The organism is Kitasatospora sp. NPDC096140 (assembly GCF_040303045.1).
Taxonomy (GTDB): domain Bacteria; phylum Actinomycetota; class Actinomycetes; order Streptomycetales; family Streptomycetaceae; genus Kitasatospora.
The window spans coordinates 1-46665 of sequence record NZ_JBEOUW010000014.1; the positions used below are offsets into that span (position 1 = coordinate 1).

Genomic DNA, 46665 nt, shown 5'->3' on the forward strand with positions numbered 1-46665 from the left:
GCACGCCGCCCGCCGCCCCCCCGCCCCGGGGGGGCCCCCGCCCCGGCCCGCCCGGGGCCGTCCCGGGACGTCCTCAGAAGCGGCGCCGCTTGCGGGCCCGGCGCACCAGCGCCGCCGTACCGACCAGTGCCACCGTCGCCCCGGCCGCCCCCAGGCTGGTCGCGGCCTCCTTCCCGCCCAGCCGCCGCCCGGCCACCGCGTGCTTGCCGGACACCTGGGCCAGCAGCTCGGCCAGCACCTGCTCGTTGGAGTGCACCGGGCGCCAGCCCGCCTCGTGCAGCCGGCTGCCGGACACCACCCACGGGTACATCGTGTAGGCGAGGTCCCCGGCCGGCGCCGGGGTCAGGCCCAGCCGGTGCAGCCGCGCCGCCGTCCCGAGCGCCAGCGCCGCCGGCAGCTCCATCCGCCGGATCCCGGACAGCCGCTCCACGTCCTCCTGCTCCAGCCAGCCGTCGCAGCCGACCGTCACCTCGCCCTCGACCAGACCCAGCGCCGCGTACTCCAGCGCCGCCGCCAGGTCGTCCACGTGGCAGAACTGCCAGCACGGGCGGGAGCCGGCCACCACCAGCAGGCGGGGCGCCTCGAAGTGCCGGGTCAGCACGGTGTCCACACCCGGGCCCACCACCACGGCCGGACGCAGCACCGTCACCTGCAGCCCGGGGTGGGCGCGCGGTGCGCGACGGGCCAGCCGCTCGATCTCCAGCAGGTCGCCGACCAGCGAGGCCTCCTCGGTCGCCCGCAGCTCGGAGTCCTCGGCCAGCGGCACCTCGTTGTCGGCCAGCGCGCCGTAGACCATCGCCGAGGTGCACAGCACCACCCGGTGCACCCCGGCGGCGGCGGCCGCGGTCAGCACCGTCTGGGCGCCGCGCACGTTGTAGGCGCTGCGGGCCCGCGGGTCCGACTCCATGCCGAAGTCCATCGCCAGGTGCACCACCACGTCGACCCCGGCCAGCCGCTCGGCCACCGCCGGGTCCCGGACGTCCAGCACCCGCCAGTGCACGCCCGGCACCTCGCCGCGCCGGTCGTCGACGGCCAGGACCTTCTTCACGTGCGGGGAGGCCACCAGTCGCGCCGCGACCTGCTCCCCCAGCACGCCCGCGGCGCCGGTCACCGCCACGGTCAGCGGCCGTCCGCCGTAGGCTGGAGGCGGTGACGCCGTGGTGTCCGACGCGTCCTCTCCTCCGGTCAGCCCAGAGCGAACGTCCGAAGGCGGGGAACTCACCGGCCATCCTCCACGGTTAGCTTATGTGCGTACGGACGTGTGTCACGTACGTCCATCCTGCCCGAGGCGAAGGCCCGGCGGTGCACCCGGCGCGGGCCTGCCGCGCGGGAGCCGCCCCCGAGTCCCCCACTCCACCGCCGCCCCGGGCGCAGACTTTTCCGCCACACCCGCATGACGGCCGACCGGATCGAGGACCCCGTGAGCGACCTTCCCTTCGGATTCGGCGTTCCGCCCGAGGAGCCCGAGGACGGCAAGGCCAAGCCCGACGACGCGCAGAAGAAGAAGGACCAGGAGCAGTCCGCCTCCGGCCCGCAGCCCTTCGGCTTCGGGGGCGCCAACCCCTTCGGCGCGATGTTCGGCATGCCCGGTGCCCCCGGCGGCGGCGGTGCCGACAACCCCTTCGCCGCGATGTTCGGCGGCATGAACCCGGGTGACCTCGGCGCCGCCTTCCAGCAGCTCGGGCAGATGCTCTCGTTCGAGGGCGGCCCGGTGAACTGGGACCTCGCCACCAACATCGCCCGCCAGAGCGTCGTCGCCGAGCCCGCCGAGGGCAAGAGCAAGGACCGCTCGGTCAGCGACGCGGAGCGCTCCGCCGTCGCCGAGGCCGTCCGGCTGGCCGACCTGTGGCTGGACGGCTCCACCGAGTTCCCCTCCGGCGCCGGCACCGCCGTCGCCTGGAGCCGCGCCGAGTGGATCGAGGCCACTCTCCCGGTCTGGAAGGACCTGGTCGACCCGGTCGCCGAGCGCGTCGGCAACGCCATGGGCGGCATCCTGCCCGAGGAGATGCAGGCCATGGCCGGCCCGCTGATGGGCATGATGCGCTCCATGGGCGGCGCCATGTTCGGCACCCAGATCGGCCAGGCGCTCGGCGCGCTCGCCGCCGAGGTGGTCGGCTCCGCCGACGTCGGCCTGCCGCTCGCCCCGGCCGGCAAGGCCGCGCTGCTGCCGCAGAACGTCGCCGAGTTCGGCGAGGGCCTGAACGTGCCCGCCGACGAGGTCCGGCTCTACCTCGCCCTGCGCGAGGCCGCCCACCAGCGGCTCTTCGCCCACGTGCCGTGGCTGCGCGCCCACCTGCTGGGCGCCGTCGAGGCCTACGCGCGCGGCATCAAGGTCGACACCTCCCGCATGGAGGAGCTCGTCGGCCAGCTCGACCCGAGCAACCCCGAGGCGCTCCAGGACGCCCTGGCCGGCGGCCTGCTCCAGCCCGAGGACACCCCCGAGCAGAAGGCCGCCCTCGCCCGCCTGGAGACCGCGCTCGCGCTGGTCGAGGGCTGGGTCGACGCCGTCGTGCACGCCGCCGCCGAACCGCACCTGCCGCAGGCCGGCGCGCTGCGCGAGACCGTCCGCCGCCGCCGCGCGGCCGGCGGGCCCGCCGAGCAGACCTTCGCCACCCTGGTCGGCCTGGAACTGCGCCCGCGCCGCCTGCGCGACGCCTCCCGGCTGTGGGCGCTGCTCGCCGACGCCCGGGGCATCGAGGGCCGCGACGCGCTCTGGGAGCACCCGGACATGCTGCCCACCGCCGCCGACCTCGACGACCCGGACGCCTTCGTGCACCGGGGCACCGCGGACGGCCTGGAGGGCGGCATCGACTTCGACGCGCTCGACAAGCTGCTCGGCGAGGCCGCGGCCGGCAAGCCCGACCTGACCAAGCGCGACGACGAGCCGAAGACCGACGGCACCGACACCGACGGGAAGGGCGAGCCCACCGCATGACCACGGACACCGGGACGTCCGCGTCCACCCTGCACGCGGACGCCGTCCGCACGCTGTCCGCCTGGCGCCCCGCCGAGGAGGACCAGGAACGGCTGCGGCTCGACTACCTGGAGCACCTGGCGGAGCAGCCCGAGGGCCTGTACCGCTCCTGCCTGCCGGCGCACATCACCGCCAGCGCGGCGGTCGTCGACCCGGCGGCCGGTCGGGTGCTGCTCACCCTGCACCCCAAGGTCGGCATGTGGCTGCAGATGGGCGGGCACTGCGAGCCCGGGGACGGCGACCTCGCCTCGGCCGCGCTGCGCGAGGCCGTCGAGGAGTCCGGCATCCCCGACCTGGTCCTGCTGGAGGTGGACGGCGCCCCCGTCCCGGCCAAGCTGGACCGGCACCAGGTGCGCTGCGCCGGCAAGGACCGGCCGGAGAACACCCACCTCGACGTCCAGTACATCGCGGTGGCCCCGGCCGGCGCGCAGGCGCTGATCAGCGAGGAGTCGCTGGACCTGCGCTGGTTCGACTACGACCGGCTGCCGGAGCTCACCGACCACTCGGTGCGCGACCTGGTGGCCCGGGCGCGGCGGCTGACCGGCTGAGGTGAGACAGACGAAGGGGGCGCGGGCCGCAACGGCCCGCGCCCCCTTCGCGTCGTCCTCCGGTCGGGCCCGCCGCACTCCGGCCGCCCGGTGTCCCGGGCCCTCCTCGATCACGCCCCCGGCCGCGCTCCCGGCAGTGCCTCAGCCGCAGGCGGCGGCCGGGTCCGACCCCGGACCGGCGTGCCGGGCACCGGGGATGTGCGGCAGACGGGCCGCCGAGACCACGCCCTCCAGGTAGCCGCGGGCCCGCTCGGTGCGGGGGTAGGCCTCCAGCAGGGCCCAGAACGCCGGACCGTGGTCCGGCACCAGCAGGTGCGCCAGCTCGTGCAGCAGCACGTAGTCCAGGACGTACTCCGGCATGCCCTGGAGGCGGTGGGAGAGGCGGATGGTGCCCTCGCTCGGGGTGCAGGAGCCCCAGCGCGAGTTCTGATTGGTGACCCAGCGGACCTGGGTGGGATGGGCGCGGTCGCCCAGGTAGGCGGCCGACAGGTCGCGGGCCCAGGTCATCAGGGCCTCGTCCCCGGGGATCCGCCGGGACTCCTGGGCGGCGAGCTTCTCCAGCATCTGCGCGACCCAGCGCTGCTCCTCGGCGTGCGACATCCGGGCCGGGATCAGCACGACGGTGCGGTCACCCTCGCGGTAGGCGGAGACCGTACGGCTGCGGCGGGCGCTGCGCCGCACCTCGACCCGGCTGCGGTCGTGCGCCTCCGGGGAGAGCGCCCCGACGGGCGGGTGCTGCGACGACGGCCTCGACTGCTGCTCCGGGTGCATCTGGTCCGGGCGCCCGCGCGTGTTCGGCGCCGCGACCTGTGACCCGGACGCTGCACGGGCACGCCGACGCGACGCCGGTGGATGGGAGTCCCGCTCGGCTGCCATGGCACACGACGTTACCCGGTACCACGGACAGAAGTCCGCTGCCATGGCCGGAATCTTTCATGGAGTGATCGGGAACGAAAAGTCGACGGCGGGTGTCCGGAAACCGACGCCGGGGAGGATGCGCAGTTATCCACAGGGCGTGCGAACCGATGTTCCGATCATGGGTACGGACCTGTGGACAACCCTCGGCACGCCGTCGGCGCAATGGGGCATGCTGCGGTCGCCAGTCCGGAAACGATCGGAAGGGAGATCGCCGTGCGCCTCGCACTGAAGCCCGCCCTGTCCCGCAGCTGGCGGGACTCCGAGACCCTGCAGTTCGGCACCGTCACCCGCCACGCGGGGGTGCTCGGCAACGCCGACCCGACCCTGTGCGCGTTCCTCGGGCTACTCGACGGCACCCGCGACCGGCCCGAGCTCCTGGCGGCCGGCGAGCGGATCGGCCTCGGCCGCGAGCCGGCCGACACCCTGCTGACCGAGCTGGAGGAGACCGGGCTGCTGGACGACGCCGAGGCCGCCGACCGGGCCCTGACCCGTTTCCCCCAGCCGCACCGCGAGCTGCTCGGGCCCGACCTCGCCTCGCTCTCCCTGGTCCACTCCGGCCCGGGCGCCGCTCCGGCGGTCCTGACCCGACGGGCCGGCGCCCGGATCGAGGTGCGCGGCGCGGGCCGGGTCGGCGCCGCCGTGGCGGCGGTGCTCGCCGCCGGCGGAACGGGCACGGTCACCGTCACGGACGGCGGCCGGGTCGAGCCGGGCGACTGCTCCCCGGCCGGGCTGCCGCCCGCGGACGTCGGGCGGCTGCGCGCGACGGCGGCCCGGGAGGCGGTGCTGCGCGCCGCGGGCCGTCCGGCTGCTCCGGCGCCGCGCCGCAGGCCGGGGGACGGGCCGCCGGACTTCGTGGTCCTCGCACCCCGGGACGGCAGCGCCGCCTTCGCGGGCGGGACGTACGAGGCCCGGCTGCTGCTCCGGGCCGGGGTGCCGCACCTGTACGTGGGCGTGGTCGAGGAGTTCGGCGTCGTCGGACCGCTGGTGGTCCCCGGGAGGTCGGCGTGCGGGCACTGCCTGGTGCTGCGGAGGGAGGACGAGGACGCGGCCTGGCCGCGGGTCCTGGCCCAGCTGGCCCACGAGGGCCCGGGGCGGGCCCGCACCCCGGCCTGCGACACGGCCCTGGCGACGGCGGTCGCCGGACTGGCGGCGCTGCACGCGCAGGTGTACCTGGACGGCGGTCGGCCACCGAGCGTGGACGGGTGGTGCGAGGTGTCGGCGGGCGACGGGATGGCCCGGCGACTGCGGCTGCGGGGGCATCCGGACTGCGGGTGCCTGTGGCAGCCGCTGCCGCCGGGGTGAACGCCGACCCCGCCGACACCGCCGACACCGCCGACACCGGGGAACGCCGGGGAACGCCGGGGAGCATCACGGAACACCGGGGAACGCCGGAGGCCGGCACCCCGCAGGGTGCCGGCCTTCCCGGTCCGCTCGCCGCCCGGCGTCAGGCGGCGCTCACGACCTCCTCCGCGCTCTCCGCGGCCCCCGCCGCCTTCCGGTCCCGCATCACCAGCGTGGCCACCAGCGCCGCCGCCAGCACACCGATCGCGCTCACGGTGAAGGTGGTCGTCATCGCCCCGGTGAACGCCTCCCGGGCGGTCCGGACGAGCCCGGAGTCCCCGCCGGCGATCGCCAGCGCCCCGGCGATGGAGTGCTTCGCCTGCTCCGGCGTCCCGGCCGGCATCCGGTCCGCGAAGCCGCTCGACAGCAGCGAGCCCAGGATCGCGATGCCGAGCGCGGTGCCCGCCTGCTGGATGGTGTCGTTCAGCGCCGAGCCGACGCCCGCCTGCTCCGGCGGGATCGTCCCCATCAGCGCGCCCACCGCGGCCGGCATCGCCAGGCCCGCACCGAGGCCGAGCAGACCGAGCGCGACGGCCGGGACGGCGAAGCCGGTGTCGGCCGAGACGGTGGTCAGCAGCGCGAACGAGGAGGCCATCACGAGCATCCCGCCGAGGATCAGCAGCCGGTTGCCGATCTTCGCCGCAGCCTTGGCGCCGACCCCGTTGCCGAGCAGCGCCGCGACGGCCAGCGGCAGGAACGCGAGGCCCGCCTTGACCGGCGAGTACCCGAGCACGAACTGCAGGTACTGGGTGAGCACCAGCAGCAGCCCGCCGTTGCCGATCTGGACCAGGGTCAGCGAGAGCGAACCGCCGCTGAAGTCGCGGGCCCTGAAGAGCACCAGCGGCACCATCGGCGCGGCGGTGACGTTCTCCCAGACCACGAACCCGACGAGCGAGACCACCGCGACGGCCAGGGTGACCAGCTCGCGGCCGGCGAACGCGCCGTACTGCGGGATCTCGATGATCCACCAGACCAGGGCGGTCATGCCGACGGCCGACAGCACCGCGCCGAGCGGGTCGGGCTTCTGCCACGGCCCCTTGGACTCCGGCATCAGCAGCAGGCCGGCCAGGACCGCGAGCGCCACCACCGGGACGTTGATGAAGAAGATCGAGTGCCACGAGAAGTGGTCGATCAGCACGCCGCCGAGCACCGGGCTGCCGACCAGCCCCAGCATGGCCACCGAGCTCCAGGCGGCCATCGCCTTGTTGCGCTCCTCCGCGTCGAAGACGGTGATGAGGATCGACAGCGTCGACGGCATGATCAGTGCTCCGCCGACGCCCATCGCGACCCGGGCCGCGATGACCTCGCCGGGGTTGGTGCAGACGGTCGCCGCGAGCGATGCGGCCCCGAAGAGCAGCAATCCGATGATCATGACCTTCCGGCGCCCGAAGCGGTCCCCGAGGCTGCCGGCGGTCAGCAGCAGTCCGGCGAAGACCAGGACGTAGGAGTCGAGGATCCACTGGGTGTCCTGGGCGCTCGCACCCAGGTCCGCGGTCATCGAGGGCACCGCGACGGTCAGCGCCATGCTGTCGACCACCAGCACCAGCGAGCTCAGGCAGAGCACGATCAGGATCCACCAGCGGTGCGGATTGCGGCCCCCGGTGGAGCGCCCCGCGGTGTCGACCGCCCCGGTCACGTCGTCGGCTGACATCGGTCATCCCTCCCCATCTGCGCACACCGTTCCCCCGATGCGCACTGCGTTCCGTCGATGCGAACACTGTACGAATGGCGGAACAGTGTGCGCAACCCTTGACTCCTGTACGCTCCATGCGAACGGTGTACGCAGCGCGTAGGAGGAGGAGCCGCATGGCCGCCCGAACGAACCCGATCCCGTCCGTCTGGGCCCGTCGGCAGCCCGAGCCCGACCAGCCCGCCCTCAGCCGGGCCGCGATCGTCCGCGAGGCGATCGCGATGCTGGACGCCGACGGCATCGACGCCCTGAGCATGCGCAAGCTCGCCGCCCGTCTGAACGCGGGCGCCACCTCCCTCTACCGGCACGTGGCCACCAAGGACGAGCTGATGGAGCTCGCCGTGGACGAGGTCTTCGGCGAGATGGCCCTGCCGGCCGCCGGGAGCCCCGACTGGCGGGCCGCCGCCGCCGAGGCTGCCGAGGACTTCCGGGCGACGGCCCTGCGCCACCCCTGGCTCTCCTCCGTCCTGGGCCAGGCGGGCCTCGCCTACCTCGGGCCCAACCTGCTCGCCTTCTCCGAGCGGCTGGGCGCCCTCTTCACCGCCGCCGGCTTCCCCGAGCCGGCCCGGGCGATCGAGACGCTCCTCGCCTTCGTGATCGGCATGAGCACCACCGAGGCCGCCTGGCTCACCACCGTGGCGCGCTCCGGCGAGACCGAGGCCGAGTTCATCGCCCGGCTGATGCCCGCCGCCCTGGAGGCCACCGCCGACTACGCCCACCTCTCCGGCGCCTACACGGCCGCCGCCGCGATCCCCGACCCGGTCGAGATCCGCAACAGCAAGTTCTGCTACGGCCTGGAGGTCGTCCTGGACGGTCTCGCCCTGCGCCTGCCCCGCTGACCCGGCCGACCGGGACCAAGCCGCCCAACTCCCCCGCAAAGGGGCGGAACTCCCCGCCCCGCCCCGCGGAATTCCGACGGGCCCGGCGCGGGGAGCGGGCACAATGGCGTAGTGATGGTCGGCCGTCCGGTGTCGGGGGGCCAGGGGATTGGAGGCCCGGGTGAGCGATCTTCCGCGCAAGGCAGTGACCCGCACGGCACGGCTCGCCGCCCTGCCGCTGGGGATAGCCGGACGCGCCACGCTCGGCCTGGGCAGGCGCATCGGCGGCCGCTCCGCCGAGGTGGTCACCGCCGAGCTCCAACAGGCCACGGCCGACCAGCTGTTCAAGGTCCTCGGCGAGCTCAAGGGCGGGGCGATGAAGTTCGGGCAGGTGCTGTCCGTCTTCGAGGCCGCGCTGCCCGAGGAGGTCGCCGGTCCGTACCGGGCCGCGCTCACCAAGCTGCAGGACGCCGCTCCCCCCATGCCCGCCGCCAAGGTGCACACCGCGCTCGCCCAGCGGCTCGGGGACGACTGGCGCGAGCTCTTCCGGGAGTTCGACGACCGGCCCGCGGCCGCGGCCTCGATCGGCCAGGTGCACCGGGCGGTCTGGCACGACGGACGCCGGGTCGCGGTCAAGGTGCAGTACCCCGGCGCGGGCGACGCGCTGCTCGCGGACCTGTCGCAGCTGAGCCGGGTGGCCTGGCTGCTGGGCCCGCTGATCCCCGGGCTGGACATCAAGCCGCTGATCGCCGAGCTGCGCGAGCGCGTCTCGGAGGAGCTGGACTACGAGCTGGAGTCGCAGGCCCAGCGCCTGCACGCCGAGGAGTTCGCGGGCGACCCGGACATCGTGGTGCCCGGCGTGGTGGCGCAGGCCGACCAGGTGCTGGTCACCGAGTGGATGGACGGCACACCGCTGGCCGAGGTGATCGCGCGCGGCACCCAGGAGGAGCGCGACCGCGCCGGGCAGCTGCTGGCCCGGTTCCTGTTCGCCGGGCCGTCCAGGACCGGCCTGCTGCACGCGGATCCGCACCCGGGCAACTTCCGGCTGCTGAAGGACGACGGCCCGGTGTCCGGCTGGCGGCTGGGCGTGCTGGACTTCGGCACGGTGGACCGGCTGCCCGGCGGGCTCCCCGCGCCGATCGGGGCCTCGCTGCGGATGGCGCTGGACGGGAACGCGGCGGGCGTGCTGAAGATGCTGCGCGAGGAGGGCTTCGTGAAGCCCTCGATCCAGCTCGACCCGGACGCGGTGCTGGACTACCTGCTCCCGATCATCGAGCCGGCCGCGGTGGAGAACTTCCACTTCACCCGCGCCTGGATGCGCGCGCAGGCGGCCCGGATCGCCGATCCGCGCTCGCCCGCCTACAACCTGGGCAAGCAGCTCAACCTGCCGCCCGCCTACCTGCTGATCCACCGGGTGACGCTGAGCACCATCGGCGTGCTCTGCCAGCTGGGCGCCAAGGCGCCGTTCCGCGCGGAGATGCTGGAGTGGCTCCCCGAGTTCGGTGACCGGCCGCGGCCGCCGCAGCAGTCGAAGGCCCGCAAGGGCACCGCGCCGGTCCGCGTCACGAAGGACTGACACCGCCGGGGCGGCGGAGGGCGTCCGCCCCGGCCGCCGCCCCCACGGCCGCAGGCCGCTCCCCACCTGGGGGAGCGGCCTGCGGCACGACGGGGGTCAAGCGGAGGGCCGGAGCGGCCCACGGGTCCTACATCAGCGCCACGGCGAGCGCCTTGCGGGCCCGCAGCGAGGCCCGCTCGGCCCGCTGCCTGAGCTTGCGGGCCCGGACGACCCGGCTGACGAGCCGTTGGTTCTCGGCCTCGTGGAGCCTGTCTTGCATATGGGCCCGGGCCAGGGATTCGTGGAGGAGTTGCATTTCGAGGATCCTGTTCTGGGTCTGACGTTCGGTGGCCTGCTCGGCGCGGGCGGTCGGATCGACGGCGGCGGGGGTCATGTCGTGGTCCTGCTCGTGGTGCGTGCTCGGGAACGGGCTACGGGCTGCGGCGTCGGCCTTGGCGGCGGCGATCCGCACGGAACGGCGGAGGGCGCTGTCCAGCGGGGGCTGCTCTCCCCGGCGGACGACCCTGGCCTGGTCGGCGGGGTTCACGCCATGACCTCGGTCTTGCGCGGGCGGCCACGCGGCCGCTTGCGGGCCACGACGACACCCTGGACGAACAGCTCGCCGCCCCAGACGCCCCACGGCTCGCGCCGCTCCAGGGCGCCGGCCAGGCAGGCGTCCTTCACCGGGCAGGTGCCGCAGAGGGACTTCGCGTACTCGACGTCGGCGGGCGTCTCGGCGAAGAAGACCTCGGGGTCGAAGGCGCGGCACGGGATGGGGAGACCGAGCGCCTCGGCCTGCTCGATGGAGCTGATCTGCATGGAAGGAACCTCCGGGGGGTCGGCCTGGTCGGCCTTGGTGATCTGGCTTGTCGGCGGTACGGACGGGGTGGGCGGCGTGATGACCGTGGACACTGTGGGCGTCTTCCTCGTCTTCTCAGTGGTTCCGGCCCAGTGGACTGGTGGTGCTGGGCCGGAGGCCCCGGAGGGCCTGGGTTGGTCTTGCGTACCGGACAAAACAGAAGGGCCGCGGATCCCGGTGTGACGGGTTCCGCGGCCCTGGAGGTGCCGACCTGAGGCTGACTCAGGTTCGTTCTCTCCAGGGTTCAGGGCCGCGGAAGGCCCGCATCCGGGCGGCCTTGGCGCCGTTGAAGGCGGCCATGGCCTGGTTAATCAGCTGCTCGTTCTGCTTCTGGGGGTTTCCGGCACCGATGACCTGCGCATAGCCGCCATGCGTGGCGGCGGCTACAGCTGCCTTCGGTGCCTGGGTCGGTCGCTCATCGCGCAGGGAGCGCGACGTGCCGAACGACGCCCAGCCACGGGACAGACCGGTCTCGACAACGGTGCCTTCGATGCTCCTGCTGCCCGTGAAGCACAGATCAGTGTGTCCGAGACCACTGACAACGGGGGCGACGGAGACACCGGTGGTGTCGAGACCCAGACCGGTTCCACCGAGCTCGGCGAGCGCCCGCAGACGGGCGGCACGCAGGGAGGCAGCGACAACGGTCTGGCCAGTCATTTTGGTGATCATGATGTTTCCCACTGTCTTCGCCTCCTCTCGGCGTCTCGCGGAGCCAGGTTCCCCCGGCTCCGAATGTTCGGATGTCTGTCTCGGTACAGCTCTGGGTGCAGGGGAATCGGCACAGGTGTGACCCCGTGCGATCGCGTCCCCTTGACCGCCCCGGCAGGCTATTGCGCTCCCGGTACACCGCGCAAACTATTTTTCGCGGCGAGTTCCACGGCGCGCTCCGCAGCCGGATTCGAAGTCCCCGAGCAGTCCCCTGGACCGCGCCCGTGCCGGCTCACGCCGGATCGACCGAACCGTCGTCCTCGACGCCGTCCGGATCCTCCTCGGGCTCCTCCCCCGCACACAACGAGAGCACGGCAGCCCCGTACTTGTCCAGCTTCATGGCTCCGACCCCGGAGATCGAGGCCAGTTCGCCGCGGCTGGCGGGCACGTCCTCGGCGATCGCCATCAGCGTCGCGTCGGTGAACACGACGTACGCCGGGGCGCCCTGCTTCCTGGCCTGCCCGGCGCGCCACTCGCGCAGCCGCTCGTAGAGCCCCTCGTCCATCGTGGACGGGCAGCTCTCGCAGCGGCGCAGCTTGCGCTCGACGGCCTCGGTGAGCACCTTGTCGCAGACCCGGCACTTGACCGGTCCGCGGACCCGCCGGGCGGCGGAGCGCTCGCCGGGCTCGACGCCCCCGCGACCGCCGCGCGAGCCGGTCCGCGCGCCGGGTGCGGAGGAGCCGGGGCGCAGCCCGTCGAGGAAGCGGCTCGGCTTGCGGCTCGCGCGCCCGCCCGGGGAGCGGGAGAGGGCCCAGGAGAGGGTGAGGTGCTTGCGGGCGCGGGTGACGCCGACGTAGAGCAGGCGGCGCTCCTCCTCGACCTGCTCGTCGGTCTTGGCGTAGATGATCGGCAGCGTGCCCTCGGTGAGGCCGACGAGGAAGACGGCGTCCCACTCCAGGCCCTTGGCGGCGTGCAGGGAGGCGAGGGTGACGCCCTCGACGGCGGGCGCGTGCTGGGCGGCGGCGCGGGCGTCGAGCTCGGCGACGTAGGCGGCGAGGTCGGTGCCCTGGCCCGCGGCGGTACGGGTGCGCTCGAACTCCTCGGCGAGCCGGACGAGGGCGGCGAGCGACTCCCAGCGGTCGCGGACGGCCCCGGAGCCGGCCGGGGGCTCCGGGGTGAAGCCGCGGGTGGCGAGGACGGCGCGGACCTGGCCGGCGAGGTCGGGGGCGCCGTCGGTGAGCGGGTCGGAGGCGGCCCGGGCGGCGCCGCGCAGCAGGACGCCGGCGTCACGGACCTCGGGGCGCTCGAAGAACCGTTCGGCGCCCTTGAGCTGGTAGGGGACGCCGAGGTCGGCGAGGGCCTGCTCGTAGACCTCGGACTGGCCGTTGGTGCGGAAGAGGACGGCGATCTCGCTGGCGCGCACGCCGGCCGCGAGGAGGTCCTTGATCCGGCGCGCGGTGGTCTCGGCCTCGGTGGGCTCGTCCTCGTACTCGGTGTAGACGGGTTCGGGGCCGGCCTCGCGCTGGGAGACGAGTTCGAGGCGGTGCCGGGCGGCCTCGCCGCGGGCCTGGGCGAGCAGTCCGTTGGCGAGGTGGACCACCTGGGGGGTGGAGCGGTAGTCCCGGACGAGCTTGACGACGGTGGCCTCGGGGTGGAGGCCGCGGAAGTTCAGCAGGTAGTCGGGGGTGGCGCCGGTGAAGGAGTAGATGGTCTGGCTGGCGTCGCCGACGACGCAGAGGCTGGCGCCGCCGCCGGGGCCGGTCCACTGGTCGAGCAGGCGCTGCTGGAGCGGGGAGACGTCCTGGTACTCGTCGACGGTGAAGTGCCGGTACTGGGAGCGGACCTGGTCGGCGATGTCCGGGCGGTCCTCCAGGATGGCGGCGGTGAGCAGCAGGACGTCCTCGAAGTCGATGTTGCCGCGGCGGCTCTTGGTCTCCTCGTAGACGCGGTAGACCTGGGCGGTCTCGGCCGGGTCGCGGGGGGCCTCGCGGCCGGACTTGGCGACGGCGGCGGGGTAGTCGTCGGGGCCGGTCTGGGTGACCTTGGCCCACTCGATCTCGGCGGTGAGGTCGCGCAGTTCGGTGCGCTGGACGCGCAGGCCGCAGCGGCCGGCGGCCTCGGCGACGAGCTGCACCTTGCGCTCCAGCAGCTGGGGCACGGGGCCGCCGACGGCGCGCGGCCAGAAGTACTGGAGCTGGCGCAGGGCGGCGGCGTGGAAGGTGCGGGCCTGGACGCCGTCGGCCCCGAGCTGGCGCAGCCGCCCGCGCATCTCCCCGGCCGCGCGGGCGGTGAAGGTGACGGCGAGGACCTGCTGCGGGTGGTAGACGCCGCTGCGCACGCCGTAGGCGATGCGGTGGGTGATGGCGCGGGTCTTGCCCGTGCCGGCGCCGGCGAGGACGCAGACGGGACCGTGCAGGGCGGTGGCGACGGCGCGCTGCTCCGGGTCGAGCCCGGCGAGCACCGCGTCGGGGCCCGTGGCGGCGCCGGGGTCGGCCCAGGGGGAGCCGTGGGAGGCGTCGTACGGGCTGCCGCTCAAGAGGTCTTCCTGCATGCGTTCCATCTTCTCAGCCCGGTGGGACAACGGGGGCGGGGTTGTCCACAGGCCGGGTGTGATCGCAGGATGATCGCTCCGCAGTGCGGTCGATGGCGGGCCGGAATGCCCGCCGCCCGGCGGACGTTCCCTCCGGAGACCGTACGCACCTCTCTTTCGAAGGAGCCCCCTCGATGTCCGGCACCGTGACGATGTACAGCACGACCTGGTGTGGTTACTGCAACCGACTCAAGAGCCAGCTGGACCGTGAAGGCATCGGCTACACCGAGATCAACATCGAGGAGGACCCGGCGTCGGCGTCCTTCGTCGAGTCCGTGAACAACGGCAACCAGACGGTGCCGACGGTGCTGGTGAAGCCGGTGGGCGGCGGCGAGCAGGTCGTCATGACCAACCCGAGCCTGCTGCAGGTCAAGAAGGCCCTGGCGGCCTGATCCGGCCCGGTCGCCCGGTCGGCGCGCGTCACGTCGCGTCGGCCCGGGCGGGGTCGACGGGCGCGGCGGGCGCGGGCAGGGTGGTGCGCGCGCCGAGGTCGCCGATGCCGTAGACGAGCCGGCTGCGGTCGGCGGAGTAGCGGGTCTCGATGACCCGCACCGGCCCGCGCCGGTCGTAGGTGACGCGGGTCTGCACCATGAGCGGCACGCCCGGGCCGCCCTGGAACCACTGGGCCTCCTCGGGGCCGGGCATCCGGGCGACGAGGTGGTCGACGGCGCCGATCTCGGTGCGCCCGAGGGCGGCGAGCACGGCCTCGTCCCCGCCCTCGACCGGGTCGGGTTCCATCAGCGGGGTGCCGGCGGCGAGGCCGGCCCGGTAGTGGCTCTCCTCGATGGAGTACGGCTCGCGGTCGAGCAGCCGCAGCTGGCGGCGGACCACGATGGCCTCGCCGGGGCGCAGCCCCAGCCGTTCGGCGATGTCGACCCGGGCCCGGACGATCATCATCTCGAAGTCGGTGCCGAGTTCGCGTCCGGCCTCGGCGGCCTCGCCGAGGTAGACGGCGGAGGGCGCGGCCAGGCAGTCGCGCGGCGCGGGGGCCAGGGTCGGTCCGTAGGCGCGGTGGTCCAGGACGGGGTGTTCGCGCAGGTAGGTGCCCTTGCCCTGGAGCCGGACCAGACGGCCCTCGTTGACCAGGACGTCGACGGCGAGGCGGACGGTGTTGCGGGCGACGCCGTACTGGCGCTCCAGTTCGCTCTCGACCGGCAGGGCGGCGTCGGCGGTGAACTCGCCCTCGGCGATCCGACGGCGGAGGTCGGCGGCGAGGCGCTGGTATTTGGGCGATTGGGCGGTGCCCCGGGGGATTGTCACCCGAGTGAATGTAGCGAGCGCGGTGACACGGTTTCAGCCGTTTCCGGCAATGTCGTCCGTGCGGGTCGGCGTCGGGGCCGTCGAGCCGCGTTCCGGTAGCAGAACTGGCCCGTCCGGATACGAACAGCAGGTGGTGAGGAATTCGAGAAGGGATTGGAAAGGAAAAAGGGGGCGCATGGCAATGGCCGCACGCCCCCTTTCTGCGGGGGCCTCCGCCCGGCGGAAGCCCCCGTTGCGGAATTACCAGCGCGCCGCCGAGGGCAGCGGCTCGCCGTACCAGAGCTCCACCAGGTGCCGCGCGATCGAGATGCCGGACGGCGGCAGGATCTCGCCCGCCTCCATCCCGGCCCGCAGCTCCTCGCGGGAGAACCAGCGCGCCTCGGCCAGCTCCTCGCCGTCCACGGTGATCTCGGTGCCGCCCGGCAGCGCCTTGCCCGCGAAGCCGAGCATCAGGCTGGACGGGAACGGCCAGGGCTGGCTGGCGACGTAGCGCACCTCGCCGACCCGTACGCCCGCCTCCTCGTGCACCTCGCGGGCCACCGCCTGCTCGATGGACTCGCCCGGCTCGACGAAACCGGCCAGCGTCGACCAGCGGCCCTCCGGCCACAGCGCCTGCCGGCCGAGCAGGCAGCGGTCCTGCTCGTCGGTGATCACCATGATCACCGCCGGGTCGGTGCGCGGGTAGTGCTCGGCCGCGCAGGAGGTGCAGCGCCGCACGTGCCCGGCGCCGGCCTTCTCGGTCGGGTGGCCGCAGCGCGAGCAGAAGCTGTGCAGCCGGTGCCAGTGCTCCAGCGCGACGGCGTGCACCAGCAGCCCGGCGTCGCGGTCGGACAGCATCGCGCCGACCTCGCGCAGCCCGGCCGGGCGGGCGTCGCCGTCCAGGCGCCCGGGCAGGCTCTCACCGGCCAGCGCGAAGTACGACACGCCGTCCTGGTCGGTCCCGAGGAAGTACCGGTCACCGGTCTGCGGCGCCTCGAAGGAGGGCAGCAGGACCAGTTCGGTTCCCTTCGCGGTGTCGACCACGAACGCCTCGCCGCCGGCGATCGGCAGCACCCGGGTGTTCGGGTGGCTCCAGGCCGCGGCCAGCCAGGGCTCGTCGAACCGGTGCTCGGCCGCCCGGTCCACCCCGGCCCGGGCCAGTGCCAGGTGCATCGGGCGCTCGGTCTCAGGCACGGTGCTCACGTCGTTCCATCCCCACGTGGTGAATCATCCGGATGAGTGATCTGACTGCCTCGGTGTGCGGCCGCCCGGTCACGAGCCGGGCCGGAAGTTCTCGGCCAGGTCGCCCCACAGGTACGCGGCGGTCTCCACGCCCTTGGCCAGCAGGTCGAGCTCGACCTTCTCGTTGACGGAGTGCCAGCCGTCCGAGGGCACCGAGATGCCGAGGAACAGCACCGGGGCGCCGAGCACGTCCTGCAGGTCCGCGGCCGGGCCGGAGCCGCCCTCGCGGGTGAAGAGGATCTTCTGCCCGAACGCCCGCCCCATCGCCCGGACGGTGGACTGCAGCGCCGGGTGGTCCAGCGGGGTCAGGCAGGGCCGCGTCGCGCCCGGGAAGACCAGCTCGTACCGCACGCCCGCGGGCACCTGCTCGGCCACCCACGCCCGCACCGCCTCGCGGACCTTCTCCACCTCCTGCCCGGCGACCAGCCGGAAGGACAGCTTGAGGTGCGCCGACGCCGGGACGATGGTCTTGCCGCCGGGGCCGGTGTAGCCGCCCCAGATGCCGTTGACCTCGGCGGTCGGGCGGGCCCAGATCCGCTCCAGGGTGGAGTAGCCGGCCTCGCCGCGGGTGCCGTGCGACTTGGCGACCTCCAGCCACCCCTCCTCGTCGAAGGGCAGCTCGGCGAACAGCTCGCGCTCGCGCTCCGTCAGCTCGATCACGCCGTCGTAGAAGCCCGGGATCGCCACCCGGCGGTCGGCGTCGTGCAGGGCGGCGGCCAGCTCGGCCGCGACCTGGGCCGGGTTGGGGACGGCGCCGCCGAAGGAGCCGGAGTGGATGTCGGTGTCCGGCCCGTACAGGTCGACCTGGGCGTCGGCGAGGCCGCGCATGCCGGTGCAGACGGTCGGCGTGGACGCGGACCACATGCCGGTGTCGGAGATGACGACCACGTCGGCGGCCAGCCGGTCGGCCTCGCGGCGGACCAGGTCGGCGAAGTTCGGCGAGCCGGACTCCTCCTCGCCCTCGATCAGCAGCTTGAGGTTGACGGCCGGCGCCGAGCGGCCGGTCGCGTCCAGGTGGGCGCGCACGCCCAGGGTGTGGAAGAACACCTGGCCCTTGTCGTCGGCGGCGCCGCGCGCGTACAGCCGGCCGCCGACCACGGTCGGGGTGAACGGCTCGGTGTCCCAGCCGTCCTCCTTGGCCGCGGGCTGCACGTCGTGGTGCCCGTAGACCAGGACGGTCGGCGCGGACGGGTCCCCGGAGGGCCACTCGGCGAACACCGCCGGCAGGCCGTCGGTCTCCCACACCTCGGCGACCGGGAAGCCGGTGTCACGCAGCTTGGCGGCCAGCCACTCGGCCGAGCGCCGCACGTCCTCGGCGCGGTCCGGCTCGGCGGAGACCGACGGGATGGCCAGCCACTCGGAGAGGTCGGCGAGGAAGGAGGCCTGGTGCCGGTCGATGTAGGAGCGGACGGCGCTGTCCGGGGTTCTCGTCATACCGACGACTGTAGTTCGCCCGTGCGGGTGTCCGCCCCGGCCGTCCGGGTGCCGGCCGCTCCCGGGGCTGTAACCTCCGTCACCCCCGAACGTCCGTCACCCCCGCCGCGGCACGGGCACGCGACGGAGGTGGCGGTGGCGGGGCCGCGGGGTCTCAGCCCGAGCGGCGCAGCATCGTGATCCGCGAGCGGGTGAGCACCGCCGCGAGGGCGGCCGCGAGCAGCGGCAGGACCACGACGGTGGCGGCGATGGTGGGCCACGGGAAGACCACGATCGCCTTGTTGGCGATCTCCTCGGGGCTCATGCCGGGGTAGGTGCTCGCCGCGCCCTCGACCTTGCGCAGTGCCACGCCGGGCACGATGCCGCAGACCACGCCGAGCAGGGCGCCCATCGCCGCGATCACGCCGCACTGGAAGCCGGACAGCGAGCGCCGGATCCGGGGCTCGGCGCCGACCGCCGCGAGGGTGGTCAGGTCGCGCTGGGAGTCGGCGGCGGCCAGCCCGGTGGCGATCCCGGCCGCACCGAGGGCGACCAGCGCGGCGAAGGCGGTCAGACCGAGGCTGACCAGGCCGGCCTCGGACTGGTAGCCGCGCTCGATGCTCAGGACGTCGTGGTCGCTGATCTTGGCGAGCGCGCCGTCGGCCCGCTGCTGGGAGCCGTCGGAGGGCATCGCGTCGGGCAGCCAGACCGAGCCGGCCGGCGAGGTGACGAAGCCGAGCCTGGCGGCGGTGGCCGGGCTGACCACCGCCTGCCCGGGGGCGGACACCGCGGAGTCCGCGAGGACGGCGTCGACGGCGATCTCGGTGTACGCGGGCTTGTGGTCGGCATTGCCGCTCGCCGTGTAGTCGACCGGCTCGCTGTACTGCACGGCGACCTTGCCGTCCTTGATGTAGCGGGGGTCGAAGACCACGGCCTTGCCCGCGGCGAGGGCCTGGCCGGCGGCCTCGTCGGTGACGCCGTAGAGGTTGCGCAGCAGGGTCGCGTCACCCGCGTTCAACGCGCCGAACGGGTTGCCGCGGCGGGTGTTGACCTGGCAGCGCTTGTCGCCCGCCAGGATCCGGTCGAGTTCGCCGGCGCCCAGCTCCTTGTCCGGCGCGAAGGCGGGGCAGCGGTCCTCCTTGGGCATCTCCACGCTGATGTAGCCGCACGGGCCGCTGTCGGTGCAGGCGGTCTTGTAGCTGACGCGCTGGACGTCGGCGCGCGGGCCGAGGCCGGGGATGCTGCGCTCGACGGCCTCGCGCATCTGCGGCAGCAGCTTGCCGTCCGCGCCGGCCAGCCAGCCGTTGCCGAGCAGGACGGACCCGGCGGGGCCGTGGGCGACGTACTCGCGCCGGTACTGCTCGTCGGAGCTCGTGGTGTAGACGCCGACCGCGACGGAGCCGGCCACCGCGGCCATGACGGCGGCGACGGCGGGTGCGGTGCGGCCGCGGTGGCGCACCGAGTCGCGCAGGGCGAGCCGGGGGCCGAGCGAGAGCCAGCGGCCGAGCCGCCCGAACAGGCTGACCAGGGCGGGCGTGAGGGCGACCATGCCGAGTTCGGCGACGGCCGAACCGCCGAGGACGGCGAGGCTCCGGCTGCCGACGCCGCTGGTGGCCCCGAGCAGGGCGAGGGCGGCGCCGCCGGCGAGCATCAGCAGGCCGAGCGCGGCGAGCTTGCGGTTCGGCGGCTTGAGCGAGTCGCGGCCGGTCAACGCGGACACGACGTCCTGGCGGGAGGCCTGGACGGCGGGGACGATGGCGGCGAGCAGCCCGGTGACCAGGCCGACCAGGAGGACGCCGAGCAGGTCGACCGGCTGGATCGCGAAGTGGCCGAAGCGCTGGCCGGCGTACTCCTCGGCCTGGGTGCGCAGCAGGGCGACCAGGCCGACGCCGAGGACGAGACCGACCACGGCGCCGGTGACGCCGAGGACGATGCCGCCGCCGAGGACGACGGCGCGGACGTTGGCACGGTCACCACCGGCGGCGGCGAGCAGGCCGAGCTGCCGCCGGGAGCGCCGGGCCCCGACGGCGAAGGCGGGGCCCGCGAGGAGGACGATCTCCAGCAGGGCCATGCCGACGACGGTGGCGAGGATGACGACGGAGGTCCGGTCGAAGTACCGGGTGCCGTCGCCGCCCTTCGCGTCCTGCTCGACGTAGTACGGGACGTCGGCGCGGGCCGGCGGGTCGAGCAGGACGGCGCGGGAGGTGACGCTGAAGCCGTACTGGTTGAGTTCGGTGACCTTGGGCCAGTCGAGGACGGTGCCGGCCGGGAGCTTGACCAGCCAGCGGGTCGGCTCGTCGGTGCCGTCGGTCTTGCCGCGACCGGTGCCGGCGTTCTTGGCCAGCCGGTCGATCAGCGCTCCGGGGCGGGCGAAGAGCTCCGTGGCGCTCAGTTCGCCGGGGTACTCGTAGACCCCGGTGATGGTGAAGGGGCTCGACTCCAGTCCGCGGACGGCGGTGCGGTCGCCGAGCTTGAGGCCGGCGCGCTTGAGGAACTCCGGGGTGACGGCGGCCTCGTGCTCGTCCGCGGGGGCGCGGCCCTTGACCAGGTTCGTCCGGCCCTGCCAGACCGGGTCGCTCAGGTCGGCCTCGTTGACGCGGGTGCTGAGCAGCCCCTCGGCGCTGCTCGCCGCGGTGTACGGGCCCTGGCGCTCCGGCACGAGGGTGGCGCCGGCCGGGAGCAACTGCGCTGCCAGTGCGGCCGGTTCGGTGTCCAGGGCGCGCTGCTGGGCGGGGGTGTAGGTGAGCGCGGCACCGTTCTTCACGGTGTCCTTGGGGTTCTGGACGCTGAACCCCTGCTCCGGGTCGGGCGCCTGCTTCACGGAGGAGCCGCGCTCGACCATCTCCAGCTCGCCGCCGGCCTGGCCCATGACCCGTACGGCGTGTTCGGCGGGCGTGAGTTCGGCGCTGCGGTAGAACACGTCGGCGCCGCTGACGCCGAGGACGGGCAGCGCCACCATCGCGATGACGAGGGCGCTGCGTCCCCTGGCGCGCAGGGCGTCGCGGCGGGCGATGCGCAGGGCGACCCGCCAGGCGCTGAGCTTCACTCGTCCACCTTCAGGCTGTTGGTGGCGGCGCTGACGAGCAGGCTGGCGGCGTCCTGGCTGGCGGACTCGTCGACCATGCGGCCGTCGCGCAGGAAGACCACGCGGTCGGCCCAGGCGGCGTGCCGGGCCTCATGGGTGACCATCATGGCGGCGGCGCCGGCGTCGCAGCGGGCGCGCAGCACGGCGAGGACGGCCTCGCCGGTGGTGGAGTCGAGGGCGCCGGTGGGTTCGTCGGCGAGGACCAGGCGGCGGTCGCCGATCAGGGCGCGGGCGATGGCGACGCGCTGCTGCTGGCCGCCGGACATGTCGTCGGGGAAGCGGTCGGCGAGCTCGGGGATGCCCAGCTCCTCCAGGGCGACCAGGGCCTCGCGGCGGGCGGCGCGGGCGGACAGGCCGTCGAGTTCGCGCGGCAGCGAGATGTTCTCGGCGGCGGTGAGCGCCGGGATCAGGTTGTAGTCCTGGAAGACGTAGCCGACGGAGCGGCGGCGGACCTGGGCGAGCTTCTTGCGGTTGAGGTCGCCGAGGACGACGCCCTCGACCAGGACCCGGCCGGTGCTCGGGGTGTCGAGGCCGCCGGCCAGGGTGAGCAGGGTCGACTTGCCGGAGCCGGAGGGGCCCATGACGGCGACGAACTCGCCGGGGTGGACCTTGAGGTCGACGCCCCGCAGGGCCTGGACCTCGGCCGCGCCGTGGCCGTGGACGCGGGTGACGTTCTCCAGGTGCAACACCGGCGTCTGCCGGGACTCTTGGGTGTGGGACACGATTCCCCCCTTGTGCTGGGTGTGGGCCCGGGGCCGGGGCCCGGGCCGGTGGTTCGGGTGCGGAGGCCTCAGGTGCGCAGGCGGCGGCCGCGTTCGGCGGGTGCGGCGCCGCCGTCGCGGGCGGCCTCGGCGTTGCGGGTCTGCAGGAGTTCGGCCTGCTGGGCGAGACGGGTCTCGCAGTGGTCGAGCCAGCGGATCTCGGCCTCGGTCTGGAAGATCAGCTGGTCGAGGACGAGCAGCCAGGCGAGGTCGTTGCTCGCGGAGGGCACCACACCGGGGCGCGACTCGCCGGCCAGGGCGCGGCCCTTGAGCCGGGTGTAGTCCTGGAGCGCCTTGATGCTGTGCCGGCGCTGGCCCTGGACGACGGAGGAGACGTCCACCCCCGGGACGGTGACGGCCATGGCGAGCTTGATCGCCAGCTCGTCGCGCGGCGGGTTGGTCCGGGGCACCGGGGTGTCGAACCAGGCCCGCAGCTCGGCGCGGCCGGCGTCGGTGGCGGCGTAGAACTGGTGGCCCTCGCCGTCCTCCCCCGCGGCCTCGACCAGGCCGTCGCGTTCCAGCCGGGACAGCGTGGTGTAGACCTGCCCGACGTTGAGCGGCCAGGTGGCGCCGGTGCGCGCCTCGAACTCGGTGCGCAGCTGGTAGCCGTAGCGCGGGCCCTGGTCGAGCAGGGCAAGCAGACCGTGACGGATGGACATACCGAGTATGTATACCCGGTATGCCCCACCGCCTCAAGCGGCACCCCCCTCCCCCGGCGAGCGGGTACCGTCGTGCGGTGTGAGCCAGTTGCGCATCGCCACCTTCAACCTGTTGCACGGTCAGCCGCTCGCCCGGGACGGCGCGCCGCAGCCCTACCCGGCCGACGCCGGGCAGCCCTTGGCCGAGGCGGTGGCCGCGCTGGACGCCGACGTGCTGGCGCTGCAGGAGGTGGACCGGCACCAGGCGCGCTCCGGCGGCACCGACCAGGCGGCGGTCGCGGCCGCGGCCATGGGCGCGAAGGACTGGCGCTTCGCCGCCGCGCTGCACGGCCGGCCGGCGCCGGTGGCCGGCTGGGTGCCCGACCCGTCCGCGCCGAACGGCCTGCGCGTGTACGGGCCGGCCGAGGTGGACGAGGCCGCCCCGCCCTCCTACGGGACGGCGCTGCTGACCCGGCTGCCGGTGCGGCACTGGCGGGCCAGGCGCTTCGCCCCGGCGCCGTTCGGACTGCCGCTGCGGGTGGCCGGGCGGCGCGGGCTGACCCCCGTACCGGACGAGCCCCGGGCCGCGCTGGCGGCGGTGCTGGAGGGCGAACGCGGGCCGTTCACCGTGGTGGCGGCGCACCTGTCCTTCGTACCGGGCTGGAACATGGCGCAGCTGGCGGGCATCCGGCGGTGGATCGCCGACCTGCCGCAGCCGTACCTGGTACTGGGCGACTTCAACCTGGTGGGCGCGGTGCCGCGCACGGTGCTCGGCGGGGCGGCGGCGCTGGACCGCACCGCACCCAGGGCCCGGGTCCGGGAACTGCGGGCGGCCCGGCGCACCCGGCCCCTGCTGACCGAGCCGCGCCGGCGGCGGGTGCGCGAGCCGCGGGCCCGGCTGCAGGGCTGGTACGACCTGGCGCGCACGCCGACGTACCCCTCGCACCGGCCGGCGGTGCAGTTCGACCACGTGCTGGCGATCGGCGTGCCGCGCACGGCGGTGGGCCCGGCCGCGGCCCCGCGCGCCGCGGTGTCGGACCACCGGCCGCTGCTGGTCGAGGTCTCGCTCTAGGCTCCGACCCTCAGGCCGGGGCCTGGCCTCCGACGGCCGGCTGGTGGCGCGCCAGGACCCCGGCCTGCTGCGGCACGTGGACGCCCGCCGTCGGCGACGGGTCGTACTGCAGGAGCAGCATGGCCGCGTCGTCGCCGAGCTGGCGTCCGACGTGCCGCACCACGTCCTCGTGCAGGCGCTGCAGGACGTCGGCGGGGCGGCCGTCGGCGCAGCGCGGGAACCGCTCGGCGAGCGGGTAGAAGGCGCCCGCGCGGTCGCGGGCCTCGATCACCCCGTCGGTGAACAGCAGCACGCGGTCCTCGCCCAGCAACGGCACCCGGTGGACCGGCGGGCGCACGTCGGCCGGGTCCAGGACACCCAGCGGCGGTACGGTCTCGGCGAGTTCGAGCGGGCGCACCTCCCCCGCGCGCAGCAGCAGCGGCGCGGGGTGGCCGCAGTTGACGATCTCCGCCGCGCCGTCCGGGCCGACGCCGATCAGCACCAGGGTGACGAACTCCTCCTCCACGCCCGGGTGGTCGTTCTCGTGCAGGGCGCGGTCGAGGCTGACGGCCAGCCAGCCGGCCACCCGGTCCAGCGCGGGCTCCTGGTGGGCGGCCTCGCGGAAGGCGCCGAGCACGGCGGCGGCCGTCTCGACCGCGCCGAGGCCCTTGCCCCGGACGTCGCCCACCACGGCCCGGACCCCGTGCCGGGTGTTGACCACCTCGTAGAGGTCGCCCCCGATGCGGGCGTGCGCGGCGGCGGCCTCGTAGTGGACGGCGGCCCGGACGGTGCCGACCCGCTCGGGGACGGGCCGCAGCAGGACCCGGCGGGCGATCGAGGCGACCAGCTGGGCGTCGGCCAGCGCCCGTTCCTGGCGCAGCCGCAGGGTCGCGCTGACCCAGCCGATGGTCGCGACGAGCAGGACGGCGATCACGCTGGCGGCGTGCACGGACGAGCCGAGCGTGTCGCTGCGGAAGGCCATCAGGAAGGCCGCCGCCTCGGTGCACAGCCCGATGACGAGCGGGTACCAGGTGCGCCGGCTGACCACGGCGGCCAGCGCGGGCACGGCGGTGAGGGCCGGTTCGACCGTCACCCCGGTGCCACTGAGGTAGTCGAGGACGACGATCAGCCCCATCCCGATGAACGGCAGTGCCAGCGCCGTCCTCGGCCAGGTGCCGGTCGCGCCCGGGGCGGGTCCCGGGGTCGGCCCGGTGAACCGCTCTCTGATCCATCCGGTCGCGCTCAACGTCGGTTTCTCCAGCAGAAGGCGCCGATGCCCAAGGGCACCTGCGGTGATGACTGAGGGTTAGGGAAAACGGGCCTCGCTGGCGGCCGGAGCACGGGGGTTGACCGGTTACCGACCCCACAATAGGCGCGAAACGTGCACGACGCACAGGTTTCGGGCACTGGCGTGATGACTTGGATGCTCTGCGTGACTCATTATTCACTGTTCCCGATCAGGAGCCGTTCCAACTCTTTTCGGTCGGGAAGTCCTGCCGGACGGACGATCCGCCCGCTGCGGACGTACAGGAACGAAGCCGTGACCAGCTCGGGATCGACGCCCGCCTGCTCGGCCCAGGCCAGTCGGTAGACCGCGAGCTGCAGCGGGTCCGCGGTCTCCTCGCGGTGGGTCTTCCAGTCCACCACTTCGTAGCGTGACGCACCACCTGATCCTGACAACACGTCACCGTCCCGGTAGACCGCGTCGATCCGGCCGCGCACCACCCGCCCCGCCAGCACCAGTTGGAACGGCGCCTCGACCCGGTGGGGCTTGCGCTGCGCGTACGGGGTGCGCAGGAACGCCTCCTTGAGCCGCTCCAGGTCCTGCTCGTCCTCGATGCCGTCGTCGTCGGCGCCGGGCAGCGCGCCCGGCTCGACCAGCAGCAGCGGCTCGATCCGGGACTGCACCCAGGCGTGGAAGCGGGTGCCGCGCCGGGCGGCGGGCTGCGGGGGCCGCGGCATCGGGCGGGCCAGGTCGCGGGCGAAACCGTCCGGATCCGCGGCCAGGCGCAGCAGCTGGGTGGCGGACAGCGCGGCGGGCAGCGGCACCTCGCGCGCGGTCCGCCGGGAGCGCTCCAACTCGCCCAGCAGCGCGGTCAGATCGCGGTCCCAGGAGGCCACCTGGCGCTGGTCCTCGGGGGCCATCGGCTCGGGCTCGGGAGCCGGGGCGCCGGCCAGCCGGGCGTGCACCACCTCGGCGACCCGGCGCCGGGCGTGCTGCGCCGCCGGATCCAGCGGCAGCGGCCAGGGGCGCTGGACGGGAGCGGCCAGCGCCGGGTTCTCGGCGCCCTTCTCCGGCTGCTCGGCCCAGTGCTCGACCTCGCCCGCACCGGGCTGCTCGCAGTGCTCGCGCAGCCCCTCCAGGAAGGCGGACGGGCCCCGGACGGTCTTCTGGCTCGGCCCCCACCAGTGCCCGGAGGCCAGCAGCAGCGAGCGCGGCCGGGTGAAGGCGACGTACCCCAGGCGCAGTTCCTCGGTGGCGGTGTGCTCGGCCAGCTCCTTCTTGAAGGCGGTCATCGCCTTGCCGGTCCACCCGCCGCGCACGTCGGGCAGGGTGGCCGCGTCGCCGCGCAGGGCGTGCGGGAGCACGCGCTTGGCGCTGGTCCAGCGCTCGCGCGGGGTCGAGGAGGGGAACGCGCCCCGCACCAGGCCGGGGACGGCGACCACGTCCCACTCCAGGCCCTTGGACTTGTGCGCGGTGAGCACCTTCACGGTGTCCTCGCCGCCGGGCAGGCTGCTGTCCAGGCCGCGCTCGTACTCCTGGGCGGCCCGCAGGAAACCGAGGAAGGCGGCGAGGCCCGGGTCCCCGTCGAGGTCGGCGAAGGAGGCGGCGACGTCCAGGAAGGCGTGCAGGGTCTCCCGCCGGCGGGCGGCCAGGGCCTGCGGCGAGGCGGCGAGCTCGACCTCCAGGCCGGTGGCCGCCAGCACCCGGTGCAGCACGTCCATCAGCGGGTCGGCGAGCGAGCGGCGCAGCTCGCGCAGCTCCTGGGCGAGGCGGGCGAAGCGCACCCGCGCCTCGGCGGAGAACGGCAGCTCGTCCGGCTGCTCGGCGTCCAGGAAGCTCTCGACCGCGTCGGCCAGCGACACCACCTCGGTCGGGTCGGCCTCGGCGACGGCGGCGGCCAGCGCCTCGACGCCCTCGGGCCGGTCGGTGCGGACCAGCTCGGCGGCCCGCCGGCCGAGCAGCGCGAGGTCGCGCGGGCCGATCCGCCAGCGCGGGCCGACCAGCAGCCGCACCAGCGCGGCGTTCGCGGTCGGGTCCTGCAGCACCTCGCAGACCGCCACCAGGTCGGCCACCTCGGGCAGTTGCAGCAGCCCGCCGAGGCCGACCACCTCGACCGGCACCTCGCGGGCGACCAGCGCCGCGTGGATGTCCGGGAAGGCGGCGCCGCCGCGGCACAGCACGGCGATCCGGCCGGGCGCGGTGCCGGTGCGCACCAGGTGGGAGATCGAGTCGGCGAGCCAGTCGACCTCCTCGGCGTGGGTGGGCAGCAGTGCCGTCCGCACGAAGCCGTCCAGCTCGGCGCCGGGGGCCGGGCGCAGCGCCTCGACGCCCTCGTGCATCTCCCGCAGCGGCGCGGCGAGCGCGTTGGCGAAGGCGAGCAGGCGTCCGCCGCTGCGCCGGTTCTCACTGAGCGCGTAGCGGTCGGCGGGGCGGCCGTCGGCCTGGGGGAAGTGCCGCGGGAACTCGTCGAGGTTGGCGACGGAGGCGCCGCGCCAGCCGTAGATCGCCTGGCAGGGGTCGCCGACGGCGGTCACCGGGTGGCCGCTGCCCGCGCCGTCCGGGCCGGCGCCGAAGAGCCCGGCGAGCATCAGGCGCTGGGCGACCGAGGTGTCCTGGTACTCGTCCAGCAGCACGACCCGGAACTGGCCGCGCAGCAGCTCGCCCACCTCGGGGCGCTGCTGGGCGAGGCGGGCGGCGGCGGCTATCTGGTCGCCGAAGTCCATCAGCCCGGCGGAGCGCTTGCGGCGCCGGTACTCCTCGACCAGGCGCAGCAGCTCCAGGCGGGCCCGGGCGGCGGCCGGCACCGCCCGCAGGTCGTCGTTGGTGAGCTTGACGGTGGCGAGGGTGTCCAGCAGCCCCTCGTCGAAGTCGCGCAGGGCCTGCGGCTCGACCAGGTGCTCGGCGAGTTCGCCGTCCAGCGCGGTGAGGTCGGCGACCAGGTTGGCGAAGGTGCCGGTGAGCGCGGGGAACGGGCCGCGGGCGGTGCGCAGCACCTTGGCGGCGAGCTGGAAGCGGGTGGCGTCGGCGAGCAGCCGCACGTCCGGCTCGATGCCGATCCGCAGGCCGTGCTCCTTGAGCAGGCGGCCGGCGAAGGCGTGGTAGGTGGAGATCTCCGGGTCGCCGAGCGGGTCGGCGGCGTCCCGGTCGGCCACCCCGGCGCGGAGCAGGGCGGCGCGGACGCGTTCGGAGAGCTCACCGGCGGCCTTGTTGGTGAAGGTGAGGCCGAGCACCTCCTCGGGCCGTACGGCGCCGGAGCCGACCAGCCAGACGACCCGGGCGGCCATCACGGTGGTCTTGCCGGAGCCGGCGCCGGCCACGATCACGGCCGGAGCCAGGGGGGCGCCGATGGCCGCCATCTGCTCCCGGTTGAAGGGGATCCCCAGCAGCTCCTTGAGCTGGTCGGGATGGCTGAGCACGGCGGTCACCCGGCAACGTTAACGGGCCGGACCGACACTGCGGACCTCCGGCCGCAGTGACCCCGACTACTCGACGGCCACCCGACGGCCACTCGTCGGCTACTCGACCAGCTGCGCGCCGTCCCGCTGGGCCGAGCAGCTGCGGCGGAACGTGCACCGGTCGCAGCCGCCACCGGTCTGCGGGACGAAGCGCTCGGCCAGGACCTTCCCGGCGGCCTCGGCGAGCAGGCCCTCGATCCACGGCTCGCCCTCCGGCGGCTCCTGCCGCTGCACCTTGGGGGCGTCCTGGGAGGCCTTGCCGGCGGGCTCGCGCAGGTGGACCAGTTCGGCGCCGCCGGTGGCCGGGGTGTGCTCGGCGAAGCCGGGCAGCTCGTTGAGGGCGCCGGCCCGGACGGCGAGCTGGTAGACGGCCAGCTGCTTGTGCTCGGGCAGGGACTTGTCGGTGGGCAGCTGCTTGCCGGTCTTGAAGTCGACGACGTAGGCGCGCCCGGCCGTGTCCTTCTCGACCCGGTCCATCGAGCCGCGGATGCGCACCGAGACGCCGCCGACGTCGAGGGTGACGTCGAAGCCGTGCTCGGTGGCGACCACGTCCCGGCCGCGTTCCAGGACGTGCCAGTTGAGGAAGCGCTCCAGGGCCGCGCGGGCCTCGGTCTTCTCCTGCTGGGACTTCCAGGGCGCGTCGAAGGCCAGCGCGTCCCAGACGGTGTCCAGGCGCTCCATCAGGACGGCGAGGTCGGCGGGGGTGCGGCCGGAGCCGACCTCGTCGGCGAGCGCGTGCACCACGTTGCCGAAGCCCTGGGCCGCCGAGCCGACGCCGCGCGCCTTGACCTCCTTGTCCAGGAACCACTGCAGCGAGCAGCTCTCCAGCTGCTCCAGACCGCTGCCGGACAGCCGAACCGGCAGGTCGGCGCTGCGCAGCGGCTCGGGGGCGGCGGTCGGGTCGTCCAGTCCCCACCAGCGTTCGGGGTGGGCGGCGGGCACCAGCGGCAGCCCGTCCTCGTCGGCGGCGGCGGCCAGGGTGGCGAGCCGTTCGGCGGCGGCGCGGCGCAGCTCGGGCGAGCGGGCCGGGTCGACGGTGACCGCCCGCAGCTCGGCGACCAGCGCGGCGACGGACAGCGGTCGGCGCGGGCGGTGGGTGACGTCCTCGACGGTGACCGGCGGGGTGCGGCGCACCACCTTTCCGGTACGGGGGTCGACGTCCTCGCGGTAGAGCTCGCGCAGGAAGCGGGAGGGCTCGTCGCCGTCGTCGGCCGGGGCCTTCACGGCGGTGACGATCAGCCGCTCCTTGGCGCGGGTCGCGGCGACGTAGAAGAGGCGGCGCTCCTCGCCGAGCAGCGCGGCCGGGGAGAGCGGCTCGGCCAGTCCGTCGCGGCCGATCCGGTCGGCCTCCAGCAGGGAGCCGCGGCGGCGCAGGTCGGGCCAGAGGCCGTCCTGGACTCCGGCGACGACGACCAGGCGCCACTCCAGGCCCTTGGACCGGTGGGCGGTCATCAGCCGGACGGCTTCGGGGCGGACGGCGCGGACGGTGAGGGTGTCCGCGGCGATGTCCTGGGCTTCGAGCTCGGCGAGCAGGTCGAGGGCGCTGCGGTGGCCGGTGACCTGCTCCTCGGCACGGGCCGCGGTCTCGAACAGGGCGCACAGCGCGTCCAGGTCGCGGTCGGCGTTGCGGCCGGCGGCGCCGCCGCGCAGGGCGGCCCGCTCCAGCCGCTCGCGCCAGCGGCGGCTGCCGTCCCACAGCTCCCAGAGCGCCTCCTCGGCGGTGCAGCCACCGGCCAGCAGCTCGCGGACCTTGCGCAGCAGGGTGCCGAGGTCGCGGGCGCGGCGGGCCTGCGCGGGGTCGAGGGCGACCAGCCGCTCCGGCTCGGCGAGGGCCTCGCGGATCAGCTCGCCGGCCGGGCGCGGGGCGGTGGCGGGGCGGCCTTCGGCGCGCAGTGCGGCGCGTTCCTCCTCGCGCAGGGCGCGGCCCAGGCGTCGCAGGTCGGAGCCGTCGAGGCCGCCGAGCGGGCCGGTGAGCAGGGCGTGCGCCAGTTCGGTGGTGAGCGGGTCGGGGCCGGCGGCGGCGCCGTCCCCGCTGCCGGGGTCCCCGGTGTCGTCGTCCCGGGCGCCGTAGTCCCCGGTGTCGGGGTCCGGCTCGCCGTGCCGGTCGCGGGCGGCCTGCCGGGCCGCCTGCTGGGCGCAGACCCGCAGAGCGAGCAGCAGCTGGGCGACGGCGGGCTCCTCGCGCAGCGGCAGGTCGTCGCCGTCGATCTCCAGCGGGACGCCGGCCGCGCCGAGCGCGCGCCGCACGCCCGGTATCGAGCGGGCACCGGCCCGGACGAGCACGGCCATCTCGCCCCAGGGCACGCCGTCCTCCAGGTGGGCGCGGCGCAGCAGGTCGGCGATCGAGTCGAGTTCGGCCCCGGGGGTCGGGTAGGTGTAGACCTCGACCCGGCCGCCCTCGCGGGAGGGCAGCAGGGCGCGGTGCTGGGCGAGCTTGTCGGCGGGCAGCCGCCCCATCGGCATCCGCCGGGCGACCTCCCGGGAGGCGGCGAGCAGGAGGGCTCCGGAGCGGCGGGAGACCCGCAGCACCTTGACCTCGGCGGGCTCGCCGTCGGCGCGGCGGAAGGTCTGCGGGAAGTCGAGGATGCCGTTGATGTCGGCGCCGCGGAAGGCGTAGATCGACTGGTCGGGGTCGCCGACGGCGACCAGGTCGCGCCCGCCGCCGGCGAGCCGGCGCAGCAGCCGGACCTGGGAGGGGTCGGTGTCCTGGTACTCGTCGACGAACACGACGTCGTAGCGCCGGCGCAGGTCCTCCTCGACCTCGGGGCGCTCGGCGAGCAGGACGGCGCGGTGGACGAGTTCGGCGTAGTCCAGGACGCCGCGCAGGTCGAGCACGTCGAGGTAGTCGGCCAGGAAGTGCGCGGCGGCGGCCCAGTCGGGGCGCTGGACGCCCTGGGCGAAGCGCTCCAGCTCGGCCTCGCCGAGGCCGAGCTCGCGGCTGCGGGCGAGGACGGCGCGGACCTCGTCGGCGAAGCCGCGGGTGGTCAGGCAGGCCCGCAGGTCCAGCGGCCAGGCGATCCGGGAGCTGCCGAGGCGGGCGTCCTCGGCGCCGCCGGCCAGCAGTTCGCGGACCATGACGTCCTGCTCGGGGCCGGAGAGCAGCCGCAGCGGCTCGGCGTAGTCCTGCGGGTCCTGGTGGGAGCGCAGCAGGGCGTAGCAGAAGGAGTGGAAGGTGGTGGCCTGCGGGGCGGCGGCGGAGCTGCCGAGCCGGCCGGACATCCGGTCGCGCAGCTCCATCGCGGCCTTGCGGCTGAAGGTGAGGACGAGGATCCGCTCGGGGTCGGTGCCGTCCGCGATCCGCCGGGCGACCGCCTCGACCAGGGTGGTGGTCTTGCCCGTGCCGGGGCCGGCCAGGACCAGCAGCGGCCCGTCGGCGTGCTCGACGACGGCACGCTGGTAGGCGTCCAGCACCGGCGGGTCGGGCTGGACGAGCGGGCTGCGCACGAGCCGGTAGGGGGAAGTCAACGAACGGATCCTGGGGTCGAGCAGGGCGGGGCGGGCACGGCAGGGCGGGCCCGCTCGGGCCCGCCCGCATCGAGCCTACGATCCTCCCCCGTCAATCCCGTCCGTGCGGGGAGTTCGGGGAAATCTCCCGGCCGTCCCAGCGGGCCCGCCGGAGGTCGACCCGGGGCGGGTCGGCGAGCTCGCGCAGCGGGGTGCCCTCCTCGCCGTAGTGGGCGAGGGCGCGGTGCTCGTGCCCGGGCAGGAAGCGGCCGTCCGCGCGGATCACCCGCCACCAGGGCACCGAGCCGCCGTACAGGGCCATCACCCGGCCGACCTGCCGGGGCCCGCCCTGGCCGAGGTACTCGGCGACGTCGCCGTAGGTCATCACCCTGCCGGGTGGAATCCGCTCGGTCAGGTCGAGCACCAGTTCGGCGAAGGGCGGCAGGGCGTCCGGGAGGCCGTCGTCTGTTACGTCCGTCACCTGCGGCATTCTTCCTCACGGGGGCGCACCCTTGGTCCCGTACGAACGGGACGCCGCGCCCGATCCGCCCCCTGTCCAGCACGGGGGGCCGGGGCATGCCACCATCTTCGGGGCGGTGAGTGGTGATACGAGGACAAGACCAGATGACCGGGACGGCTGACGTGGGCGTGGACAAGGACTCCGACGAGTCCTCTGCCGCCGTGCCCCCGGCGCCCGGCGGCGGGACCGAAGGCCGACCCGAACCCGGGCCGACGCCGGAAGTCTCCCTGATCAAGGACCGGACGATCAAGACCCCCGCGCCCGCCCGGGCCCCGGAACAGCCCGAACGGACCGCACCACCGGAGGCCGCGGCCCCGAAGGCGGTCGTCCCGGCGCCGACGGCCCCGGAGCCCTCGACCCCCGAGCCCTCGACCCCCGAACCGGCGGCCCCCGAACCGGCGGCCCCCGAACCGCTGGCGGACCACCAGGACCCGCTGGACGACGCCCCGCACCTGGACGTCGACGAGCCGCTGCTCGCCGCCCGCGCGCACCGCCCGTCCGACCTGATCCGCTTCCTGGCCGGCGTCTTCGGGATAGTCGCCGTCTTCGTGCTGGCCGGCATCGCCACCTCGACCACCACCGGCATCGAGCAGGACATCGCGACCAACGCGCCGCACTTCTCCGCGGTGCTCTCCACCATCACCGGCCTGGTCTCCAGCGTCGCGGTGCTCGCCGTGCCGCTGGCCTTCGCCGTCGAACGGCTGATCAAACGCGACGGCCTGCGGGTCGCCGACGGCGTGCTCGCCTCGGTGCTCGCGTACGGCGTCTCGCTGGGCATCGACTGGTGGGTGGCCGAGGGCGCCTCCGAACACATCCGCGACGCGCTGACCAGGCTGCCGCTGGACAGCAACGGCACCCTCACCGACCCGGTGCACGGCTACCTCGCCCCGGTGATCGCCTACATGACCGCCGTCGGCATGTCGAGCAGACCGCGCTGGCGGGTCGCCCTGTGGGTGGTGGTGGTCTTCAGCGGCGTCACCGAGCTCCTCGGCGGCTACACCACCCCGCTGTCGCTGATGCTCACGGTGCTGATCGGCTGGTCCGTCGCCTACGGCACGCTGTACGCGATCGGCTCCCCCAACATCCGGCCCACCGGCCAGCACCTGATGATCGGCCTGCGCAAGGTCGGCTTCACCCCGGACGGCGCCCACCGCGCCCCCGACGCCCCCGGCGGCACCCGCCGCTACTACGTCACCCAGCAGGGCGGCCGGCCCCTGGACGTCCACATCATCGACCGCGAGCAGCAGGCCTCCGGCTTCTTCTACCGGGCCTGGCGGCGGCTGCGGCTGCGCTCGGTCGCGGTGCGCCGCAGCCCGCAGTCGCTGCGCCAGGCGCTGGAGCAGGAGGCCCTGATCGCGTACGCGGCGGCCGCCTCCGGCGCCCACGCCCCGCAGCTGGTCGCCACCTCCGAGCTCGGCCCGGACGCGGCGATCCTGGTGTACGAGAACGTCGAGGGCCGCACCCTCGACGAGCTGGCCGACGACGAGGTCACCGACGAGGTGATGGCCTCGATCTGGCGGTCGGTGGCCGCGCTGCACGAGCGCCGGATCGCCCACCGCCGGCTGACCGGCGAGTCCCTGCTGGTGGTGGACGAGCGAAGCGCCTGCCTGGTCAACCTCTCCGGCGGCGACATCGCCGCCACCGACCTCACCCTGCGCATCGACGTCGCCCAGCTGCTCACCACCTTCGCGCTGCGGATCGGCCCGGAGCGGGCCGTCGCCACCGCCAACGCGGTGCTCGGCGCCGAGCGGGTCGCCCAGGCGCTGCCACTGCTCCAGCCGGTCGGGATGAGCCGGTCCACCAGGGTGGACCTGTCGAAGCTCAGCAAGGAGCGCAAGGCCACCGCCAGGGCCAAGGCGCTGGAGCAGGTCGCGGCCGGCGAGCGCACCCAGCAGCAGGCCGAGGAGGACATCGCGGTGGCCGGCGAGGACCTGCTGAGCCGCATCCGCGGGCAGATCCTGCAGATCGCCCCCGAGGCGCCGATGGAGCCGGCCAAGCTGGAACGGCTGAAGCCGAAGACCCTGATCATGGTCATCGCGCTCACCTTCGCCGCGTACCTGGCCCTGACCACCATCAAGCCGGCCCAGCTCAAGCTCTCCCAGATGAACTGGGCCTGGGCCGCGGCCGCCCTGCTCGCGGCCGCCTTCAGCTACGTCGCCGCCGCGATGAGCCTGACCGGCTTCGTCCCCGAGAAGCTGCCGTTCCGGCGCACCGTCGCCGCCCAGCTGGCCGGCTCGTTCGTCAAACTGGTCGCCCCCGCCGCGATCGGCGGCATCGCGCTCAACACCCGCTACCTCCAGAAGGCCGGCATCCGCTCCGGCCAGGCGGTCGCCTCGGTCGGCGCCTCCCAGCTGGCGGGCCTGGCCGGGCACCTGCTGCTGCTGTTCAGCTTCGGTCTGATCACCGGCAGCCAGACCAACGGCGACCTCTCCGCCTCCCGCGCGGTGATCATCGGCGTGCTGACCGCCGCCGTGCTCGCCCTGGTGGTGGCCGCCGTCGCGCCGCTGCGCCGGTTCGTGCTGGGCCGGCTGCGCTCGCTGTTCTTCGGCGTGGTGCCGCGGATGCTCGACCTGATGCAGACGCCCAGCAAGCTGGTCACCGGCTTCGGCGGCATCCTGCTGCTGACCCTCTCCTTCACCGCCTGCCTGGACTTCTCGGTGCAGGCCTTCGGCGGCGACGTCAGCTTCTCGGCGGTCGCGGTGGTCTTCCTGACCGCCAACGCGGCCGGCTCGGCGATCCCCACCCCGGGCGGCATCGGCCCGGTCGAGGTCGCCCTGATCGGCGCCCTGACCGTCGCGGACGTGTCCCCCGCGGTCGCCACCCCGGCGGTCTTCCTCTACCGGGCGCTCACCTTCTGGCTGCCGGTCCTGCCGGGCTGGATCGCCTACAACGTGCTGCAGCGCCGGCAGGCGCTCTGACCCGCCGCCGGGGTGCCCGGCGCACGACTGAGGGCCCCGCCGTGCGGCGGGGCCCTCAGTCGTGCGACACCTGCTAGTAGACCGGCTTGTGCGGCTCGATCTGGTTCACCCAGCCGAGCACGCCGCCGCCCAGGTGGACGGCGTTGGCGAAGCCCGCGGCCTTCACCACGGCCAGCACCTCGGCCGAGCGCACGCCCGACTTGCAGTGCAGCACGATCTTCCGGTCCTGCGGCAGCTTCTCCAGCGCGTCGCCCATCAGGAACTCGTTCTTCGGGATCAGCACCGCGCCGGGGATGTTGACGATCTCGAACTCGCCGGGCTCGCGGACGTCGATGAGGTAGATGTCCTCCGCGTCGTCCTGCCACTGCTTCAGCTGCTGCGAGGTGACGGTCGAACCGGCGGCGGCGGCCTGCGCCTCCTCCGACACGACGCCGCAGAAGGCCTCGTAGTCGATCAGCTCGGTGACCGTCGGGTTCTCGCCGCAGACCGCGCAGTTCGGGTCCTTGCGGATCTTCACCTGGCGGTAGTTCATCTCCAGGGCGTCGTAGATCATCAGTCGGCCGACCAGCGGGTCGCCGATGCCGGCCAGCAGCTTGATCGCCTCGTTGACCTGGATCGAGCCGATGGACGCGCACAGCACGCCCAGCACGCCGCCCTCGGCGCAGGAGGGGACCATGCCCGGCGGCGGGGCCTCCGGGTACAGGCAGCGGTAGCAGGGGCCGTGCTCGGCCCAGAACACGCTGGCCTGGCCGTCGAAGCGGTAGATCGAGCCCCACACGTACGGCTTGCCGAGCAGCACCGCGGCGTCGTTCACCAGGTAGCGGGTGGCGAAGTTGTCGGTGCCGTCCACGATCAGGTCGTAGCCGGAGAAGATCTCCATGACGTTGGAGTTGTCGAGGCGCTCCTCGTGCAGCACCACGTCCACGTACGGGTTGATCTCCTTGACCGAGTCGCGCGCCGACTCCGCCTTGGAGCGGCCGACGTCCGACTGGCCGTGGATGATCTGCCGCTGCAGGTTCGACTCGTCCACCACGTCGAACTCGACGATGCCCAGCGTGCCGACACCGGCGGCGGCCAGGTACAGCAGCGCGGGCGAGCCCAGACCGCCGGCGCCGACGCACAGCACCTTGGCGTTCTTCAGCCGCTTCTGCCCGGCCATGCCCACGTCGGGGATGATCAGGTGGCGGGAGTACCGGCGGACCTCATCGACGGTGAGCTCGTCGGCCGGCTCGACCAGGGGTGGCAACGACACGGGGACTCCGATGGGTGTCTTGTTCGGGGTGGCCAGGGCCAGCCTCGGTGTGGGGTTGTTGCTCCGCCACTCGGGTGGCTGTCCAGAGCAACAGTGTCACGTCCCCCCGGTATTCCGAGACAGCTCGTCCGAAGGGCGAGACGGGCCGCGCCGGATCGTGGAATCGGCCGCGAGGCCCCGACAGCCGCCCCGGGCCTGGGTTTCCCGGGCCCGGGGAAGCCTGCGGAACACCCTCAGACCCGGCAGGCCGTCTCCAGCCAGACGTCCCCCAGGGACTCCTCCAACGGCACCTGTGTCCGCCATCCGAGACGGTCCCTGGCGGTGCGCACGTCCGCCTGCCGCCACGGCACCGGCTCGCCCGGCACCGCCCGACCGTCCGGCCGCTGCCCCTCCAGCCGGTGCCCCGGCAGGTACGGGCCGGGCTGGTGGTGGTGGCCGGGAAGGTGGCCCGGCAGGTGGCCGGGCAGGTGGTCGCCGCCCGCCCCGACGGCCTGCGCCGGCAGCAGGACCTGCCGGTTCTCCTCGACGATCGACCCCTCGAAGCCGGAGGCCCGCACCAGCAGCTGGGCCGCGTCCCGGGCCCGGACGGCGTGCCCGCTGCCGATGTTGATCACCCCGGTGGCGGCCGACACCGCGGCCGCCTGGATGGCCCGCGCGACGTCCCGCACGTCGACGAAATCCCGGTATCCGGACAGGTCCGGCATCCGCACCTGGTTCTCGTCCCGCTCCAGCGCCCGCCGCAGGCCCTCGGCCAGCCGCCCGAACAGCGAGGCGGTCGGCGCGCCCGGTCCCACCACGTCGAACACCCGCAGCACCGCCGCGTCCAGCCCGGAGGCCAGCACCAGCTCCGTCCCGGCCAGCTTGGACACCCCGTACGGGCCCACCGGCCGCGGCTCGGCCGCCTCGGACACCGGCACCCCGCCGGGCACCGGCCCGTACTCGGCGGCCGAGCCGACGTGCACCAGCCGGGCCGGCTCCCGGCTGCGCCGGATCGCCTCGCAGACCGTCGCGACGGCCAGCGTGTTCGACCGGATCAGGGTGCGCGAGCTGCCGTAGGTGGCACCCGCGCAGTTGATCACCACCTGCGGCGCGACCGCGTCCAGGAAGCGGGCCAGCGCGCCCGGACTCCCGGTGGTCAGGTCGAAGCGGATGTCGGCCGAGTCGCGCCGGCCGAGCACCGTCACCTGCAACTCCTGGTCCATCAGCAGACGGTCGGTGACCCGGCGGCCGATGAAGCCGTCGGCGCCCAGCAGCAGCACCCTCATCGGGGGTGTCCTTCCACGAAGCGAGGTCGGGGACGACCTGGCGGACTGAAATCAACGAAGGGACGAAACACGGATCGGGGAGCGGGCATCGGGGGCGGGGGCGCGGGCCGGATCAGCGGTAGGAGCCCGCCCGGCCCAGCACCGCCCAGGCGTACGCCAGCAGCACCGCCGCGACGGCGCCGCCGCCGAGCAGGAGGGCCGAGGGCAGGGCGCGGCCCGCGGCGAGCAGCCCCAGCGTCGCGGCGGGCCCGGCCAGCACCCCCACCGCCGCCGCGGTCGGCCGGCCGCAGTGCGCCAGCAGCGCGGGCAGCACCAGCAGCAGGCCCAGCACGCCCTGCGCCGCCCACGGCCCCGGGCCGGCCCGCTCGGCCGCCAGGTGCAGCAGCCCGCCGCCGTGACCCGGTGCCGGGCCCGGCGCGACGACGGTCCGCACGGCCAGCGCGGCGAAGGTCAGCGCGGCGAGCACCGCCAGGTGCAGGGCGACCGCGACCGGCAGCACCGGCCGCATCCGGGACCGGAACTCGGCCAGGGTGCCCGCCGCACCGAGGTGGCCCCGGCCGACCTGCCGGTACCAGCGGGCCGCCCGTTCGGCGGACCCTGCCGACACCGCCGCCGCCAGTCCCAGTGCGACGGCCGACGGGCCGTCCCCGGCCGGTACGGCCAGCGGGAGCAGCAGCAGTGCGGCCAGCCCCAGCCCGTACCCGAACGCGGCCGGGTGCCGACGGGACCGCACGGGCCACCGCGGCACCGGCGCCGGCCCGAGGGCGTCCGACGGGCGGCACGGCGGGGCGGTCGAGGGGCCGGGCCCGTCCTCCGGCGGTGCGGTCAGCACGGGCAGCAGCACCAGCGGGACGGCGGCGGTCAGCAGCACCGGCCAGCGGGCACCGAGCGCGGCCACCCCCGCGCAGGGCAGCGCGGCCAGCGCGGCGGCGGTCAGCGCCGCCCGGGCCGCGGCCCCGCGCCGAGACGGCCGGACCGGCCCGGGCTCCGCCGGGCGCCGGGGCACCCGGGCGTACAGCTCCTCGGCGAGCGAGAACAGGTCGGCGTGCCGGCAGCGGGCGGCGGCGTCCGGGCCGAACCCGGCCTCCTCCAGCCCGGCGGCGATCTCCAGCGGGTCGACGGCGTGCTCGCACAGCTCCCGGTGCTCCGCCATCACCTCGCGCACCGGGTCCACGCTGCTGCCGAGCGCCGCGCGGCCGGACATCAGACGGCCTCCGCGAACGCGGCGGGCTCCGGCGCGGCCGACGTCCGGGTGTCGGCACCCACGCCGTCCCCGCCGCCACCGTCCCCGCCGTCCCCGCCGTCCCCGGCCGGGACTCCCCGGCCGTCCGCCAGCCAGTACTCGGCGGGCCGGGCGAACGGACGCGGCGCGGGGCCGCCCCCGCCGCCGGGGAAGGCCGGGTACTGCGAGACCAGTTCCAGGTATATCTCCCGGAAGGCGCCGATCACCGGCTCCACGGCGAAGCGTTCCTGCGCCCGCAGCCGCCCGGCCAGCCCGAGCCGGGCCCGCCGCTCCTCGTCGCGCAGCAGCGCCAGGCAGGCGCCGGCCAGGGCTCGCGGGTCGCGGGCGGGCACCAGCAGCCCGGCGGGCCCGACCACCTCGCGGGCCACCCCGACGTCGGTGGACACCACCGCCCGGCCGCTGAGCATCGCGTCCGCGAGCAGCCGGGGCGCGCGCTGGGACAGCGCCGAGAAGACCACGGCCGTACCGGCCTCCCAGACCTCGGCGAGCGTCCCCGGCCGTCCGGCGAAGTCCACCGCGGCGGCCACCCCCAGCCGCTCGGCCACCGCCGCGCAGTGCGCCCGGTAGCCGGGCGCCGCCTCCTCGCCGTACAGCACCAGCCGGGCGCCGGGCAGCTCGTCGCGGACCCGGGCGAAGGCGTGCAGCGCCAGCTCCGGGTCCCGGCCGGGCTCCAGCGCGCCCGCCCACACCAGGGTCGGCGCGGCCGGTTCCGGCCCGGCGGCCGGGCGGTCCACGGCCGGCGTCCCCTCGTACACCACCCGGGTGCGGGCCGGGTCGGCCCCGCAGCGGCGCTGCCACTGCCGGTCGTGGGCGCTGCCCGGGGTCAGCACGGCCGCCTGCCGGTAGGTCTCGCCGGTGAGCGCCCGGAAGAAGGACAGCAGCAGCACCCGCACCGGCCACCGGTACGGCGCCTCGCGGTAGCCGAGGTACTGCTCGCGCAGGTGCAGGCCGTGCTCGGTGACGACGAACGGCACCCCGTGCAGGTGCCGGCCCACCAGGGCGGGCAGCGCGGCGAGCCCGCCGCCGACCACGTGGCACAGGTCGGCCGCGCCGAGGCCGCCGGGGCCGGTGCCGTACCAGGGCGCGGACAGCGGCCGCAGGCACTGCTCCAGCAGGTCGGCCGCGACCAGTACGTCGCACACCAGCGGTTGCCCGGCCGAGGTGTCCGCGCCGGGCAGCCGCCAGGTCCGCTCCAGGATCCGCCGGGCGTGCGCGGAGGCCAGGAAGGCGGGCAGCCCGCCGTCCTCGCCCGCGAGCGCCGCCAGCCGGTACAGCCCGGGGCCGAAGCCGGCCCGCTCCCCCGGCAGCACCAGCGCCCGCACCAGCTGCTCGTACGCCCCGGCGTACCTGCGTCTGCGCACCGCGCCGGGTGCCCGGCCGGCCGGCCGGCGCCCCCACAGGGCCAGGTCGCGGACGTCGCGCCAGGCGGGCGACAGCCGCTCGACGGCACCCGGGCCGTCCGGGCCGGTCAGCAGGTACAGCTCGAACTCGTGCTCCGGCAGGCCCTCGGCCAGTCGGTCGCACCAGCCTCCGGCGCCACGCTGGGGATGCGGGCGGGCACCCTCGGTGAGCAGGGCAATGCGCACGGGAGACCTCCAGGGCAGAGCGGATTCGCGGACGGATCACGGACGGATCGACGGACGGCCGAGCGGCCCGAGCGGTGGCCGGGGGCGCCCCCGTGCGCAGCGGGGACGGCCGGGGCCGGGGAGTCGGTCGGCCGGGCCGGCGCCGCGGCGCCCCGTGCGGCGGCCCGGCGGCACGGCCGCGGCCGTGCCGCGTTCCGTTCCCCCGGGCGCCCGCCCGCTCCGGCGGCCGGACCCGACCGCCGGGACCCCTGACCGCGGCCGCCCTCCGGTTTCTCCGGCGGCCGCGACTCCCCCACACCTGTTCGGTCCGACAGCAGAAAGGTAGGACCGGCCCCGGGCAATCCATCGGTCACATGCCTGGCTGCCACCTGAACGAGTGAAAGGCCGTGACCTCGACCCGAACCGGGCCGTTACCGGGCGGTACGCGCGCCCGCCCGCGACGCCCGCGTCCGGCGGGCCCGCGACGCCCGCCCGCGGCGGGCCCGCCCGCTCAGCGCGCGGTCTGCGCGATCAGCTCCCGCACCGCGCGGGCGACCTCGTCCGGGTGCTCCATCATCGCCACGTGCCCCGACTCCGGCAGCACCAGCAGCCGGGCGTCCGCGAAGGCGGCGCAGGCGCGCCGGGCCGAGCGGTAGGAGACCAGCTTGTCGCGCAGCCCGTACACCAGCAGCACCGGTGCCGTGACCTGTTCGGCCTGCCGCCACAGCGCCTGGTCGCCGCGCTCGGTGTACGCCGAGACGATGCCGCGGGCCGAGCCGATCAGCGCCTGCATCGCGTGCGGCACCTCCAGCCGGCGCCGGTACTCGGCGACCGCCTCGGCCCGGACGGCCGGGCTCAGGCTGCCCGGGTCGCCGTAGACCAGCCGCAGCAGGTCCTCGGTGGCCGCCTCGACGTCGCGCCCGTTCGCGGCCAGCCGGCGCAGCACCGCGGGCACCCCGGGGACGGCGAGCAGGCCGGTCGGCCAGGCGGAGCGCTGCGGGGGCAGCTCGGGCAGCGCGGGCGAGACCAGGGTGAGGCTGCGCACCAGGTCCGGGCGGAGGGCGGCGAGGCGGACGGCGACCGCGCCGCCGAGGGAGTTGCCGAACAGGTGGACGGGGCCGCGGTCGGCGGCCTCCAGGTAGCCGATCACCGCGCGGACGTGGCCGGAGACGGTGAGGTTGCCGTCGGTGGGCGGGTGGGAGCGGCCGAAGCCGGGCAGGTCCACGGCCTCGCCGTCGACCAGTCCGGAGAGCCGGTCCATCAGGGCCGTCCAGTTGGCGGCCGAGCCGCCGAGCCCGTGCACGAAGAGGCCCGGCTCGCGGGCGTCGGCGGCGCCGTCGGCGGCGGCCCGGTGCACCGCGAGCACCGCGCCGGGGACCTCGACCGTACGTACCTGCTGCTCAGCGCTGCTCATGGTGGACGATGGTAGTGAGCCCGGGCCCGGAGCACCCGGGGTGGTCCGGCCGTCCCTTCCCTTCGTCACACCACTGCCGAGGCCGAGGTCAGCGCCGTATTGTGGGCTCCTGACAACCAGCCGACCGTCTTTTCTCGCCTTCGCCGAACGCGGGCGCGGTTACCGAAAAGTAGAATCGGCCATCTTGCCAGCCCCGAACAGACCCGAAGTGAGGAGCGCCGTGACGGCCATCCAGGAGGCGCAGGAGCGCCCGCGCGGTGCCCGCCTGCCGCGAAGCGCCCGCCGTGAACAACTGCTCGGTGCCGCCCAGGAGGTGTTCGTCGCGCAGGGCTACCACGCGGCCGCCATGGACGACATCGCCGACCGCGCCGGGGTCAGCAAGCCGGTGCTGTACCAGCACTTCCCCGGGAAGCTGGAGCTCTACCTGGCGCTGCTCGACAAGCACTGCGACGCCCTGGTCGAGTCGACCCGCGAGGCGCTGTCGACGACCAACGACAACAAGCAGCGCGTGGCCAACACCATGGAGGCGTACTTCAACTACGTCTCCAGCGAGTCGGGCGCCTTCCGCCTGGTCTTCGAGTCGGACCTGACCAACGAGCCGGCCGTGCGCGAGCGGGTCGAGCGGGCCTCCGAGGCGAGCGCGACGCTGGTCAGCAAGGTGATCCAGGAGGACACCGACCTGCCCGAGGCGGAGTCCAAGCTGCTCGCCGCCGGCGTCTGCGGCCTGGCCCAGATCACCGCCCGGTACTGGCTCTCGCAGGGTCTGGAGATCCCGCGCGACGAGGCGGTGCGACTGGTCGCCAGCCTGTCCTGGCGCGGTCTGAAGGGCTTCCCGATGCACCCGGGCGACCTGCCCGGTGAGGGTGCCCACCAGGGGTGATCCGCCGACCTTCGCCTGGGCGCTGATCCGGTGCTCTATGGTGAAGCCGTACGGCGCGGTCGCCGCGAACGCTTGTTCCAGGCGGTCCGGTGCCCGCGCGTGGAGGCTGCAACCCCGGAGGGACGGAAGCCGTGGAGGTCAAGATCGGCGTGCAGAACGCGCCGCGCGAGATCGTGATCGAGAGCTCGCAGACTGCCGATGAGGTCCAGAGCGCGGTCGCGAAGGCGCTGGAGGGCTCGGAGAAGCTCCTCACGCTGACCGACGAGCACGGCCGTCGCGTCATCGTCCCGGCCGAGCGCCTGGCGTACGTGGAGATCGGTGAGCAGGCCGTCCGCAAGGTCGGCTTCGGCACCCTCTGAGGCGCCGCCCGAGCAGTCGTTACCGGTGCCCCGTTCCCGCGAGGGAGCGGGGCACCGCTGCGTGTACGGCCGGGTGGGGCGGGGTACGGCGACAGGTGCGGCAACGGTGCCGCACGCCCGTCCCCGGGAGGCAACCTTGCTGGTGGAGTCGCTCGCGTTCGCCCTCGTCGGCCAGGTCACGGGCGGCGCCGCACTGCTGGCCCTGCCCGCGTACTTCCGGGCTCCGCGCGCCCTGACGCTCGGCACCGCACTGGCGGCGGCACTGGTCGGCGGGGTGGTGGCGCACTTCTGCCTGGACGGGCGCTACCCGGCGGTGTCGGTGGCGGCGGCCGCACTGGCCTCGGCCGTGCTCACCTCGATGCTGGCCCGGCCGGACCTCGCCGCCGGGCGGGCCCCGGCGCACCGCCACCACCCGCACCGGACCGGCGCCCACCGCGCGCCGCGGCGGCACCGGCCCGCGTAGCCGGTCGGTCAGCTGGCCAGGCCCAGGGCGGCCATCCGCTTGGTGTGCGCCTCGGTGATCCGGTTGAACATCTTGCCGACCTCGACGAGGTCGAAGCCCTGCACCCGGACGCCGCCGACCAGCAGGTTGGACAGCGCGTCACGCTCGGCGACCACCCGCTGGGCCTGGCTGAGCGCCTCGCCCATCAGCCGCCGGCCCCACAGGGCGAGCCGGCCGCCGGCCCGCGGGTCGGCCTGGATCGCCTCGCGCACCTTGTCGACGGCGAACTGGGCGTGGCCGGTGTCGGACATGACGCCGAGCACCAGGTCGCGGGTGTCGTCGTCCAGCCGGACGGCCACCTCGCGGTAGAAGTCGGTCGCGATGGCGTCGCCGACGTAGGCCTTGACCAGGCCCTCCAGCCAGTCCGAGGGCGCCGTCATCCGGTGGAACAGCTCCAGCGGCTCGACGAACGGGCGCATCGCCTCCTGCGGGTCGGCGCCGATCTCGGCGAGCCGGTCGTGCAGGCGCTGGTAGTGCTGGAACTCGGCGGAGGCCATCCGGGCCAGGGCCGCCTTGTCGGCGAGGTCCGGCGCCAGCTTGGCGTCCTCGGCGAGCCGCTCGAAGGCGCTCAGCTCGCCGTACGCGAGCGCGCCGAGCAGATCCAGCACCGCCGCCCGGTAGCCGGGGTCGGCCGAGCACGCGGCCCAGTCGCCGATCGAGCCGGCCGCGGCGTCCTGCGTCTCACCATGGGTCTCCATGACCTGTCACCTTAAGGCCTGTCCCCGGGCTCCCGCCCGTGTCGCGACGCCGGGTGACCGGCCCGATCGTGTGATCGTGCGGCGGTCGCCGGGGGCAATGTCAGACGCGTCACGTGTTCGAGTCGTCGCCTGACTGTATGGTGGTACGGAGCCCCGTCGTGCTTGCACGGTGTCACCGCCGTCTCGGTAACCCGCGCAAGCCCGCTCCGAAGCGGCACCGTCCAGCCGGACGTGTCCGCACCGGAGGCACGGGTACTCACGTACGCGGATGCCCGGTCGGAGAGCCGATCGGCTCCGACCATGGCTTGGACTTCAAGCCTTGGCACCGCATCAGTGGCCGAGCGAGGGCCGCCGAGACCACGCCCCCTGGCGGAGGTCCCGCGCAGGTCCCTCACGGGAACCCTCCCCGACGCCGCCGGCGACGCGCCCCGCACCAGGGCAGCGCGCACCGGCCGGCCGCAGGGACCGGCGCGGTTGTGCGTCCGCGCAGCTGTAATCGGGGCCGCACAGGCCCGTACGCAGCCGCGCGGCTGCCCGCCCGCCGCTCGCTCTCGGCCCCTCCACACGGAAGAGGCAGCACCCTGTCCACCACCGCTGAACCCATCAAGACGACGTTCCGGGACCTGGGGATCCTCCCGGAGACCGCCGAGGCGCTCGAAGCCGTCGGCATCGTCCACCCCTTCCCCATCCAGGAGATGACCCTCCCGGTCGCGCTGACCGGCCACGACGTCATCGGCCAGGCCAAGACCGGCACCGGCAAGACCCTCGGCTTCGGCCTCCCGCTGATCGAGCGGGTCGTCGTGCGCGCCGACGTGGACGCCGGCCGGTGCACCGAGGAGCAGCTCTCGGACTTCCCGCAGGCGCTGATCGTCGTCCCGACCCGTGAGCTCTGCACCCAGGTCACCAACGACCTGCAGACCGCCGGCAAGGTCCGCGACGTGCGCGTCCTCGCCGTCTACGGCGGCCGGGCGTACGAGCCGCAGGTCGAGGCGCTCACCAAGGGCGTCGACATCGTGGTCGGCACCCCGGGCCGACTGCTCGACCTGGCCGGCCAGAAGAAGCTGAACCTGTCCAAGGTCCGCGCGCTGGTCCTGGACGAGGCCGACGAGATGCTCGACCTCGGCTTCCTGCCGGACGTCGAGAAGATCATCACCATGCTGCCGGCCAAGCGGCAGACCCTGCTGTTCTCGGCCACCATGCCGGGCCAGGTCATCAGCCTCGCCCGCCGGTACATGAGCCAGCCGACCCACATCCGGGCCACCGCCCCGGACGACACCGGCACCACCGTCGCCAACATCGAGCAGCACATCTTCCGTGCGCACTCGCTCGACAAGGTCGAGATGGTCTCGCGCATCCTGCAGGCCGACGGCCGCGGGCTGGCGATGATCTTCTGCCGCACCAAGCGCACCGCCGCCGACGTCTCCGACCAGCTGACCCAGCGCGGCTTCGCGGCCGGCGCGGTCCACGGCGACCTCGGCCAGGGCGCCCGCGAGCAGGCGCTGCGGGCCTTCCGCAACGGCAAGGTGGACGTCCTGGTCTGCACCGACGTCGCCGCCCGCGGCATCGACGTCGAGGGCGTCACGCACGTCATCAACTACCAGTGCCCCGAGGACGAGAAGACCTACCTGCACCGGATCGGCCGCACCGGCCGGGCCGGCGCCTCCGGCACCGCCGTCACCCTGGTCGACTGGGACGACATCCCGCGCTGGCAGCTGATCAACAAGGCGCTGGACCTGCCGTTCAACGACCCGGAGGAGACCTACTCCACCTCGCCGCACCTGTACGAGCTGCTGAAGATCGCGCCGGGCACCAAGGGTGTCCTGCCGCGCTCGGAGCGGACCCGGGCGGGGCTCAACGCGGAGGAGGTCGAGGACCTCGGCGAGACCGGCGGACGCGGCAGCCGTTCCGCCCGTTCCGGCCGCGGTCGCGCCGGACAGGGCGGCCCCGGCCGTCCGGCCGCCGCCCCGGCCGAGACCGAGGAGCAGAAGCCGCGCCGCACCCGTGAGCGCCGCCGCACCCGTCGTGGTTCGGCGCTCGGCGCCGAGGGCGAGGCCGTCGCCGGCGTGACCGAGGCCGCCGTGGCGGCCCCGGCCGTCGAGGGCGCCGAGGGCGAGGCCGCACCGCGCCGTCGCCGTCGCCGCTCGCGCGGCGGTGCCGCCGGTGAGGCCGTGGCCGCTGCCGCGGTCGAGGCGACCGTGGTGGAGGCGGCTCCGGCCGTCGAGGCCGCTCCCGCCGTCGAGGCTGCGGTGGCGGAGAAGCCGGCCGCCCGCACCCGTACCCGGACGCGCAAGCCGAAGGCGGAGGCGGTCGAGGCCGCTCCGGCCGTCGAGGCCGTCGCCGTCGAGGCGGTCGTCACCGAGGCCCCGGCCGAGGAGAAGAAGCCCGCCACCCGGACCCGCACGCGCAAGCCGAAGGCGGAGGCCGTCGAGGCCGCCACCGAGGCCGTCGTCGCCGAGGCCGTCGTCACCGAGGCCCCGGCCGAGGAGAAGAAGCCCGCCACCCGGACCCGCACGCGCAAGCCGAAGGCGGAGGCCGTCGAGGCCGCCACCGAGGCA

Annotated in this window: 35 protein-coding genes; 12 read left to right on the forward strand and 23 right to left on the reverse strand. The window is 74.9% G+C overall.

Annotated elements, in window-relative coordinates; genetic code table 11:
• Positions 1–73 precede the first annotated feature (73 nt).
• Complete coding sequence (locus ABT048_RS16545) at positions 74–1222, reverse strand: NAD-dependent epimerase/dehydratase family protein (RefSeq protein WP_402800723.1); 1149 nt, start codon at positions 1220–1222, stop codon at positions 74–76.
• Positions 1223–1420: 198 nt separating this feature from the next.
• Here ABT048_RS16545 and ABT048_RS16550 point away from each other — a divergent pair, with 198 nt between their 5' ends.
• Positions 1421–2935, forward strand: a complete 1515-nt coding sequence (locus ABT048_RS16550) for a zinc-dependent metalloprotease (protein WP_350522093.1) — start codon at positions 1421–1423, stop codon at positions 2933–2935.
• Positions 2932–3522, forward strand: coding sequence for an NUDIX hydrolase (locus tag ABT048_RS16555; protein ID WP_350522094.1), 591 nt, complete (start codon positions 2932–2934; stop codon positions 3520–3522). The genes ABT048_RS16550 and ABT048_RS16555 overlap by 4 nt, the downstream gene beginning before the upstream one ends.
• 141 nt (positions 3523–3663) lie before the next feature.
• Here the strand turns inward: ABT048_RS16555 and ABT048_RS16560 are convergent, their stop codons facing one another.
• Complete coding sequence (locus ABT048_RS16560) at positions 3664–4293, reverse strand: M48 metallopeptidase family protein (RefSeq protein ID WP_350522095.1); 630 nt, start codon at positions 4291–4293, stop codon at positions 3664–3666.
• Between the two features lie 360 nt (positions 4294–4653).
• On the opposite strand from ABT048_RS16560, the gene ABT048_RS16565 reads away from it, so the two are divergent.
• Positions 4654–5742, forward strand: coding sequence for a TOMM precursor leader peptide-binding protein (locus ABT048_RS16565; RefSeq protein WP_350522096.1), 1089 nt, complete (start codon positions 4654–4656; stop codon positions 5740–5742).
• 142 nt (positions 5743–5884) lie between these two features.
• Here the strand turns inward: ABT048_RS16565 and ABT048_RS16570 are convergent, their stop codons facing one another.
• On the reverse strand, positions 5885–7432 hold the full coding sequence (locus ABT048_RS16570) for an MFS transporter (protein WP_350522097.1): 1548 nt from the start codon (positions 7430–7432) through the stop codon (positions 5885–5887).
• A 155-nt stretch (positions 7433–7587) separates the two neighbouring features.
• Here ABT048_RS16570 and ABT048_RS16575 point away from each other — a divergent pair, with 155 nt between their 5' ends.
• Positions 7588–8310, forward strand: a complete 723-nt coding sequence (locus ABT048_RS16575) for a TetR/AcrR family transcriptional regulator C-terminal domain-containing protein (protein WP_350522098.1) — start codon at positions 7588–7590, stop codon at positions 8308–8310.
• A 160-nt stretch (positions 8311–8470) separates the two neighbouring features.
• A complete protein-coding gene (locus ABT048_RS16580; protein ID WP_350522099.1) occupies positions 8471–9865 on the forward strand; it encodes an ABC1 kinase family protein in 1395 nt (464 codons plus the stop codon).
• Between the two features lie 127 nt (positions 9866–9992).
• Here ABT048_RS16580 and ABT048_RS16585 read toward each other — a convergent pair whose 3' ends face one another.
• The 4 genes from ABT048_RS16585 to ABT048_RS16600 form a co-directional block, all read right to left on the reverse strand.
• The gene (locus ABT048_RS16585) at positions 9993–10391 is read right to left on the reverse strand and encodes a putative WhiB-interacting protein (RefSeq protein ID WP_350522100.1); all 399 of its coding nucleotides are present in this window, start codon (positions 10389–10391) and stop codon (positions 9993–9995) included.
• Positions 10388–10756, reverse strand: a complete 369-nt coding sequence (locus tag ABT048_RS16590; protein ID WP_402219043.1) for a WhiB family transcriptional regulator — start codon at positions 10754–10756, stop codon at positions 10388–10390. Before ABT048_RS16590 ends, ABT048_RS16585 begins: the two co-directional genes overlap by 4 nt.
• Before the next feature lie 169 nt (positions 10757–10925).
• Positions 10926–11384, reverse strand: a complete 459-nt coding sequence (locus tag ABT048_RS16595) for a hypothetical protein (protein ID WP_350522101.1) — start codon at positions 11382–11384, stop codon at positions 10926–10928.
• Positions 11385–11643: 259 nt separating this feature from the next.
• Positions 11644–13911 (reverse strand): ATP-dependent DNA helicase UvrD2, encoded by a 2268-nt coding sequence (locus tag ABT048_RS16600; RefSeq protein ID WP_502894018.1) that lies wholly within the window; start codon positions 13909–13911, stop codon positions 11644–11646.
• 164 nt (positions 13912–14075) lie between these two features.
• Between ABT048_RS16600 and ABT048_RS16605 the strand changes: the two genes are divergently transcribed.
• Entirely contained in the window at positions 14076–14333 is a 258-nt protein-coding gene (locus ABT048_RS16605; protein WP_350522102.1) for a mycoredoxin, read from the forward strand.
• A 28-nt stretch (positions 14334–14361) separates the two neighbouring features.
• Here ABT048_RS16605 and ABT048_RS16610 read toward each other — a convergent pair whose 3' ends face one another.
• The 6 genes from ABT048_RS16610 to ABT048_RS16635 all read right to left on the reverse strand — a co-directional run bounded on the left by ABT048_RS16610 (position 14362) and on the right by ABT048_RS16635 (position 22340).
• On the reverse strand, positions 14362–15201 hold the full coding sequence (locus tag ABT048_RS16610; RefSeq protein WP_350522103.1) for a GntR family transcriptional regulator: 840 nt from the start codon (positions 15199–15201) through the stop codon (positions 14362–14364).
• 240 nt (positions 15202–15441) lie between these two features.
• Positions 15442–16353 (reverse strand): NAD(+) diphosphatase, encoded by a 912-nt coding sequence (gene nudC, locus ABT048_RS16615; RefSeq protein WP_350522248.1) that lies wholly within the window; start codon positions 16351–16353, stop codon positions 15442–15444.
• Positions 16354–16452: 99 nt separating this feature from the next.
• Positions 16453–17856 carry a dipeptidase gene (locus tag ABT048_RS16620; RefSeq protein ID WP_350522104.1) on the reverse strand — a complete coding sequence of 468 codons (1404 nt, stop codon included), beginning with the start codon at positions 17854–17856 and terminating at the stop codon, positions 16453–16455.
• Between the two features lie 154 nt (positions 17857–18010).
• Positions 18011–20881 (reverse strand): FtsX-like permease family protein, encoded by a 2871-nt coding sequence (locus ABT048_RS16625; RefSeq protein WP_350522105.1) that lies wholly within the window; start codon positions 20879–20881, stop codon positions 18011–18013.
• Positions 20878–21645: an ABC transporter ATP-binding protein gene (locus ABT048_RS16630; RefSeq protein ID WP_396544744.1), complete on the reverse strand. Its 768-nt coding sequence runs from the start codon at positions 21643–21645 to the stop codon at positions 20878–20880. Before ABT048_RS16630 ends, ABT048_RS16625 begins: the two co-directional genes overlap by 4 nt.
• A 65-nt stretch (positions 21646–21710) precedes the next feature.
• Positions 21711–22340 (reverse strand): PadR family transcriptional regulator, encoded by a 630-nt coding sequence (locus tag ABT048_RS16635; protein ID WP_350522107.1) that lies wholly within the window; start codon positions 22338–22340, stop codon positions 21711–21713.
• A 79-nt stretch (positions 22341–22419) separates the two neighbouring features.
• Between ABT048_RS16635 and ABT048_RS16640 the strand changes: the two genes are divergently transcribed.
• On the forward strand, positions 22420–23391 hold the full coding sequence (locus tag ABT048_RS16640; RefSeq protein ID WP_350522108.1) for an endonuclease/exonuclease/phosphatase family protein: 972 nt from the start codon (positions 22420–22422) through the stop codon (positions 23389–23391).
• A 10-nt stretch (positions 23392–23401) separates the two neighbouring features.
• On the opposite strand, the gene ABT048_RS16645 is transcribed toward ABT048_RS16640, so the two are convergent.
• From ABT048_RS16645 to ABT048_RS16660, 4 genes are all read right to left on the reverse strand, one after another.
• Complete coding sequence (locus ABT048_RS16645) at positions 23402–24616, reverse strand: PP2C family protein-serine/threonine phosphatase (protein WP_350522109.1); 1215 nt, start codon at positions 24614–24616, stop codon at positions 23402–23404.
• 194 nt (positions 24617–24810) lie between these two features.
• Entirely contained in the window at positions 24811–28020 is a 3210-nt protein-coding gene (locus ABT048_RS16650) for an ATP-dependent helicase (protein ID WP_350522110.1), read from the reverse strand.
• 90 nt (positions 28021–28110) lie between these two features.
• Positions 28111–31515 (reverse strand): ATP-dependent helicase, encoded by a 3405-nt coding sequence (locus ABT048_RS16655; protein ID WP_350522111.1) that lies wholly within the window; start codon positions 31513–31515, stop codon positions 28111–28113.
• Positions 31516–31606: 91 nt separating this feature from the next.
• Positions 31607–31984 carry an MGMT family protein gene (locus ABT048_RS16660; RefSeq protein ID WP_502894019.1) on the reverse strand — a complete coding sequence of 126 codons (378 nt, stop codon included), beginning with the start codon at positions 31982–31984 and terminating at the stop codon, positions 31607–31609.
• A 134-nt stretch (positions 31985–32118) separates the two neighbouring features.
• Between ABT048_RS16660 and ABT048_RS16665 the strand changes: the two genes are divergently transcribed.
• Entirely contained in the window at positions 32119–34932 is a 2814-nt protein-coding gene (locus ABT048_RS16665; RefSeq protein WP_350522113.1) for a flippase-like domain-containing protein, read from the forward strand.
• Positions 34933–35005: 73 nt separating this feature from the next.
• Here ABT048_RS16665 and moeZ read toward each other — a convergent pair whose 3' ends face one another.
• From moeZ to ABT048_RS16690, 5 genes are all read right to left on the reverse strand, one after another.
• On the reverse strand, positions 35006–36184 hold the full coding sequence (moeZ, locus tag ABT048_RS16670; RefSeq protein WP_350522114.1) for an adenylyltransferase/sulfurtransferase MoeZ: 1179 nt from the start codon (positions 36182–36184) through the stop codon (positions 35006–35008).
• 233 nt (positions 36185–36417) lie between these two features.
• Entirely contained in the window at positions 36418–37449 is a 1032-nt protein-coding gene (locus tag ABT048_RS16675) for an NAD-dependent epimerase/dehydratase family protein (RefSeq protein WP_350522115.1), read from the reverse strand.
• A gap of 112 nt (positions 37450–37561) precedes the next feature.
• Entirely contained in the window at positions 37562–38653 is a 1092-nt protein-coding gene (locus ABT048_RS16680) for a hypothetical protein (protein ID WP_350522116.1), read from the reverse strand.
• Complete coding sequence (locus ABT048_RS16685; protein ID WP_350522117.1) at positions 38653–40278, reverse strand: DUF3492 domain-containing protein; 1626 nt, start codon at positions 40276–40278, stop codon at positions 38653–38655. The genes ABT048_RS16680 and ABT048_RS16685 overlap by 1 nt, the downstream gene beginning before the upstream one ends.
• Before the next feature lie 490 nt (positions 40279–40768).
• Complete coding sequence (locus ABT048_RS16690; RefSeq protein ID WP_350522118.1) at positions 40769–41671, reverse strand: alpha/beta fold hydrolase; 903 nt, start codon at positions 41669–41671, stop codon at positions 40769–40771.
• A gap of 220 nt (positions 41672–41891) precedes the next feature.
• On the opposite strand from ABT048_RS16690, the gene ABT048_RS16695 reads away from it, so the two are divergent.
• The 3 genes from ABT048_RS16695 to ABT048_RS16705 all read left to right on the forward strand — a co-directional run bounded on the left by ABT048_RS16695 (position 41892) and on the right by ABT048_RS16705 (position 43373).
• Complete coding sequence (locus ABT048_RS16695; RefSeq protein WP_350522119.1) at positions 41892–42551, forward strand: TetR/AcrR family transcriptional regulator; 660 nt, start codon at positions 41892–41894, stop codon at positions 42549–42551.
• Between the two features lie 131 nt (positions 42552–42682).
• Positions 42683–42910, forward strand: coding sequence for a DUF3107 domain-containing protein (locus ABT048_RS16700; protein WP_350522120.1), 228 nt, complete (start codon positions 42683–42685; stop codon positions 42908–42910).
• 136 nt (positions 42911–43046) lie between these two features.
• Positions 43047–43373, forward strand: coding sequence for a hypothetical protein (locus ABT048_RS16705; RefSeq protein ID WP_350522121.1), 327 nt, complete (start codon positions 43047–43049; stop codon positions 43371–43373).
• 8 nt (positions 43374–43381) lie between these two features.
• Here ABT048_RS16705 and ABT048_RS16710 read toward each other — a convergent pair whose 3' ends face one another.
• Positions 43382–44110, reverse strand: coding sequence for a ferritin-like fold-containing protein (locus ABT048_RS16710; RefSeq protein ID WP_350522122.1), 729 nt, complete (start codon positions 44108–44110; stop codon positions 43382–43384).
• A 695-nt stretch (positions 44111–44805) separates the two neighbouring features.
• Between ABT048_RS16710 and ABT048_RS16715 the strand changes: the two genes are divergently transcribed.
• The coding region (locus ABT048_RS16715; protein ID WP_350522123.1) for a DEAD/DEAH box helicase at positions 44806–46665 on the forward strand (1860 nt) is incomplete at its 3' end.

Bases quoted from the DNA above. Each gene is read 5' to 3' on its own strand.
- ABT048_RS16690 (WP_350522118.1), bottom strand. From the start codon at position 41,671: ATGAGCAGCGCTGAGCAGCAGGTACGTACGGTCGAGGTCCCCGGCGCG.
- ABT048_RS16620 (WP_350522104.1), bottom strand. From the start codon at position 17,856: ATGACGAGAACCCCGGACAGCGCCGTCCGCTCCTACATCGACCGGCAC.
- ABT048_RS16570 (WP_350522097.1), bottom strand. From the start codon at position 7,432: ATGTCAGCCGACGACGTGACCGGGGCGGTCGACACCGCGGGGCGCTCC.
- ABT048_RS16600 (WP_502894018.1), bottom strand. From the start codon at position 13,911: ATGGAACGCATGCAGGAAGACCTCTTGAGCGGCAGCCCGTACGACGCC.
- ABT048_RS16635 (WP_350522107.1), bottom strand. From the start codon at position 22,340: ATGTCCATCCGTCACGGTCTGCTTGCCCTGCTCGACCAGGGCCCGCGC.
- ABT048_RS16675 (WP_350522115.1), bottom strand. From the start codon at position 37,449: ATGAGGGTGCTGCTGCTGGGCGCCGACGGCTTCATCGGCCGCCGGGTC.
- ABT048_RS16560 (WP_350522095.1), bottom strand. From the start codon at position 4,293: ATGCACCCGGAGCAGCAGTCGAGGCCGTCGTCGCAGCACCCGCCCGTC.
- ABT048_RS16710 (WP_350522122.1), bottom strand. From the start codon at position 44,110: ATGGAGACCCATGGTGAGACGCAGGACGCCGCGGCCGGCTCGATCGGC.
- ABT048_RS16665 (WP_350522113.1), top strand. From the start codon at position 32,119: ATGACCGGGACGGCTGACGTGGGCGTGGACAAGGACTCCGACGAGTCC.
- ABT048_RS16555 (WP_350522094.1), top strand. From the start codon at position 2,932: ATGACCACGGACACCGGGACGTCCGCGTCCACCCTGCACGCGGACGCC.
- ABT048_RS16575 (WP_350522098.1), top strand. From the start codon at position 7,588: ATGGCCGCCCGAACGAACCCGATCCCGTCCGTCTGGGCCCGTCGGCAG.
- nudC (WP_350522248.1), bottom strand. From the start codon at position 16,353: ATGCACCTGGCACTGGCCCGGGCCGGGGTGGACCGGGCGGCCGAGCAC.
- ABT048_RS16605 (WP_350522102.1), top strand. From the start codon at position 14,076: ATGTCCGGCACCGTGACGATGTACAGCACGACCTGGTGTGGTTACTGC.
- ABT048_RS16680 (WP_350522116.1), bottom strand. From the start codon at position 38,653: ATGTCCGGCCGCGCGGCGCTCGGCAGCAGCGTGGACCCGGTGCGCGAG.
- ABT048_RS16660 (WP_502894019.1), bottom strand. From the start codon at position 31,984: ATGCCGCAGGTGACGGACGTAACAGACGACGGCCTCCCGGACGCCCTG.